General features: G+C 41.5%; 52 protein-coding genes (1 of these 52 running past the window's edge). 25 read left to right on the forward strand and 27 right to left on the reverse strand.

Features of this window, described 5'->3' with window-relative positions:
* Positions 1-299, reverse strand: a 299-nt coding sequence (locus EO92_RS05320) for a hypothetical protein (RefSeq protein WP_048169854.1), incomplete at its 3' end; no start/stop codon positions are given.
* Between the two features lie 1,320 nt (positions 300-1,619).
* On the opposite strand from EO92_RS05320, the gene EO92_RS05325 reads away from it, so the two are divergent.
* The 7 genes from EO92_RS05325 to EO92_RS05355 all read left to right on the forward strand — a co-directional run bounded on the left by EO92_RS05325 (position 1,620) and on the right by EO92_RS05355 (position 8,685).
* Complete coding sequence (locus EO92_RS05325; RefSeq protein ID WP_235283202.1) at positions 1,620-2,282, forward strand: 4'-phosphopantetheinyl transferase superfamily protein; 663 nt, start codon at positions 1,620-1,622, stop codon at positions 2,280-2,282.
* A 295-nt stretch (positions 2,283-2,577) separates the two neighbouring features.
* Positions 2,578-2,823, forward strand: a complete 246-nt coding sequence (locus tag EO92_RS05330; protein ID WP_048160569.1) for an acyl carrier protein — start codon at positions 2,578-2,580, stop codon at positions 2,821-2,823.
* Positions 2,824-2,829: 6 nt separating this feature from the next.
* Entirely contained in the window at positions 2,830-4,308 is a 1,479-nt protein-coding gene (locus tag EO92_RS05335; RefSeq protein ID WP_048169957.1) for a class I adenylate-forming enzyme family protein, read from the forward strand.
* The gene (locus EO92_RS05340; RefSeq protein ID WP_048169857.1) at positions 4,289-5,305 is read left to right on the forward strand and encodes a hypothetical protein; all 1,017 of its coding nucleotides are present in this window, start codon (positions 4,289-4,291) and stop codon (positions 5,303-5,305) included. The genes EO92_RS05335 and EO92_RS05340 overlap by 20 nt, the downstream gene beginning before the upstream one ends.
* Positions 5,306-5,468: 163 nt before the next feature.
* On the forward strand, positions 5,469-6,533 hold the full coding sequence (gene nadE / locus EO92_RS05345; protein ID WP_048169860.1) for an NAD(+) synthase: 1,065 nt from the start codon (positions 5,469-5,471) through the stop codon (positions 6,531-6,533).
* 181 nt (positions 6,534-6,714) lie between these two features.
* Positions 6,715-7,848 (forward strand): DUF362 domain-containing protein, encoded by a 1,134-nt coding sequence (locus tag EO92_RS05350; RefSeq protein WP_048169862.1) that lies wholly within the window; start codon positions 6,715-6,717, stop codon positions 7,846-7,848.
* A 288-nt stretch (positions 7,849-8,136) separates the two neighbouring features.
* A complete protein-coding gene (locus tag EO92_RS05355) occupies positions 8,137-8,685 on the forward strand; it encodes an acyltransferase (RefSeq protein WP_048132220.1) in 549 nt (182 codons plus the stop codon).
* Between the two features lie 138 nt (positions 8,686-8,823).
* Here the strand turns inward: EO92_RS05355 and EO92_RS05360 are convergent, their stop codons facing one another.
* Together EO92_RS05360 and EO92_RS05365 are read right to left on the reverse strand one after the other, a co-directional pair.
* Entirely contained in the window at positions 8,824-9,408 is a 585-nt protein-coding gene (locus EO92_RS05360; protein WP_048169864.1) for a metal-dependent hydrolase, read from the reverse strand.
* Between the two features lie 237 nt (positions 9,409-9,645).
* Complete coding sequence (locus EO92_RS05365; RefSeq protein ID WP_048132241.1) at positions 9,646-10,707, reverse strand: radical SAM protein; 1,062 nt, start codon at positions 10,705-10,707, stop codon at positions 9,646-9,648.
* A 170-nt stretch (positions 10,708-10,877) separates the two neighbouring features.
* On the opposite strand from EO92_RS05365, the gene EO92_RS05370 reads away from it, so the two are divergent.
* The 4 genes from EO92_RS05370 (at position 10,878) to EO92_RS05385 (ending at position 14,634) form a co-directional block, all read left to right on the forward strand.
* Entirely contained in the window at positions 10,878-11,054 is a 177-nt protein-coding gene (locus EO92_RS05370; RefSeq protein ID WP_235283203.1) for a DUF362 domain-containing protein, read from the forward strand.
* 116 nt (positions 11,055-11,170) lie between these two features.
* On the forward strand, positions 11,171-11,887 hold the full coding sequence (locus EO92_RS05375) for a cyclase family protein (RefSeq protein ID WP_048169866.1): 717 nt from the start codon (positions 11,171-11,173) through the stop codon (positions 11,885-11,887).
* Between the two features lie 1,120 nt (positions 11,888-13,007).
* Entirely contained in the window at positions 13,008-13,667 is a 660-nt protein-coding gene (locus tag EO92_RS05380) for a hypothetical protein (protein WP_048169868.1), read from the forward strand.
* Between the two features lie 4 nt (positions 13,668-13,671).
* Complete coding sequence (locus EO92_RS05385) at positions 13,672-14,634, forward strand: hypothetical protein (RefSeq protein WP_048169870.1); 963 nt, start codon at positions 13,672-13,674, stop codon at positions 14,632-14,634.
* 597 nt (positions 14,635-15,231) lie between these two features.
* Here the strand turns inward: EO92_RS05385 and EO92_RS16995 are convergent.
* Both EO92_RS16995 and EO92_RS05400 read right to left on the reverse strand, forming a co-directional pair.
* Positions 15,232-17,019 (reverse strand): ankyrin repeat domain-containing protein, encoded by a 1,788-nt coding sequence (locus tag EO92_RS16995; RefSeq protein WP_235283204.1) that lies wholly within the window; start codon positions 17,017-17,019, stop codon positions 15,232-15,234.
* 802 nt (positions 17,020-17,821) lie between these two features.
* On the reverse strand, positions 17,822-18,421 hold the full coding sequence (locus tag EO92_RS05400; protein WP_048169961.1) for a hypothetical protein: 600 nt from the start codon (positions 18,419-18,421) through the stop codon (positions 17,822-17,824).
* A gap of 319 nt (positions 18,422-18,740) precedes the next feature.
* On the opposite strand from EO92_RS05400, the gene EO92_RS05405 reads away from it, so the two are divergent.
* The gene (locus EO92_RS05405; RefSeq protein WP_048169874.1) at positions 18,741-19,094 is read left to right on the forward strand and encodes a hypothetical protein; all 354 of its coding nucleotides are present in this window, start codon (positions 18,741-18,743) and stop codon (positions 19,092-19,094) included.
* A 102-nt stretch (positions 19,095-19,196) separates the two neighbouring features.
* Here the strand turns inward: EO92_RS05405 and EO92_RS05410 are convergent, their stop codons facing one another.
* The 14 genes from EO92_RS05410 to EO92_RS05470 all read right to left on the reverse strand — a co-directional run bounded on the left by EO92_RS05410 (position 19,197) and on the right by EO92_RS05470 (position 33,009).
* Positions 19,197-19,751 carry an XTP/dITP diphosphatase gene (locus tag EO92_RS05410; protein ID WP_048160551.1) on the reverse strand — a complete coding sequence of 185 codons (555 nt, stop codon included), beginning with the start codon at positions 19,749-19,751 and terminating at the stop codon, positions 19,197-19,199.
* Entirely contained in the window at positions 19,744-21,465 is a 1,722-nt protein-coding gene (locus EO92_RS05415) for a bifunctional N(6)-L-threonylcarbamoyladenine synthase/serine/threonine protein kinase (RefSeq protein WP_048160549.1), read from the reverse strand. Before EO92_RS05415 ends, EO92_RS05410 begins: the two co-directional genes overlap by 8 nt.
* Positions 21,466-21,510: 45 nt before the next feature.
* Positions 21,511-24,573, reverse strand: coding sequence for a tetratricopeptide repeat protein (locus tag EO92_RS05420; RefSeq protein ID WP_048169876.1), 3,063 nt, complete (start codon positions 24,571-24,573; stop codon positions 21,511-21,513).
* Between the two features lie 565 nt (positions 24,574-25,138).
* On the reverse strand, positions 25,139-25,300 hold the full coding sequence (locus EO92_RS17530) for a hypothetical protein (RefSeq protein WP_156165729.1): 162 nt from the start codon (positions 25,298-25,300) through the stop codon (positions 25,139-25,141).
* 658 nt (positions 25,301-25,958) lie between these two features.
* Complete coding sequence (locus tag EO92_RS17000) at positions 25,959-26,108, reverse strand: 30S ribosomal protein S27ae (RefSeq protein WP_048137678.1); 150 nt, start codon at positions 26,106-26,108, stop codon at positions 25,959-25,961.
* A 21-nt stretch (positions 26,109-26,129) separates the two neighbouring features.
* The gene (locus EO92_RS05430) at positions 26,130-26,435 is read right to left on the reverse strand and encodes a 30S ribosomal protein S24e (RefSeq protein WP_048169879.1); all 306 of its coding nucleotides are present in this window, start codon (positions 26,433-26,435) and stop codon (positions 26,130-26,132) included.
* The gene (locus tag EO92_RS05435) at positions 26,416-27,003 is read right to left on the reverse strand and encodes a GTP-dependent dephospho-CoA kinase family protein (RefSeq protein WP_048169881.1); all 588 of its coding nucleotides are present in this window, start codon (positions 27,001-27,003) and stop codon (positions 26,416-26,418) included. The genes EO92_RS05430 and EO92_RS05435 overlap by 20 nt, the downstream gene beginning before the upstream one ends.
* Before the next feature lies 1 nt (position 27,004).
* Positions 27,005-27,190 carry a transcription elongation factor subunit Spt4 gene (gene spt4, locus EO92_RS05440; RefSeq protein ID WP_048132197.1) on the reverse strand — a complete coding sequence of 62 codons (186 nt, stop codon included), beginning with the start codon at positions 27,188-27,190 and terminating at the stop codon, positions 27,005-27,007.
* A 23-nt stretch (positions 27,191-27,213) separates the two neighbouring features.
* Entirely contained in the window at positions 27,214-27,801 is a 588-nt protein-coding gene (locus tag EO92_RS05445; protein ID WP_048169883.1) for a DNA-directed RNA polymerase, read from the reverse strand.
* 61 nt (positions 27,802-27,862) lie between these two features.
* Positions 27,863-28,228, reverse strand: coding sequence for a PIN domain-containing protein (locus EO92_RS05450; protein WP_048169885.1), 366 nt, complete (start codon positions 28,226-28,228; stop codon positions 27,863-27,865).
* Positions 28,225-29,451, reverse strand: coding sequence for a translation initiation factor IF-2 subunit gamma (locus EO92_RS05455; protein WP_048132190.1), 1,227 nt, complete (start codon positions 29,449-29,451; stop codon positions 28,225-28,227). The genes EO92_RS05450 and EO92_RS05455 overlap by 4 nt, the downstream gene beginning before the upstream one ends.
* 405 nt (positions 29,452-29,856) lie before the next feature.
* A complete protein-coding gene (locus EO92_RS05460) occupies positions 29,857-31,020 on the reverse strand; it encodes a formate--phosphoribosylaminoimidazolecarboxamide ligase family protein (RefSeq protein ID WP_048169887.1) in 1,164 nt (387 codons plus the stop codon).
* Positions 31,021-31,325: 305 nt separating this feature from the next.
* Positions 31,326-32,069, reverse strand: coding sequence for a stage II sporulation protein M (locus EO92_RS05465; RefSeq protein WP_048169889.1), 744 nt, complete (start codon positions 32,067-32,069; stop codon positions 31,326-31,328).
* Positions 32,070-32,139: 70 nt separating this feature from the next.
* A complete protein-coding gene (locus EO92_RS05470) occupies positions 32,140-33,009 on the reverse strand; it encodes a DUF63 family protein (protein ID WP_369793125.1) in 870 nt (289 codons plus the stop codon).
* An 874-nt stretch (positions 33,010-33,883) separates the two neighbouring features.
* Here EO92_RS05470 and EO92_RS05475 point away from each other — a divergent pair.
* The 3 genes from EO92_RS05475 to EO92_RS05485 all read left to right on the forward strand — a co-directional run bounded on the left by EO92_RS05475 (position 33,884) and on the right by EO92_RS05485 (position 36,389).
* A complete protein-coding gene (locus EO92_RS05475; protein ID WP_048160536.1) occupies positions 33,884-34,954 on the forward strand; it encodes an NAD(P)-dependent glycerol-1-phosphate dehydrogenase in 1,071 nt (356 codons plus the stop codon).
* Between the two features lie 277 nt (positions 34,955-35,231).
* Positions 35,232-35,681, forward strand: coding sequence for a UPF0179 family protein (locus tag EO92_RS05480; RefSeq protein WP_048160601.1), 450 nt, complete (start codon positions 35,232-35,234; stop codon positions 35,679-35,681).
* Between the two features lie 75 nt (positions 35,682-35,756).
* Positions 35,757-36,389, forward strand: a complete 633-nt coding sequence (locus tag EO92_RS05485) for a DUF2150 family protein (RefSeq protein WP_048169893.1) — start codon at positions 35,757-35,759, stop codon at positions 36,387-36,389.
* Between the two features lie 243 nt (positions 36,390-36,632).
* Here EO92_RS05485 and EO92_RS05490 read toward each other — a convergent pair whose 3' ends face one another.
* The 6 genes from EO92_RS05490 to EO92_RS05515 all read right to left on the reverse strand — a co-directional run bounded on the left by EO92_RS05490 (position 36,633) and on the right by EO92_RS05515 (position 44,464).
* Positions 36,633-37,796 carry a glycosyltransferase family 4 protein gene (locus tag EO92_RS05490; protein WP_048169895.1) on the reverse strand — a complete coding sequence of 388 codons (1,164 nt, stop codon included), beginning with the start codon at positions 37,794-37,796 and terminating at the stop codon, positions 36,633-36,635.
* Between the two features lie 393 nt (positions 37,797-38,189).
* Positions 38,190-39,263, reverse strand: a complete 1,074-nt coding sequence (locus EO92_RS05495; RefSeq protein ID WP_048169897.1) for a DUF4921 family protein — start codon at positions 39,261-39,263, stop codon at positions 38,190-38,192.
* Positions 39,264-39,292: 29 nt separating this feature from the next.
* Complete coding sequence (locus EO92_RS05500; RefSeq protein ID WP_082107947.1) at positions 39,293-41,119, reverse strand: glycosyltransferase family 4 protein; 1,827 nt, start codon at positions 41,117-41,119, stop codon at positions 39,293-39,295.
* Between the two features lie 357 nt (positions 41,120-41,476).
* On the reverse strand, positions 41,477-42,283 hold the full coding sequence (locus tag EO92_RS05505) for a DUF1638 domain-containing protein (RefSeq protein WP_048169898.1): 807 nt from the start codon (positions 42,281-42,283) through the stop codon (positions 41,477-41,479).
* A gap of 349 nt (positions 42,284-42,632) precedes the next feature.
* A complete protein-coding gene (locus EO92_RS05510; protein ID WP_048169899.1) occupies positions 42,633-43,472 on the reverse strand; it encodes a DUF1638 domain-containing protein in 840 nt (279 codons plus the stop codon).
* Positions 43,473-43,633: 161 nt separating this feature from the next.
* Complete coding sequence (locus tag EO92_RS05515) at positions 43,634-44,464, reverse strand: ABC transporter ATP-binding protein (protein ID WP_048163082.1); 831 nt, start codon at positions 44,462-44,464, stop codon at positions 43,634-43,636.
* A gap of 591 nt (positions 44,465-45,055) precedes the next feature.
* On the opposite strand from EO92_RS05515, the gene EO92_RS05520 reads away from it, so the two are divergent.
* Complete coding sequence (locus tag EO92_RS05520; protein ID WP_048132168.1) at positions 45,056-45,412, forward strand: hypothetical protein; 357 nt, start codon at positions 45,056-45,058, stop codon at positions 45,410-45,412.
* A 152-nt stretch (positions 45,413-45,564) separates the two neighbouring features.
* Here the strand turns inward: EO92_RS05520 and EO92_RS05525 are convergent, their stop codons facing one another.
* Entirely contained in the window at positions 45,565-46,059 is a 495-nt protein-coding gene (locus EO92_RS05525; RefSeq protein ID WP_048163153.1) for a GNAT family N-acetyltransferase, read from the reverse strand.
* A 308-nt stretch (positions 46,060-46,367) separates the two neighbouring features.
* On the opposite strand from EO92_RS05525, the gene EO92_RS05530 reads away from it, so the two are divergent.
* The gene (locus tag EO92_RS05530; protein ID WP_048169902.1) at positions 46,368-47,087 is read left to right on the forward strand and encodes a DNA alkylation repair protein; all 720 of its coding nucleotides are present in this window, start codon (positions 46,368-46,370) and stop codon (positions 47,085-47,087) included.
* Positions 47,088-47,783: 696 nt separating this feature from the next.
* Here EO92_RS05530 and csa3 read toward each other — a convergent pair.
* The gene (csa3, locus tag EO92_RS05540; protein WP_048169905.1) at positions 47,784-48,425 is read right to left on the reverse strand and encodes a CRISPR-associated CARF protein Csa3; all 642 of its coding nucleotides are present in this window, start codon (positions 48,423-48,425) and stop codon (positions 47,784-47,786) included.
* Between the two features lie 139 nt (positions 48,426-48,564).
* On the opposite strand from csa3, the gene cas6 reads away from it, so the two are divergent.
* The 8 genes in view from cas6 to cas1d are tightly spaced (at most 5 nt apart) and all read left to right on the forward strand, a layout consistent with a single transcriptional unit that may run on beyond the window.
* Positions 48,565-49,434, forward strand: coding sequence for a CRISPR system precrRNA processing endoribonuclease RAMP protein Cas6 (gene cas6 / locus EO92_RS05545; protein WP_048169907.1), 870 nt, complete (start codon positions 48,565-48,567; stop codon positions 49,432-49,434).
* A complete protein-coding gene (gene cas10d / locus EO92_RS05550; RefSeq protein ID WP_048169909.1) occupies positions 49,434-51,995 on the forward strand; it encodes a type I-D CRISPR-associated protein Cas10d/Csc3 in 2,562 nt (853 codons plus the stop codon). Before cas6 ends, cas10d (EO92_RS05550) begins: the two co-directional genes overlap by 1 nt.
* 5 nt (positions 51,996-52,000) lie before the next feature.
* On the forward strand, positions 52,001-52,426 hold the full coding sequence (cas10d, locus tag EO92_RS18760; protein WP_048169911.1) for a type I-D CRISPR-associated protein Cas10d/Csc3: 426 nt from the start codon (positions 52,001-52,003) through the stop codon (positions 52,424-52,426).
* 2 nt (positions 52,427-52,428) lie between these two features.
* A complete protein-coding gene (cas7d, locus tag EO92_RS05560) occupies positions 52,429-53,460 on the forward strand; it encodes a type I-D CRISPR-associated protein Cas7/Csc2 (RefSeq protein WP_052734274.1) in 1,032 nt (343 codons plus the stop codon).
* Positions 53,457-54,251 (forward strand): type I-D CRISPR-associated protein Cas5/Csc1, encoded by a 795-nt coding sequence (gene cas5d / locus EO92_RS05565; protein ID WP_048169913.1) that lies wholly within the window; start codon positions 53,457-53,459, stop codon positions 54,249-54,251. The genes cas7d and cas5d overlap by 4 nt, the downstream gene beginning before the upstream one ends.
* On the forward strand, positions 54,248-56,368 hold the full coding sequence (gene cas3 / locus EO92_RS05570; RefSeq protein ID WP_048169915.1) for a type I-D CRISPR-associated helicase Cas3': 2,121 nt from the start codon (positions 54,248-54,250) through the stop codon (positions 56,366-56,368). The genes cas5d and cas3 overlap by 4 nt, the downstream gene beginning before the upstream one ends.
* Positions 56,352-56,930 carry a CRISPR-associated protein Cas4 gene (gene cas4 / locus EO92_RS05575; RefSeq protein ID WP_048169917.1) on the forward strand — a complete coding sequence of 193 codons (579 nt, stop codon included), beginning with the start codon at positions 56,352-56,354 and terminating at the stop codon, positions 56,928-56,930. The genes cas3 and cas4 overlap by 17 nt, the downstream gene beginning before the upstream one ends.
* Positions 56,927-57,671: the 5' portion of a type I-D CRISPR-associated endonuclease Cas1d gene (cas1d, locus tag EO92_RS05580; protein ID WP_048169920.1), read on the forward strand. Its footprint extends 245 nt past the window's final position; only the first 745 of its 990 coding nucleotides appear in the window; the start codon lies at positions 56,927-56,929; the stop codon falls past the right edge of the window. The genes cas4 and cas1d overlap by 4 nt, the downstream gene beginning before the upstream one ends.

Here is a 57,671-nt window from a genome sequence, read left to right on the forward strand (position 1 = left end):
TTATCTGATCCGTTGTCCTTTTCTTTATCTGATCCGTTGTCTTTTTCCTTATCTGATCCGTTGTCCTTTTCTTTATCTGATCCGTTGTCCTTTTCTTTATCTGATCCGTTGTCCTTTTCTTTATCTGATCCGTTGTCTTTTTCCTTATCTGAGTCCCCTACTGAATCGTCTCCGCTCTCAACTTGCTTTTTATCTTTTTCTCCATTATCGCCGTAATTCTGTTGCCCAGCAGCAGCCATGCACACGGTGCATGATAGTAAGAGCATAAAAACAAGAAGCCCCGAAAATATTTTCCTCATTTATACCTCTCCCATTTCTTATTTGAGTTTAATTTTTCTTCACTATCTATTTCTTATGCAAACGTGGACAGTATCCACTATCACGCTTCTTACTAAGCCCTTATACACACTTATTCACCCCACATGCTCTACTCCACATGCATGTGTTGATAGTGTTCGAATATGGTATCCACTCCGTATACTATGTTTATCTGTATACCCCGACGTGGATCGTATCCGTATGTCTGTAAGTGGCCTTTTTACAGGTATTCAAATTCAGTGTACCTTTTTAATGTCGGTAGTTCTTCTGTATACACACCGGTATCCTTATATTCAGGGTGGATAGGGCCTCTGGAACTTTTATTTTTTTATATTTTTTAAAGCAAGAGCTATCTACCAGAATATTTTAAAAATTTTTTAAGGTCACACCTATTGAACTATTGATTATTTAATGACTAAATGGTCCATTATTTAACTTACTTAGTAACATTCCACCCCACTTATGAAATGTTTACTCACATACGTCTTTTTTATTACTATTAATCATTTTCTCTTTTTTGTGTTTTTTCCCTAACTTTATTCATCTATTTTGGGTGTCTGGGGCCCTCGTAAATTCTATTTTTCAAATATATTTAATTTTTATTATTAAATTTCAAAATATACTTCAGGGAATTTTTTTCTTTCCTTTGGAAGTGGTTGGTCTTCCCATGCCATTTTCTTTGAAGGCTCCCCTCTTTATAACAATTATTATATTCTATGCCATATTTATATATATTTTTTAAAAAAAATAATATTAATTTTTAATAAAAATATAATTTGTGATATCCACAAATTCATCGGAGTTTGGAGAATATGGAGAGAATTTGCCCTGACTTATCAGGTATTTTTTCGTTCTTCTCTTCTTCCCTTCAGGGGCTTTCTTCTGTTATTCAAAATAAATTCGGCTCTTCGTTGTTTTGTGTGGATATCCTCATAAAAACCAACGAGGTCTTGTAGTGAAAATCATCTTATCCATAGGGAATGACGAAGAGCCATAACACTTTCATGATACCCGCGCCGTTTCAGGGCAGGGCCATGAATTAAGGTTGATGGAAATATAGCAAATAAAAATTGATGGGTAAAGATTGACGCATTAAGGATAAAGATAAAAATTATCTATAAACAGAGTAAATTTCCGTGGCTTCGGAGATTTTGGGGGGAATTACCACCATAGAACTTCGGATTTTTGGCTGAATGAAAATATAAAGTCCTGTTCTCTTTTTCACCAGTTATGAATATGAGCTTTCATATACAGTCAATTGTAGTAAATATACTGTGAGTTGCATGTATACTGAGAATTTGATGACACTCTCTTTCGTTCCTCTGGAAAATATACCCCACTTATGGGAACAAAACGATGTTCTTATCTTTCTTATTGATCTGGATAATTATGACACATTGAGTATGGAATGTCTCAACAGCACCGAAAGAGAATATCTTGAAAAACTTCATACAATATATTTCAAAAAAAGATATATTGTCTCCAGAATGGTTTTGAAACATGTTCTATGCCATCTCCTTAACAAAAGTTCTGTCCTGGATATCTCTACATATAAAGACGAGTGCGGAGAAGTCCATATACTCAACCATAAAGAGTTGCACATCTGCATATCCTACTCTGAAAATGTTTTAACTCTTGCAATATCAAAGGTTGAGGTTGGTATTGATGTCGAAATTAAAAGATCACTAACACTAAAAAATACTTTAAAATACTTTCAAACAACATCTTCATGCACCGTAAAATCTGCAAGTGACGCCGACATTTTGAGGACATGGACTATGAAAGAGGCTTATTGTAAGTTTTCTAATAAAAATATATTTTCCATTCTCAGTAAAGAGCCGAACTTCAATAATATCTGTTATTTAAGCTATTTATTAGACAATAAATACATCTTTTCTGTCATTACTGATTCGGATCCACATACTATTAATATAAGTCGCCTTGAGAAAATTAACTATGGTTGAAGCAAGAATGTTTGATCAAATCAGGTAAAAAGGCATAATAGATCAAGGAATAACCCTTTTTAACTTCTTTGAATAATTTTATTATTTTTTTAAAGCTGTATGAATCGAGTGCCATAACCTGATACATCTAAGCTCATTTGAATCTCTTTTTTTCCAATGATTTTTTAGCACTTAATTGTTTCAGATTATTTATATAGTTGTATTACATAATTACCTGTGGGGCTTTCAACTACTATAGACAAAGTGTGTATTACGTGCGATTAATGATCTTATTTGAGTACAGGGGTAAGATTGTATGGAACAGATAAAGAATGGCATACTTGATTATTTGAAGGATAATTCTTTCATGGAGCGGGAAACTGTTCTTAGAGACAGTGACTCTCTCACCCAGAACGGCATCATAGATTCTATCGGTTTACTCGAATTGATAGATTATATCTGTGAAACATATTCTATCGAAATTCCTGAAGATATGCTAACTCCGGAGAATTTCGATTCTCTACAGGGAATCACTGACCTGATAACCAGACTGGCGAAGTGAATGGTTATGAAAATTGATGCTTATATCACTGAAAACGCCAGAAAAACTCCTCACCAGACTGCCCTTGAAGAGGGTAAATATTCTATTTCTTACAGCTGTCTTGATGAGGATATAAGCATAATTGCCTCATCTCTGAATGACTTTGAGCACTGCAGATTTGCAATACTGGCTGAGTCCGGCATTCACTACATAAAGGTACTTATGGCAGTATACCGGTCAGGCAACATCGCAATACCCCTGCCAATCGAATTGCCTGGGTTAAGCCTTGAACGAATTCTTGATGCTGCATGCATTAATAACATAATTGCAACGAAAAAACAGTACTTAAGATTTGGAGATGGATTTTTTGAGCGCTTTGGAACTGTGATCGTTGTTTCAGATGATACTGCAGTGGAGACCCTCAGCAAAAGAACGATCCTCGAGAGAAACAATCCCGAACTGAGGCTGGTACTCTATACATCAGGCACAACAGGCACTCCTAAAGGAGTTATGTTAAGCGATAAAAACCTGGTATCAAATTCCAGATCAATAATTGAGGTTCTTAACATAACCCCAAAAGATAAAGCAGCCCTGGTAATCTCTCCACACCACGCCTTTGGGAATTCAATAATCAATTCCCACCTGATGGCTGGAGGATCAATCCACACCGGAACAATGAATTTCATAGACCCGGTTTTTAACCTCATTGAATCCGGAGTATCCATATTCTATGGAGTGCCCAGTACCTATCGCATTCTTCTTAGATACCCGGAAAGGTTCAAAAAAGCCTTTGCGAATGTCAGGACCGCCGCATCTGCCGGCGGAGCCATGGACAGTGTTATAGTGCGGAGTATCAGGGAGTTAAGTCCGGGTACGCAGATTCTGCCGATGTACGGCCAGACCGAAGCCACAGCAAGGCTTGCCTACCTGCCAGTAGAAGACGTGGACAAATTTATAGATACGATAGGAAAGGCAATTCCAGGAGTTACCCTGGATGTCTTCGACTCTGAAAACAGGCCAATGGGACCTGATATCACAGGCGAGCTTGTTGCCAGGGGAGATAATATCCTGCTGGGTTATCTGAATGATGAGGCGGCAACTGAAAAGAAGATCATCAATGGATGGATGCATACAGGGGATCTGGCGCAGAAACTTCCGGGAGGATACCTCAGGCTGCTTGGACGTAAGGACGACCTCCTTAAAATAGGCGACCACCGGGTTAACCCGAGAGAAATAGAGAAAGAGATAGAGAACAACAATGAGGTTTCCAGCGTTTTTGTTGTGCCTGTTTCCCATGAGCTTATGGGCAACGCAATCAGCCTCATGGTCATACCAACTCCAGAAACTAAAGTTGATGAAATTTTTGCTTTTTGCAGGAAGAACCTGCCGGGATACCTGTACCCCAGGGAGATCCTCTTCATTGACCATCTTCCGCTGAGCGAGAACGGGAAAATCTCCAACAGGTCCATTATAGAGGAGTACCAGCATGTCAAAGCTAGCATGTAAAAAGTGTGTTCTGAATTCGGATATTCCGGGCATAGAAATTAACGAAGAAAGCGGGCTCTGCCATTTTTGTGAGACTTATGTCCCTCTTTCTTCACAGGAAAAGGATCAGTACCTTAACAGGATTGAAGAACTCTTCAAAGAATACAGCGGCAGGGGCAATTATGATGTGATATTTGCACTTTCAGGTGGAAAAGACTCTTCATACACACTTTACAAACTCAAAAAAGACTATCCTTTCCTGAAAGTACTTGCTGTCCAGTTTGATAATGGGTTCACTTCAGATTATGCCGTAGTAAATGCAAAGAAAATGTGTGAGATTACAGGATGCGACTATTTTAAGCTGACAATGGAAACAGAGGTCCTGTACGAGCTCTTCCGAAAGGCAGCCGAATCCTCTGATGCGTTTCCTAAGTTTGCCAAATACAGGGCAAGCGACATATGCAATATCTGCATCAGCGTCATCAAACAGAAATTGCTGGAACAGGCCATAGTTCAGAACGCGCCTTTTATTGTATTTGCCTTTACAGCAGGACAGTCGCCCAATCCCATAATCAATCTATCAGCTAATTTTATACAATGGTCAAGGAATCTTTTTGAAAAGCAGCTTCAAAAAATAGGTGTTGATGACAGGGATGAGCAGTTCCTCGTTAAAAATGAGGTCATTAAAAATATCGGTGAAGTTGCTCCATCCATTCTGCATCCGCTCTGTCTGTGGGAATATAGTGAGGACAAAGTTATTGAAACAGTAATGGGGCTCGGGTGGAAAGCTCCCGACCTTAATGACAGTAATTCAACTAACTGCACGCTGAATTCTTTTGCATGCCATAATCACCTCGAAAAGTACGGCTTCCATCCATATGCCTTTGACATAGCAGGGCTTGTCCGAAGTGGGGAAATGTCAAGGGAAGAAGGGCTGGAAAAACTTCACCAAGAACTATCGCAGCCGCTGATAGAGGAAGCTGCAGAGAAACTTGAAATAAAGATAAATCACTCATAAAAGAGCCGGCTGAAAGTTTAATCCGATATTCTTTCAGCAAAGAGTTATTCTTCATATGCCCAGTTATTTTTTATAAATGATCCGGGGATTCAATATATAATTGCATACCGTTTAAACGTATAACTAACTACCATAACAAATAATCGATCAGGGGAGTAATACTATGCAGATAACCGGGAGTAGCGTAGCGCAGACTACAGAGGGTAATATCGCGCAGTTATCAAAAAATAATACCGGGCGGTCAACGGACAGCAGTAATACGCAGATTATGGATGAATTGAACAGAGATGCTGATAAGCTTGCTGAAAGACTCAGGGGTTTTATTAGAGGTCAGATCACGGCTTTTAAGAAAAAAGGAGTGGTTCTGGGGGTTTCGGGGGGTATTGATTCAGCTGTAGCCCTTACGCTTTGCGTACAGGAGTTCGGCAAGGAAAACGTATACGGCCTTCTCCTCCCTGAAAAAGAATCTGCTCCTTCAAGCAAAACCCTGGGGGCAGAAATCTGTGAAAGCCTGGGAGTTTCATATGAGGAGGTCCCGATTTCTCCAATCATTGAGTCTCTTGGCATCTATAACAAAAAGGAACAGATAATAAAAAGGACCTGTCCGGAATACGACCCCGAAATACATAACACTTCACTTGTGCTGCCTGATTTCCTTAATCAGGGATTGTTGAATGTTCCTCATATCAGGCTGATAAAAGACGGGGAAACGGTTGCCAGGCACAGGTTGAAAGCAAACGATTATCTGGAATTGATAGGGCTGCAGAATGTTAAGCAGCGGTCCAGAATGATAGTCCAGTATATGTATGCCGAAAAGATGAATTACGCTGTTTGCGGCACAACCAACAAGACCGAACTTGTCCTTGGCCAGTTTGTAAAATATGGAGATGGAGGTGTAGATCTCGAACCTTTTGCAGACTGCTATAAGACTCAGATCTATGCTCTGGCAAAACACCTCAGGGTAAATGAGGAAATTATAAAGCGCCCGCCAAGTGCCGACACATGGAGCCATTATACGACTGATGAGGAGTTCTACTGGCGTATGCCCATACACATCCTGGATCAGCTCCTGTATGCTCAGGAACATAAGCTGTCTTTAGAGATCACTGAAAAGAACACTGGTCTGCCCAGAGATACTATAGAAAAAGCCTGGAGGCACGTTGACAGAGTAAGAGATAGCACAGAGTATACACGAGCTGCTCCTCCAATCTGTTATCCGGGCATATAAGTCACATGGAGCAAATGCTTCATTAAATGTGGTGCCTGCCAGAAAAGCCATTTGAGGGTTTTTCCTCTTAATGGTCAACAAAATCAACATTCGAAGTCAACGTTAACTCAATCAGCAATTCTGAAGGATAAGCGTCAACTACCTCTGAGCTAAAGACTCAGGGGTTTCCTGCTGAGGTTTTATGAACACCAGAGTTTCCATTGTACGCTGTTCCGACTATTCAGGTGTAAAAGGTGCAATTAAGGAGGCACTCAACCTGATAGGCGGGCTTGAGAGCGTTATATCTCCGGGTAATCGCGTGCTTCTTAAACCCAATGTACTTGCGATCCGGCCTCCGGAGGATGCCGTCACCACTCATCCTGCAATAGTCTCTGCAATGTGTGAACTGGTCCTGGAAGCAGGAGGTATTCCTGTTATAGGGGACGGGTCAGGGATTGCGAAACCGGGTTCTACCACGACAACGGAGGCTTTTCGTGCATCGGGAATTGAAGGTGCCGCATCCGCTGTCGGTGCAGAGCTGATTAATTTTGAGACCTCAGGTTACACCGAGGTCTCTGTTCCCAACGCCAGGCATTTCCCACACCTGTACATCGCAAAAGCAGTCCTTGAGGCTGATGTGGTAATCTCACTTCCAAAACTCAAGACGCATGAACTGACACTCTATACGGGGGCTGTCAAAAACTTCTTTGGGGCAGTGCCTCAGAAAATAAGAAAGCAGGCACATGCCCTGGAAGATCGTGACCGTTTTGGACATGCTGTTGTCGATATCTACTCTATCGCCAAGCCTCATCTTGCAGTTATGGACGGCGTTTTTGGAATGGAAGGGAATGGACCTTCGAATGGCACACCTGTATTTGCAGGCGTGGTCATGGCAAGTTATGACTGTGTAGCTCTGGATATCGTAGCCTCTGAGCTCATAGGAATCGACCCTTTAAAAGTTCCTACAAACAAAGCTGCGCTCTCAAGAGGGTTCGGCACCAGGCATCCGGAAGTTGCAGGAGTGCCTCTGCAGGAGGTAAATCTCAGGTTTAAAAGACCGGAAGGTGGAATTACTGCCTACATGCCGTCTTTTCTTATTGGAATTCTTCGAAAGCAGTTAACTGTAAAGCCTTTTATCAACACCTCAAGATGCGCATTTTGCAAAGCCTGTGTTTTGAACTGTTCAGCGCATGCAATTGAGGAAGTGGGCAGGACACTCACAATCAACCAGCAAAAATGTATCCAGTGCTACTGCTGTCGTGAACTGTGTCCGAATGATGCGGTAGAAATAAAAAAGTCTTTACTCCTTAAAATTGTAACCCGAAGTAAAACCTGATAAGGTCATCACATGATAAGATCATCACATGATAAGATCATCACATGATAAGGTCATCACATGATAAGATCATCACATGATAAGGTCATCACATGATAAGATCATCACATGATAAGATCATCACATGATAAGATAATCATAATATAACTTCTTTCAAAATTGTATGCTCTAAAATTTCAATTAATATGGTTCAAACTTCAATTAATGTAGTTCAAGACTGACTATAGGAAATATATTTATCGGTGGAAGATTAATGGAAAGTAAGTGCCAGGTGTTTTTCACCGCAAAATGGGGGGCATCACCATGACTACCGTGATATCTAACAGAGATAAAGTAACTTTTAATGAAGTAGCTGATCATTACCATAGCAATAAACTCGTCTTTGGAATGAAGTACTTTAAGAACTGGGTTCTGGAACGTGTTGCTTCGTGGTTTCCGATTCCTTCATGGAGAGCGAAATTTCATAAAATGCGAGGCGTGAATCTCGGAAAAAACGTATATGTCGGCTATGATGTGGTTTTTGACAGGCTTCACCCTGAAATGATCACAGTGGGAGATTACTCTGAAATAGGAGACCGCTGCATCCTCTCAGCTCATTCCAGAGGCAGCCTGACCACAAGACAGGCATATCCGAGGACTATAGATCCCATAAAAATAGGAAGTGGAGTCTCTGTAAATCCTGGATGTATAATCACCCAGGGAGTCGAGATAGGGGATAACTCGATAATTGGTATTGGATCTGTGGTTACCCGTGATATCTCTCCAAACAGCCTTGCTCTGGGTTATCCGGCCCGAGTAGTTAAAAAGCTTGATGGCGTAGGGGATCTCAAAACCTGATTTACAGGTTTTTAATTTTTTTACTTTTTTATATATCCACTCGTTGTATTTTTTAATACTGATGGGTGGTTATTTTTATCCAATATTTTTTATTTGTTATCCAGGATTTTTTGTTAAATATCTCAACCAGGTCCGGAATCATTTTTCAGCTCTGTAACTGAATTCAAATCCAAATCGACTCAAAGCGAATAGTGCCATTAATATTACAATGAAAATAAAGAACACAGATGCAAAAGATGCTATCAGATAATGAAATAAACCAGCCCCTGTGAATTCTGCATTCATTAGTGAGAATACACTGGTAGGTTCATTGTAAAGCGGATATAGATAAGGACAGTATGCTTCAGCTATATCATCTAACAGCAGGTGTGTGAGGAAAGCAGATTCTGCAAAAATTGCCATGTATACCGCTTTATTGAGCTCCCTGTATGCAGCATATCCGATAATCCCTCCGAACAGAATTGCAGTAGAACTGAACAGCAATGAATGTGTCGGGATCGGGCCAACCCAGCAGTGTTGTAAAGTGCCGTTTATGAGCAGATTATATACAACTATTAGATCCGGGAACATAGTGCATAAACCACCTACAAACATCAGCAATAGTAGCTTCCTTGAGTCTCTGAATGAGAGCTCTCCGCGAGAGAGCGCTTTTGTTATAGCATATATGGCTACCGCGCCGATGCAAAACAAAAAAAACAGAACATGTACGACCGGATATGGCATAAGGACCCCCTTTTCCAAATTTATGGCTTATTTTTTCACACGAAACGGATCTGAGAGCATTTAGAATCTTCCATATCTAATCAAACCAGAGAGAAGATTAGTAGCTCTCTAAACTTTATTGGTCTATCTTCTATAAGGCACATCTTCTATAAATTTTTGTCTATGTACATGTCCGCTGAAAAAATCTTGTCCTGCTTTCTTTAAAAGGAATTTGGATTAAAGTCCGGGCAGATGCCCTCATAGAGGAATAAGTTCTACAAGCAGCCCGTCTTCAAAAGGATGCCTTTCAATTATGAAAAGCTTTGTTCCAAGGGGTTCAAGTTCTTCTTTGAGTCCGTCCTTAAGGTCTTCAAGCACCCACCAGGCGATCTCAATTTTTCCTTCCTTTACTTCATATAGTTCGTCAGGAACTTCTATCTCCCTGAGAATCTCTTTTGCAAGTTCCTGGTCCCCTTCGTTGATAACCCCATAGATAAGAGTGCCTTCTTCCGTGACCTCGTCAAATTCTCTTGCTGTGTTTTTTGCAATCCTCTGAAACCTTTTGCGCAGCTGGACTGCATCCTTATAAGTCGAAGAACAGAAATGCACTCTTTTGCACGTACTAAAGGCAGTTTTAGCATAAGTATGGGACCCGGCAGCAGCACAGGAAATGTCTGTTTCCAGGGAAAACCCATTTTCATGAAGGGCATTTGAGTTATTATCAGAAAATTCCAGTTCGTTCAGGTTGAGGAAAATTCCCATTTCCTCTGCAAAAGCCGCAACTTTCTCTGCACCTTCAAGGGAAGGAATTTCTATTCCGGTTTCTATTCCCAGATCTTTTGCATTTCGCAGGGTATCTGCATAGGGGCTGTGCATGAGCTCTCCCCAGACAGCCTGTGGAGGATGGAAGCGGATTTCGTCAAGGCCTGCTTCTGCTAACTTTTCAAGGGTTTCCCTCTCAGGAGCAAGAGACGTATAAAGATGAATATGATGAGCTTTTCCAAAAGAGGACTTAAGCAGGCGGATGTAGTGCAGGACTCTCTCCACTTTAAGTAGAGGCTCTCCACCAGTAATCCCTGTCCCGAGGGCGTCCATAAGCTCAGCTTCCTTCAACAAATCCTCATCGCTTTTTACAAGCCTTTCGTTTGCAAAAACCAGGTCTTTTCCACGCCTTTCATCGGAAAGTGGGCAGTAAAAACAGCTTTTAGGGCAAAGGCCAGTTACAAAGAGCACCATTTTGGCGCCCTGCTGGCAGAGCCTGCAGCCTTCTGAAAGGTAACTGCAAAAGGAGCCCGTCTCATCTTCTGTGAACTTTTCCATACCTGAGACTGCATATTCTTTTGTCCTATATAAGGCTTGTTTCCGGATGCCGGCCCTTGCCCCGAATGAGATCTCCCAAATGAAAAGGAATTTTTTCGGGCCCGGTTCAGAAATTAATGGATCAGAAACTAATATATCTGTAAGGTACCAAAGGTTCACTGATGTCAGAGATGGATGGATACGTCGTAGTTTTTGGTTGTAAAAGGTGTGGTAAGTGTAAGGACGTCTGTCCTGTGGGCGCCATTTATGAAGAAAACGAGCTTGCAAAAATCGATCCTGAAAAGTGTAACCTTTGCATGAAATGCATAGATGAATGTACTAACAGATCCATTATTTACATGGAATGACATGAGAATTATTTACCTAAAATTATATGAGAATTATTTACATGAAATTATATGAGAATTAAGTCGAAGTGAAGTCAGAACAAAGTCCAAAAAAGTCAGGACAAGGTAGGAACGAGATGTTTGCCCCGGAAAAAATGCCAGTTAAGGGAAATATCATAGATGTTACAGTCCCTATTTCATCTCTCACTCCGATTTTTCCAGGAGACCCGGAGCCTTCAATTGAAAGGGTCTGTACTCTCGAAAAGGACGGGTGTGCAGTATCCAGATTGAGTTTCGGGAGCCATACCGGCACGCACGTTGACGCTCCGTCTCACATCCTGAAAGATGGACTTTCAGTTGATAAACTGGACCTTGAGAGCCTTATGGGTAAGGCGGTTGTTCTGGATTTATCCCGAAGAAATGGGGCATTGACAGACAATATTCTTGAGAAGGCTTATAATGACCAGAAAATTACTGAACGCGTTTCTATCCTCCTCCTGAAAACAAAGGCTTCTTTCCGGAATGAACAAAATCCCGAAATTCCTGGCTTTCAGGCAGGGAAACCCGATAGAAAAGAGGAATTTGAGGAATCTGCATACCTCGATGCAACTGCTGCAACCTGGATTGTCCGGAACGGGTTCAAAACAGTAGGAATTGATGAATTTTCCGTGGACAGCCTCTCCTCAGAAAGCCTGCCTGCTCATCACATGCTTCTTTCAAATAACGTGAACATCGTGGAATGTCTTGACCTCAGCTCAGTCGATACAGGGATGTATTTTTTCCTGTGCCTGCCGCTCAAGGTTGAGGGTTGCGATGGTGCCCCGGCAAGAGCGGTACTGATTCCTTACTCCTAATTTTAGAACCTGGCTATTGTTTCAGAACCTGGCCATTGTATATCTTATGCCGTCCTGGGTAACCATTTCGAACAAAACACCAACTCAGACATTTCTTTTTCGTTGGATGGGCGAAAATACTCTCTATGCCTTTTTGAGGGGTTGGACAAAAATACCCATTATGTGTAACAATATTTTAAAAAATTACTTATTATATATTGTCCTTTCTTATATTTTTGAAGTGTAACACTAACAAAACGAAACGTTTATTATTTTGTATACTCTTCAAATTGTATAGGTAAAAGTAATTTTCACATATTTGCTAAAAATTTAAGAATTTTGCTAAGTCTGAAAAACATGCTCAAAGGCATATTCAACTTCACAATTATATGATAAAATTGTTGCACATTTTTCTAGTTGGAAAATTCTCCCTTGAATTAGAAGAGGATGCAAAACTATTATATTTTTCGTGTGATTAAAAATCTCTCATATTTGAAGAGGATACAATCAGATCTTTAATCAAACTTAATATTCGATACCTAAATACCTCGATCCAAATGAATTTATCACAAGAGTTGTAACCAATTATAAAATCCAGTGATTTTTAATTTTACATTCGTCACTGGATTTTGGTACTGAGTCGAAATTCTCTATCGTTTATATATATTGCAGGTAGAATTCTAAAAATATAAGGTACACAACTAGTGTCGCGTCAATCCTCAAGGATTGAATGATTCTGAATAGTTGTAATTGATTTATACGACATTTTACTGCTGACACGACACTAGGTAAGGAATTAGATATTAAAATTAAGATTAAATCCATATTTCGAATCCCTGCCAGGATAGGAAAACAATACTTGGCTATTGACCATTTTGTTGATATTATATCAGTAAGATGGTCTTTTTGTATAGCATATTGTCACAAGAGTGCCGGGGTTCGGAATGTGAAATTAAAGAAGTTTCGGTTGCGAGAAAAACATAATCTTTCATTCTCAAAAAAATTATACGCGAAAACTACTACATCGATTCCAAAATAAATCCCTTGTTTAGAGGGAAATTCGTTGATCGATAAATCGATTCAAAAGCCAAGCGATTGGACATACTTTGGAATCGCAGTACTACAATATTGAGGCCAGATAATGACTGTTTGTAAAATTTGTGGATATGATCATTCTCCAGATTATTGCCCAAAATGGGAAAGTGACAAACATACTGAATTATTGAAGGAGCTAAAATCAGTTTCAGAAAAAAATGGCGACACTTTACGAAATATAGATACAACGATGACCGAAGGTCTTGAAGATGTTGTAAATGAGATTAGATATAATCATGAAGAAAATATGCATCTGATGACAAAAAATCTGGAAGCTTTAACAGGTATAGGCAAATTACTTCTCAACTCTCTTACTGTTGAATATTGCCAGCGTTATAATGAAGCACTAAACAATTATAATAATAAACGATTTGATCAATGCCTTAAAGTGCTCGAAAAAGCAGAAGATCTAAAATCAGATGATTGCAGAGTTTATCTTTTAAGAGGACATGTATATGAAAAACAAAATAAGTTAAAAGAGGCTTTAGTAAGTTATATGATAGCGAGCCAAACGGTTCCCAAAAATAATCGTGTCTATAAAGCATATTGCCTTTATCTTATCAGTTGGGTTTATTTTTACATGGGGGATATTGATATGGCTATCAAAGAAATAAAAGAAAGTTCAAGGTTACATGATATTCCCGAATATGGGTATCAATATGCAAGGTATATCTCCTGTCGACAGCTAACACTATTAAAGGAGTGATATTTTGGATAATGATGTTGAAGAGATGCTTACTTCTCTTAAAAAAGCCATACAAGAAGACCGAAATAATTATGATAGAGTCTTGAATGATCCCTTGTTTAAAAACGTTAAATCTCATGTTTTAGTTTTACGTGACAATATTTTGCAGGAAACGCGATTAAAAACAGAGAAAGAACTTAGTTATTTAGAAACCAGCTTTAAACAGTATACAAATATACCGAATACTATAAAACTTCCTGAGTCTATTGTCGAAATGATTGAAAAAACAAAAAATGACATTACCGAAATTAAAAGAAAAATGAAAAACAATTCTTATTTTGATTATTTAAACAGTTTGGATAGAATAACAAACCTAAATATAACAGTATTAAATATTAGAGGAGAATTAATTGATTTCAGGGGGTCATCAAAGAATTATTTAAACAGTTTGGAGACTAATTTACGTAATGCTAATTTACATATAGATGAAACAGATAAAAAATTGAGCACATTAACGGCCTTATATTTTGGTACAATTATTATTGCACTAATTTCTCTATTTTGTTTCTACAAAATAATAAAAATGAACTCTGAACCAGGAGGAGATCTTGGAATTTATGAACCTTATATTATAGGTGCCCTCATGGGCATAGGAATAGTAATTGGAAAATTTGCAGACGTAGATAAGGAGTTTACTATCCTGACATCACTATTTCGTGGTATAGTCTGGGGAATTTATGCAGGTGTTGCATATTTTATATTGACCATCGGATTAATTATAATCGGGTTTTTCTCCGAAACGCTCTCCGATACAATATTTGAAATCATTCTAGTAGTGAGTGCGATATTTCTTTTTGCCTCAATTATACCTGATAAAAATATCTCAAAGGAGAAAACAATACTAAACGATGAAAAAAGGAACATCAATAATATAAAGTCAGCTATTAGTGAAAATAAATTGATAGTAAGTACTTTGAAGAGTTTTTAAAAGCAGGCCGTCTAGTTTTATACATCCTGATTTGGAAATCAAAGTTGCACTGGCGTACCCCGCTGCAAGTAATGGGGTATGTTCGCGCCACTGCTCGAAATTCCAAAAAAGAAGACAATAAACTTAATAAGGTTTAGTTCCAGCAGAAGTCAATAAACAAAAAAAATGGAATTGATAATTCTTATTATCATTAATGGTTACCGGGGAAGTTTTCCAGCCCCGCAGCAAGCTAGCGAGGTATTCGACTGAAATAAATAGATTACGATTTTGGTTTACACGAAACATGTTTCTCCTAAAAATTAGTTGGAACATGCTGTCTCAAAACTACATTTGATTCTATAATTGGAATGAAATATTTTACAATCGGGTTAGTTTATACCTGAATTTAGGAATAATTTCCGATCTGAATAGACACATTTAACTTCACAAATGTATGACAACATGATTGTATATTTTTCTGATTGGAAAATTTTCCTTTAAATTTGAAGACGATGTCGTAATTGCAATCTTATAATAACCTTCTACAAACAAATTGATAAAAAACCCAATACAAACAGTGCTAATGACAATTGGAACCATTTAACGAGGAGTATTTTCTTACTTCATCTTGTCTCTTAAACTCTTTTTAATAGTTGGGGTTATTGGTTTTAAGACAATTAACTTCTTTTCAACAATCGGAGTTATCAGTTTTAAGGTAAAAGCCATCTTCTTGCCAATTATTTTTTCCTCCTTCAGCTTTTTTACTGTATTTTCTTCTGTTAGGACTATATTAATTACTTTACCAACTGTATCGATTGCATTTTTAACTTCCTCCTTATTCATCTCAACTCTTAGTGCATTACATGTATTTTTAGTAGTCTCTGAAAGTTTCTCATAATTATTCTTTGCAAAAGATTGAATCAGCTCACGTTTTTTCAAATATTCAGATTCTTTACCATCCTCGTAATATTCTTCCATGACACTTCTCGTTTTTGTTTTTCTAAGTTCCACTTCTTCAAAGTTTTCGCAAGTGCCCTGTGTTATTTTGCACAATTCTTTTCTGCCGTCCTCATTTTCTTTAGTTTCACTTTCTAGTTCGACAAAACATTCCATCTCAACTTTTTTCCAATTCGTTTTTATATCTTCCAATATCGTTTGAGCTTTTTCCAGATCAGCATCTGTCAAATCTAGTCGATCTGTTGTGAAATTTGACATTTGATACATAACAGACCGTATCTTAGCCAAAGTACCTTCTCCATATATGGAATTGCGAAGCTCTTTTTGGAAATCGAAGAATATATCCATTGCTTTTTGTTTTCGTGCTTCTCTTTTTTGCTCCCCTCTTTCCTCTGCAGCTTTTCTTGCTTCTTCATCTGCCATTCTTTTTGCTTCTATATAATGGCAATCAATTATGTTATCTTTTGTATCTGCCCTAAAAGCTTCTGTTTTATTATTTTTAGGAAACAACTCGATAATATCTTTATTCTCCTTAGCTGTCGCAATAATTAAAGCAGTGTAACTATTTTTGTTTTGAATATTGAGGTCAACACCAGCTTTAATAAACAACTCAACAATATCCTTGTCCCCCTTAGCGACCGCAAACATCAAGGCAGTAGAACCATCGGTATCTTGAATATTAAGGTCAGTACCAGCTTTAATAAGCAACTCAACGATGTCCTTCTGTGCCGAGACTGTTGCACTCATCAAAGCAGTGCGACTTTCGGTGTCTTGAATATTGAGATTGGCATCACCTATAATAAGCAACTCAACGATATCCTTCTGTCCCATTTTCGCTGCATAAATCAAAGCAGTGGAACCATTTTTGTTTTGAATGTTAGGATTAGCACCACCTTTAATAAGCAAATCAACAATATCTATTATCCCTTCAATTACCGCATAAGTCAAAGCAGTGCTACCTTTTGTATCTTGAATATTGAGATTAGCACCACTTTTAATAAGCAACTCAACTACATCCTTATGCCCGCCAGTTGCCGCGAACATCAAAGCAGTGCTACCTTTTGTATCTTGAATATTGAGATTAGCACCACTTTTAATAAGCAATTCAACAATCTCTTTATACCCTTGGGCTGCTGCAATGTTCAAGGTAGTGTTACCATTTTTGTTTTGAATATTGGGATAGGCACCAGCTTTAATAAGCAACTCAACTACATCTCTGTGGCCATGATCTCCCGCAACCATCAAAGCAGTAATGCCATTTTTGTCTTGAATCTCAATTACATTTTTATTTTCTTTTAGAATACGGCCTACATCTTCTATCTGCCCTGATGCGCAAGCATTTACAAATTCTACAAATTCGTCTACCGAATTCGGGTTTCGTTTTGCCCCACGTAATTTATCAAATAGTCCCATAATATCACGACTTAAAAAACAAGAGCTGAAATTCATATTCTTTTGTATGTGCAGATATTTCTGCATTTAATAGCCATATTAGTTTATATTCAACATTGTTGATTATAGCTTCTATCTTATTTGCTGCGTACGTAGGCTTTTGCTATTGTAAGCTTCATCAGCGTTGCGAGGTTGCTGAGTGCAGTGTGTGCCTTCCCAAGTGCCGTTCATACTCTTTAACATAAACTTTTTTTCGTATGGGTTCCATTTCGCTTCATAGGTCTTACCTGACGATGATTTTATATTTTCTAGCTGCTCATCTGACATTTGTATCCTCCGTTTTAATTCTATAATTAACTATATTTTATTATGTATACTCACATACATTAATATATAAAAATTTATAATTATTCATACTCTGTATAACTATATTTATTCTCACATAATCGTAATTTTATCGAATAAATGGGCAGTGTGCCGATTTTTCTGTAGAATCACAAATATATAGAAGTTATTGTATGGAAAATCCACTATCGAGTTCATAGGATTATACTCAGTACACAAAAATTAACTTTTAATTTACAGCAAATTTGTGACAATAACAATACAAAAAAACCATCTTTTTAAAAGGTGGATGTTATCAAGCTTAAAATACATTATTTTTCAGCCAAAACTACTGAATTTTGCTCTTTATCTCAATAGATGGTTCGGCAGTGTCACGAATTTGCTGTAAATTCGAAATCAAGTTTTTGCTCACTATAGAAAAAATTGATCTTCCGATTTGGAATATTCTACCCAAGAACTTTTTGAGATTTGTGATTTTACAGAAAAATCGGTACATTGTCGCTTTTCCTGATATTCAGAACCGGGTCATTGTATATCTTATGCCGTCCCGGGTAACCATTTCGAACAGGAACTCGCCTGAAACAGGGTATTCTATTACAACTGCTGTGCTTTCGAGAACCGAAGATGTTTCATTGCCCTCTTGGTTCCCGGCAGGAACCCATATGCCTTCCGAATTCTGTATGCCTTTTATAAAGTGGATGGGGTTTCCTTCAAGCAGCACTCTCTTTTTAACCCCGTTTTTGTACTGGTAGATAAGGGTGTTATTTTCCGGAACCCACCCGGAGTCAGTCAGGTTGCCGTTGCATTCCTGGTCGGGGTCCACTCCGAAACTGATGTACCTGACAGACGGCGGGAGAGAAAAGGTCAGGGTGCACATGCTCCCCTCAGGGCTGTACCTGTCTGCAGGGTTTCGGGCATATCCTCCCTGGATCGAGAGAAGGGAAAGGGAAGCAGTTTCTGCCTGGGCTTTAATCTCCGCTTCCTGAAGGACAGGAGAGGCTATATTCCAGGCCTGGGCCAGAAGGAGGACTACTGCAGCCAGAAGCCCAAGATAGACTACGAGTTTAAGGGGGATCGTATCTGCGGCCACAGTGTCGGAAATAATTTTTTTCATGTAATTGTAAATGACTTCCACATAATAAAAAATTTTACATGGAAAGACGAAGTTTTCTGGCAGCTAAAATCTAAAAGGAAAACTTGAAGATAAAGAGCAGGCTAAAAGATAACAGGAGACGACTGACAAAAGCAACCTTGAATAAAATAATGCTCAAAAGATAAACCTGATAAAAAGATAAACTGAAAATGAAAAGTACAATTCATCGGAACACACAGGAGGGTTTGGGATAAACGAAGAATGCGAGGAAAATCTGCTATGCATTCCTTTTTCTGAGGAGCAGCTTGAGGAAATCAAAAAGTATGCAGCCCTTAACGGCATGGAGGTTGAAGAATTTATAAAAAACGTTTGCCTGACTCACTGTCTCCAGCAAATGGAATACGTCCACGGGCAAAAGCCAGAAGGACCTGAAGCTGGAGAAGGGGCTACAAAATCGGAAAACGGGTCAAAAACCGAGCCAAAGAAAATCGATATTAAAGGCAAAAAGCCTACCTCAAAAGATCTGCTTGATGGGCCGCTCGTCCTGGACCAGCAGTGCATAATGGATCTATTTGCAATCAAACGAGAGTTCGGCCATACTTCAAATAACAAGATCATTACTGTCGCCCTGAAACTGGGTTTAAATCAGCTCAGTGTGGCCCTTGATATGCTCAAGCACAAACTGGAAGAATAAAATAAAATGAAAAAGGAGAATAGAAGAATAAAATTAAGTGAAAAAAGAGAAAAAGTTAAGAAAATGGCCTTTGCAGGCAATTTTTCTGAAAGTGCAGGGTTTTTAAGCCCTGCTGGTAAACCATTCCAGGAACTTATCGACAGCCCTGCGCCGGTGGGAAACCTTATTTTTCTCTTCGTCCCCGAGTTCCCCGAAGGTCATGCCCTGGTACTCGAAGATAGGGTCGTACCCAAAACCGCCCGTGCCACGCTCTTCGTATGCGATTTTCCCTTCCACTATTCCAGGGAAAACCAGGGGCTCTTTTCCGGGTTCGCAATATCCGATTACGGTTTTAAAATATGCGGCCCTGTCCTCTTCTCCATCCATCATTTTGAGCACTTTAGGATTTCCCAGTTTGTCTTCCACAAAACGGGAGTACGGGCCTGGAAAACCGTTTAAGGCATTTATGAAGATCCCGGAGTCGTCTACCATCACAGGCATATTCAGTTTGTTTGCAACATACTGTGCCCCGTAAGCCGCGATCGGTTCAAGTTCATCTTCCTGGAGTTCCGGATAACCATTTTTGTTCTGGATTACCTCGATTCCGAAAGTTCCGAGGATATCCCTTACTTCGGCAAACTTGCCTTTATTTCCCGTAACAAAGACGATCTTATGCATAGCGAGCCCTCTTTTTTATCTCTTCAACTCGCCGGAGTACATCCTCTGAATCTATAAAAGTACTTCCATACCCTTTTTCGAAAGCTTTAACAAGGGTTTCGTGGTCGCGGTGAGTACTTTCAAAAGTCTGGAAAAGCACATGGACATCCACACCTCTGGCTTCCAGGCTTTTGTCAAAATAAGCAAGCCCGAAGTCAATGAGGTAAAGCCTCTCGCCTGCGAGCAGGAGGTTTGAGGTGGTAAGGTCTCCGTGCACTATACCTGAACTATGCAACTTGCCCACAAGTTCTCCGACCTTTTCTGAAACCTCGGGAGTTATAAGATACTTTATGGGGACTCCTTCGATGAATTGCATTTTGAGCTTGAATTCCTCAACATCGTAGATGATTGGCGTAGGTACTCCCGTGCGCCTGGCTTCAGACATCAGGCGGGCTTCTGCCCGGTTCCTTTCTCTCCTTATCCTCTCATCTATCTCTCTGTGCCTGTAAACCTTGGGGACCCTTTCCTTAACAAGCACCTTCTTCCCTTCAGGTCCATCTTCAAGGTAAACAACAGCTTCAGCCCCACTGTCCAGCATTTCTCCGGGAGGAGTCCTGAAGAACGTCTCAGGAGAGATTTCAGGGACCCTTTTCATATCCTCTTCCTTTATCCAGGTCACTTTCACATCATCGGTCCTGAAACTCGGGTTCACACGCGAGTCTTCAATGGAGAGGGTATTTCCGGACTTATACATCAGGAGCCCGGTATATGCGATCATTGTCCCGTTGTCGCCCATGAAGCGTTTTTCGGGCACATAGAACGTTGCATCCCTGGCTTCACACATCTTGTTTAACATCTCGCGAAGCCTGGTATTTGCACCCACTCCGCCTGCCAGCAGCACTTCCTTTTTTCCTGTGTGGGCAAGGGCTCGTTCTGCAACCTCAACGACCATTGCAAAAGCTGTTTCCTGATAGGAATAACAGACATCTTCAAGAGAGGCTTTTTTCAGGGCTTCGCTTGAAGCGGTGGAAAGCCCGGAAAATGAGAGGTCCATTCCTTTAATCACATACGGGAGATGGATATATTGCTTTGCGTCTTTTGCGCATGCCTCGATTTTAGGCCCTCCAGGGTGAGACAGGCCTGCTCCCCGCGCAAACTTATCAAGGGCATTTCCAAGGCCAATATCAAGAGTCTCGCCAAAGACCCTGTACCGCCCTTCCATATACGAGATAACCTGGGAATTTGCCCCGCTTACATAAAGAACTACAGGGTCCTTTGCAGGGGTTTTCCAGATCCCTATTTCTATATGAGCAATGCAGTGGTTGACCCCTATAAGAGGAATACCCAGGGACAGGGAAAGCACCCTGGCTGCGGTTGCAACAGTCCTCAGGCAGGGTCCGAGTCCGGGACCCTGAGAAAAAGCTATGCCGTCAATATCTGAAGGCTCTACCCCTTTTCCTTTTGCCTCTGCAAGGAGTTTTTTGATAACACTTGCTGCATATTTTGCATGGTGCTGGGCGGCTTCCCTGGGGTGGATTCCGCCTTTTTCGGGTTTATATGTCTCTGTGACCTCGGCAATGATCTCGGTCTCGGTCACGATTGCGGCACTCAGGTTCCAGGCAGTGCCTTCGATTCCAAGGATGAATGTGTTTTTCACGGCTTCCACTCTCCTTCCGGTGCGTCTCCTCTGCTTGCTATCACTGCCTTCGATAATATCGGAGAGGGTTATATACATTTGCTTTTCCGGTTTCTCTTCCCTGGCTTCAAAACTTCCCGAGCTTTAAAACTTCCCAAGCTTCTCAATGCTTTCTCTCATGGGTTCCGGAGAGAACAGGCTTTTTTCAAGTTTTTCCGTAAACTCTTCCAGAATGGATACAGGGATGTCAAAGTCCGGAGGTGGCGGAGTAAGCGTTTCAAGTTCAAGTTCTTCTTGTTCCGGCCTGCCAAATCTGAACGCCGGAAGGAACAGGAGGGCGGACAAAATCAGAATCGAGCTTACATACTCTTTTTCATAAAGCGCCCACAATGCATTGTTTTCACCAGGCCGGTAAAAAATCTGGCTTACAATGGATGCCGGCCAGGATACAATGGGGAGGGTTGAGGCTGCGGGGTGAGACAGCAGCAAGCTGAAGATCAAAAGGAAAATTAGCCCGAATCCTGCTTTTTTAATAAAACCGTATGTTCCCGGAGCAAGCCACCATTCCCACCAGGCATATCTACGATTTCTTGCGCGGATACTTTTAAGGAGCAGGGATGCAGGCTGTTTTACCTTCCTGGAATTCTCAAGCTTCAGGCATTCTTCGAGCCTTTCCGAAGCTTTTCGGAAGTAACGGATCTTGCAGTAAAAAAGTCCCAGGAAGTACAGGGCATAAGCTTTCAGTTCGTTGTCTTCGGGTTCCTGGCAAATGGCTGCCTTTTCAAGTTTTCCGGCAGCCGCAAGGAGCATGTACCTGAAACGCGCACTATTTTCCTCAAAAGAAGCTTCTGCACACATATACCTGGCGTATGCATCCCAGAGCAGGAGCCTCTGGTCTTCCGTATCCAGGGCAAGAGCTCGCCTGAAGGACTCAAGAGCGGCTTCACATGCCTGTTCTTCAAGCTCTACTCTGCCTTTCAGGCTCCTTGAGAAGGCATTCTCCGGAGCTTCTGCAATTGAAGCTTCAAGCTCTTTTAACGCACCCATGCTGTTCCCGAGCCTGAAGTAAATCTCTGCAAGCCCGTTTCTGGCATGAATGTTCTTCGGGTTTGCTTCAGTTGCTTTCCTATAAGCCTGAAGGGCTTTTTCAAAACCTCCCTGCTTAGAAAAGGCAAAACCCAGCAGGCAGGAGGGAATATCAGGGTCCGTATCCTCTACTGTGGACCTCTCAAGGACCTCGGCAGCCTTCTCAAAATTCTGAAGCCTTATCAGGGCAAAGGCTTTCATTACCGAAGCCGTGGCATCTTTGGGATCGAATATAAGGGCTGTATCAAACGCTTCCAGGGCTTTTTTCCATTCTCCGCAGTGTGAAAAAACAATACCTTTCCCGGAACAGGAGATTTTCCCGTTTCCGGAAAGCTTTCTGGCACTCTCAAAAGCTTTCAGGGCGTCTTCGTATCTGCCAAGAGCGTCAAGGGCAAAACCTTTCGCGGTCCTGAGCATTTCCAGCACGGGCTTTTTCCCGGCAGGGTCCAGAATCCGGGACATCTCCACTTTTTGTTCTTCACCGGGCCTTCCGACTTTTTCTGTGCCTATGGTTGTGTAAAAAATCTCTTCTGCCTGCTCAAAAGCCTCCAGAGCTTCTTCATATTTTTCAAGGCATATGAGGGCAATTCCTTTGTATACAAGGGGAGATATGTCCTCTGATCTGTGTTTTGTTGCTCTGTCAAAAGCTTTAAGTGCTTCTTTATATTCTCCAAGTTCGGCAAAAGCAAGCCCCCTGTATTTCCAGCCCTCAGCCCCGATTTTATTTTCAGGAAGCTCCTCGGACAGCTCAAGGTATTTTTTAAAAGCTGTCTGGAGCTGGTTTTCAAGAGGCTCTTCGGTATCCTTTTGCCTGGTTTTAAGCCTGGAGAGGGCGACTCCGCGGTTGTAGCGGGCAGGCAGGCTGTCATAATCAAGTGTAAGGAGATTTTCATAAGCTTCGAGGGCTTCCCTGTACTTCCCGAGTTTGCAGAGTACATTTCCCTTTCCGTTCCAGGCAAAGGCATTCTCTATATCAAGCCTCAGAGCCTTCTCAAAAGCCTCAAGAGCTCTGGAACAATCCCCAAACTCATAATAGGCCTCCCCAATACCGCTCAGGATGCAGCTATTTTCTGGCCCGAAGGAGAGGGCTTTTTCGTAAGCTTGCATTGCTTCGTAATATTTTCCGAGGGCAAGGAAGCAGCTGCCCATCCCCTCCCAGCCTTCTGAATTCTCTGGGTCTTCTTTAAGGGTTTTACTGAATGAATCAAGTGCCTGTTGATAGTTTCCAAGAGCCAGCAGGGCTTTTCCCATGTTAATTTTTGCTTCAGTAAGGGAACTGTCCATCTGAAGTACACTTTCAAACGCCTGAAGCGCTTCCCCATACCTTCCCAGGCTTCCGAGCAGCTTGCCTTTTTCTATCCTGTTTTTTACGTTCATGGGCTCAAGAATAAGGCTTTTTTCAAAAGCTTCAAGCGCTTCTTCTTTTTTTCCAATGCCTTCCAGAATTTTCCCCTGAGTTTCCCAGGCTCCTGCAGAAGCGGGTTCAAGTTCCAGAGCCTTTTCACATGCTCTCAAAGCTTCCCTTCTTCTTCCCAGGGAAAGGTATGCTTTTGCCTTGCCTTCCCAGGCCCCTGCATGTAAGGGTTCCAGCGCCAGTGCTTCTTCAAAAGCTTCAAGAGCTTCCACACTCTTTCCCAGAATGTAGAGGGATACTCCCCTGTAGTACCAGGCTCCAGGGTTTTCAGGATTTATTTCAAGGGCCTCTGAAAGGGCTGAAACTGCTTCGATATGCCTTCCAAGCCGGTTTAAGGCAAGCCCGGTGTAGTAAAGAGCTCCTTCATGTTTTGCATCTCTTTCAAGCACCCCTTCGAAAGCCTCCAGAGCCTGCTCAGGAAGGTTCAGGTACCCGAGTGTAAGCCCCTTAAAGTAGCGGGCAGGGACATTTTCCGGGTCAAAAGCAAGAGCCCTTTCAAAAGCTTCCAGGGCTTCATCAGGCCGGTCCATGTACCGCAGTATATTTCCCCTGTATTGCCAGGCAACTGTGTCCTGAGGGTTTATCTCAAGCAGGGCATCGAAAGCTTCAAGAGCCTTTTCAAAATTTTTCTCTGACCCGATCGGATTTTTCAGGTTCAAAAGAGCAAGTGCTTTACTGTACCAGGCTCTGGCATAAAGAGAGTGCATATTACCCCGGGAGTTCTCTTCTTAAAATATTTGTGTGAAATTATATATACGCCCGGCTATATATACGACTACAGAAAATAGTTACTGATTTGCTAAATTTGAGATCTAAATTGAGCTTCAGGTTTCGTTCATGGGTATTTATTGCAAAAAAGGGCTCATTCAAAAAAGAGTTTATCCAAAAAATAGCTTTATGTGAAGATAATGTTTGATGGTTCTCTGTTATCAATCGGTAGATCTTATAAATAGAGGTGGTAAAATTGTCGAGGAAGAGGGATTTTACAGCTACATTAATTTTTCTTTTGATGCTTTTATTTATTTTGATTCGTTTTTTAAGTTCATCTCAGAATTAAGTTTCTTATTAAAGGATCTATAAAAAAGTATTCTAATTTTTTGATATCCTCATTTATTTTAGGTTTTATTAAAATCTATAACTATATATGATCTAAAATAAGCTGCCATTTATTTTTATTTTAAATATCTTATATTAAATCCCATTTTATGCTTTATAAAGTAAATCTCCGGAAAATAAAAAAACAGCTTTTTTAGATGCTAAACCAATAGTCATTCACTCTTTCTTTTCCGGCGGAAGCTTGAAGATCAGCCTGACGTTCTTTAAGGTCAGGTTTTTTATGATAAGAGGTTTTGGCCCCAGACCTTTTATTTTCAGATTTTTTATGTTCGAGTCTTTTATTGTGATAATTTTCTTTCTCGTGTTTTTCTCTGACATGTTACCCCTTTACTTTTCTGATGTCCTTTAAATTCAGGTTCTTTATAATAAGATGTTTTGGTCTCAGACCCTTTATTTTCAGGCTTTTTACGTGAATGTTCTTTACTCTGATTATTTTTGTTTTCGCACTTTCCTCAGGCATATTTTATTCCTCTCCTTGCTAAACAGTGTCTTTCAGCTTTCGGACTATATTTTGGATGAAGTATAATATTCTGAAAATAACTTGTTCTTTTATCCATTGTTTTAAGTTTGAGACATCTTTCCGTAGGTGTCCTCAAAAAATGATATAACTTAAAGATATTACTTCCAAATAGAAATTGGCATACAAAATAGATAAATTATTGCATAAAAATATCCCTAAAATATAACTTAGCGATATTTAATTAGGTAAATAATTGGGGTCTAAAAAAATATAAATATTGAAAGGAGACCTGCAACAACTTAAGTGGAAAAAGTGAACCGAATTTGGCATAATCTGCAAAGAAAAGACTTGAGATATTTCTCAGAAAAGACTTGAGATGTTTCTCAGAAAAGACTTAAGATATTTCAAAGAAAAGACTTAAGATATTTTCCTCCGGAAGAGGGCGTAAGTGAAAGGAGCCGCAGGAAAAACTCCGGCGGCTCGGGTTGAAAAATGAGTTATGATTTCCCAAGCGGGTTATTTCTTGAATTCGGTGTAGCCGCACTTTCCGCAGGCGAGGCGGTTTTTGTGTTCGGCAAGGAATACACCTGGTCCGCATCTGGGACAGAACTGTTTGAGTCTGGTTACGGAGTCGCCCTGGACTTTGTAGTAATCTTTTACTGCCATGTTTATACACCTCAGTAAGGCTTACGCCTCTTCTTCCTCAGTTTCTGCTCCGGGGGCAGGGTTTCTCTTCAGGACGTATTCCAGTTCTACTGCTTTCATGCGGCTTGCATCTTCGTAGAGCTTGGCATAACCCTTGCTTTCCTGCATTCCGTACTCTGTGTTGATCCTCTGGATGACCAGAAGTTCAAGGGGAGCATTCAACATTGCAGCAAGCTTGTTCCGTACATCACTTCTGGAAGGAGTAGAACCTTCATATTTCACAATGAAATCCAGTTCCCTTCTGTTTAAAAGTGCATTATTTTTATCTTTAAGGATCTTTATGTCCATCTAAAATTCTCCGTATCTTATCCAATTCATTATTCTGATTTTTGCTGATGAGCTTTTCAAAAAGAGCCCTTATTTCTTCCTTCTTTTCCTCAGTGACCTCTACAAAGACCACACCCTCATCGGGTTGCCCGTAAAGGACCACAGACCCCAGCGGAGCCATAAGGATTACCGGAAGGGTTGCCAGATCCTCTTCTCCTTTTACAAAAATGCGGAGAAGCTTTTCTGAGGCAAACGCTTCGCAAAGGGTTTTTATCAGCTCATCGGTGATAATCCCCGCAGGGTTGTCAACCGAAACTTCTTCATAGACCTTATCCCTGTTCCGGGCCGACACATCTCTGGATACCGGTTTCCTTTTGGTACGGTCATCCACAATACAGATGTCCGGAATAATCCCGGCTTCGAGCAGGTGGAATGTAGTAACATCCCCTACGGATATAAGTTTTGTGGGGCTAGCAAGCTCCCCTACAAACTTTTCTATGGTATCCCTGCCCTTTCCCCTATATAATATACCAAGGGGTCTTTTCATAAGTGGGCGAAGTTCTCTCGGAAGTTCGATATGAACACTCAACTCAGCGCACCTTCAAGGCAAATCTATCCGGGATGTCAACCCCGAGTTTTTTTGCGATTTCCGAGCGTTCTGTGTCAAGAATTATCACAAGTCCACTCCATTCTTCTGCAAGGTCTGAAGTTCCGCAAACAGGACAGGTTTGCCCTTCCAGGACCCTCAGGCAGTGTCGACAGACTTTTTCTGGCATTGCAATCCTCTCTTTTGCCTTCTTTATTCAGGCGGTCTTTCACCTGTGACTTCCTGAGGCTGCTTCTTCCTGCGGGCTTCTTCGAGCCACTGCAGTTTTCCAAGGGCAGTCTGGCGCATGGTAAGCCCGATCTTGCTTTCTTTTGGTTCCCTTTCATTGATGCTGACCGCAACAATTCTGGCTCTTACATGATCCCCTTCAGCAATTGCCTTGCCTCCGGTTTTAGTGACAAGCCTTGCGTTTTTGGCATCATAGGAAATGAAGTCATCAGTAATCTGGCTTACGTGGAGCAGCCCATCCATTGGGCCCATTCCTATGAAAACTCCAAAGCCGACGGCTTCCACGACCTCACCTTCGATAATCTCCTGGAGCTCTGGAATAAACATTACTGCTTCGAATGTCACATCATAGTATACGGCCCCGTCTCCGACGAGGATATGCCCTTCTCCTACCTCGTCGATATTGTAAACCGTGACAAGGGAGCCAAGCTTTTTGTCAACCTGCCCCTCAAGTTTTTCCCTTAACGCGTTTTTAATGGTAGGCATCACTTCTTCCCCAAGAAGGGTGGGAGGGATACGAACAGTATCAACGAGTTTCATTAATTTATACATCTGCTAATCACCCGTAAACCTAATCAATGGAACTGCTGCCCGGAAATGTCCGGTGGGGTTTTCAGACAACGTCAAGTCTGTTTTTCTGGCGCAGAGACACGGCCTGAACCCTGTATTCTGCAAGCCTGTGCTTCAACCCTATATCATTTGTCAGAACAGCCGCTTTCATCTCTCTCGCGAGCCTGAGGATAACGTCATCCGCAGGCCCTGTTCCGGCTATTCGCTCGCACCTGTCCATCATGGACCTGGCAACCTTTGCGGCTGTTCTGTCTGAACCTTTTTCCCGCTTTATTAGTTTTTCGATTTCAAATACAACAGCTTCAGGCACATAGAACTCATTAAAACCCAGCCTTTTCAGTTCTTCGAAAATATCCACTCCGAACTGGACAGGGATCATGAACCCGTTAGTATCGATTATGATTTTCAACTCTTTATTACCCCTACTCCAATGAGCCTCCAGCGGGAATCGATTCTCCTGCTGATAGCAACCATCGCCCCGACTGCTGCACTTATTGGGCGTTTGAGTGACACCTGGGCTTCATTCTTCCGGGCACTTGTGACCACACCTACAGTCGTTGCGGTTCCTATATTTAGCATAAGGGGTTCACTGGTCTTGATTTCATTGATCTTTTCTTCCTTGGTGACTCCCACAACCCTCTCAAGCAGGTGCAGTTCCATGACAAACTGATGCCTGGTCTCAGGAAGAGTGCCTGGTATGCCTGCGATCTGTCCGGTTAAAGAGTCGCCTTTTGTCAGGGTAGGGTCAAGATAGGTCCCGACAGCCAGAAGACCTCCGGGAGTTGCTTCCTCGACCTTTGTTGCGCCTGCAAAAATGGATGAGACCGTGGTCAGGATAGGAACCCATTTAGTGCTGCCTTCGGTTGTGATTTTTATTCCGGGCCTTATCTCAAGCTCGTCGCCGGGATGAAGTAAGCCTTCTGTAAGGGTGCCTCCGATAACTCCTCCGCGGATTTCATCAATTGAGGCTCCGGGCCTGTTAATGTCAAAAGAACGGGCAATCAGCATGCTGGCAGGCTTGCCTGCTTTATGTACAGGAGTCGGGATCTGGGTTTCCAGGGCATCGATCAGGATATCGATGTTGATGTTCTGCTGGGCTGAGATCGGGATTACAGGTGCATTTTCTGCGACCGTGCCTTTGACAAATTCCTTTATCTGGTGGTAGTGCTCGACAAGGCGTTCCCTGGATACAAGGTCAATCTTGTTCTGCACGATAACAATGTTTTCAATCCCTATTATGTCCAGAGCCATAAGGTGTTCTTTCGTCTGGGGCTGCGGGCATTCTTCGTTTGCGGCAATTACGAGCACTGCTCCGTCCATGATTGCAGCTCCTGAAAGCATGGTTGCCATCAGGGTTTCGTGCCCAGGGGCGTCTACAAAGGACACTGTCCGGTATTCTTCTGTTTTTTCTCCACAGTTGGGGCAGGTCTTTTCCACAGTATAACACTGAGGTGCAGGGCATTTCGGGCATTTCATGAATGGGGAGTCCGCATACCCCAATCTTATCGAAATCCCTCTTTTTACTTCTTCACTATGCGTATCCGTCCACACGCCGGATAAAGCTTTAACAAGTGTGGTTTTTCCATGGTCGACATGGCCTACCATGCCGATATTAACACAGGGCTGACTCAAGTTGTAGTTTCCTCCAGTAGAGTGAAGATAATCTGATATAAGGCAGGTATTCTGATATAAGGCAAGTATTTATCCGAAATCTGCACCTTCAGGGAGTTTAACTGCTTTTTTCCCTCAGGCCTGCAGACTTCAACTCTAAAACTAATCTAATCCCTAATTTTCACTATGTGATCCTTGGTTTTATTGTAATCTGTAACTTGAAGCGGGATTTTACTGGGACGGGCTTTACATGAGCCCGAACCCCTTCCCCCGGGCAAATTCTGAATTTCCAAGCTGGAAACCCGGGCAAGTTCTGTCATTAAATTTTTAGTTAAGGCTTGAATCTAACAGATTCAGATGATACTTTTAAAGTTTACGGTATCCTGCACAACTCATATCTACTAATGCCGGAAAGCCTTAATAAATTTATGTGACGATCATATCAAGTTTCTCGAGCTCCAGAGCGCGCCTTATCTCAAAGGCAAGTCTTCTGCCCGTACTCATCGGTCTTCTCCAGAGTGAGTTGCCGTAGGAATGCCCGACTGACATATGCACATTCGTCCCGCCGCCCACTCTCGGGGCCACATCATAAATATAGAAATTCAGGTCCTTGTCCACGCAAGTCTGGAGGCAGAAAGGCCCTATAACTCCAGGTGCGTAGTGCTCCTGAGTGGCTTTTACATACTTTTCTCCCATTTCGAATACTTTTTCAAGGAGGGACTCGCGAAGAGTTGACGAGTTGTGTCCGCAGACCGTATATTCCGGGGTGAGCTGGTGCTTGGCAAGAGCCATCTGCTGAGGGGCAGGGAGCCTTACATGCCCGTCCAGACTGGTCTCAAAGCGCCAGTCAACGCCAAGGAGCTCCAGCTTGCTCATTTTCGGCTCTATTGGGGAATAGAACATATCAAGGTTGAACACAGGCCCTATAATATAACGCTCGATCCTGGCAGTCTCAAGAGCTTCACGCGTAATCACTCCCTGTTTTATAAGGGCTTCGGATTTTTCCAGGTATTCCCCGTAACTTGAAGCCGTAAAAAATCCCCTTTCGAGTGTCTTTACTGCATGAGGAAGCTTTACCATTACGAGCTCGTCAATGTCCTCTGGAGACTCTATTTTTTCCGGGAAAGGAAGCCCTGCTTTTTCGAGGATCCAGTAGTAGCTCTGCTGCTCGCTTCGTTCCTCGCTCCTGAGAAGGTTCCTGCTCCCTACCATAGGCACTCTGAAATTATCTTCGATTTCATCTATGCTGCAGTAGGAAGTAAAAGAGCGGTTAGGGATAAAAAGCACGTTCTCGTCAACCAGTTTCTGCTGATTCTGGGGCAGGAGAATTTCATTATACTTCTTATATACAACTGCCTCATCGACAATTCCTCTCTTTATTTTCCCGTAAGGGTCCCTCTGAGCTCTGAAGTATTCGGTGTAGGTCTTCTCCCTTCCTGCCTGGCAGACTGCAAGGGTCCTGAAATCTTCTTCAATTGCTCCGTCGCAGATGTCGAGTCCTGAGTGAGAGGCAATGGTCCCTACTTTAATCTTATCAGCATGCGCGTAATAGCCTTCAACGATTTCCTTAATCTCTTTCCTGTCAATCATATATAATGTCCCTCAGCTTTTTCGAGGTGTTGATAATTCTGTGAGATGGTGATCAGGTCTGATACTGTGTGATTCTTAACCTGATATGTGATTCTTAACCTGATATTCGAGACGAGATGCCTGAAGTACAGATCCCGGCGGTAGCTTGCCAGGTTTTAGGAAACAAAAGCTCTGATTAGATTTTTCCCCATTAACGGCTTTACCTATTAAAACCCTTTCTAATAGAAGTAATCGTTTATATAATGAAGGGTAAGCTGGAGTGGCTGTTTTGTCCTCTCACAGCAATCTTCACGTTTACCTGATTTTTAAAGGAAACTCAGGATCAGAGGTGTAATAAAGGCCTCAACTACTGCTGCCAGAAAAAGAAGAGGCACGATCCAGTGGAAATAAAATCTGATCCCTTCTTTAAATTCTTTTTTGATCTCAGTAGGCCTGCCTATAAGGGCAGAGAAAACCTGGTGCCCGAGCCTGACCCCTATCCCAGCTGATATGAAGACCATGGGTAGTTCCACGATCCCGTGCGGGAGAAGGGCAAGGAAAATAAAAAGCAGGCCTTTTTCCTGGGCTACGAGGTTAGAGATAACTCCTACAATATATCCATTAAAGGCAATAAACATTATCGGAAGGACACCGAAGACAAGCCCGAGTACAAGAAAAAGCAGGCTTACAAAGGCATTGTTGAGAAAGATTCCAAGCATAATGACTATCGGAGGCTTATCCATGAGGGGTGCGAAACGGGAGCTGAAACCTTCCATGAGCGTATCAGCCATATCCGGAAAATTTGCCGATGAAGTATAGCCTGCAAATAGAGCCCCGAAGAACACAAAGGTAATGAATATTACATATGGCCAGATAAAACGCAGGTAGCTGGTAAACTCAGATACCTTTGAGGTACTTCTTCCTCCTGGCCGGAATTTTGTTTCTCCGTGGGCAGCTAAAAAGGCATTTTCCGCTGGAGCATATATTTTTTCCTCCCTCTCCCCTTCAGGAGTTTCTGCTCTTACTTCTCCTTTTCTCTCCCGTAAATAATAGTCTTCCTCTCTTTCCATGTTTATCCCCAATAAAGACTTAATTTATTGAATCCCGGTGTCCACTGCAGGTATCTGTTTACCCTTTATTTCAGATTCCCAGCATCATTCGGATTGTGTTCCGGGTTGCCGGAGAAAGCCCGAGGATCAAAATAACCATTTTAATAAGCATTTTCAGGTTGTTTGACTCCTCATCTTTCTCAAACTGGGTATCAAGTGCATAAAGAACCCCTACGAAGATAATTAGTTTTAATGGATACATAACCAATGCAGTATCAGTAAGTTTAATGAGATAAGAGGGAAGCACGTGTTTTTCAAAGTACCCCAGTTTATCTATCCCTATGTATGTCGAAGAAGCATCAAGCATATGGGCCAGAAGGATAGACAGGTTCAGAGGGTCGGTAAATATCGAGGATTTTAAGCGGCGCGCAACCATGTAAAAGGTAAAGGTCAACCCTGTTCCTGCTCCAAGCACAAATACCGGAACGTAAGCAACTACAATGTTCTCATAATATAGCAGTGTGCCGAGGTTTAATAAAAACCAGGCCAGCCCGAAGCCTGCGAAAACGGAATGATACTCTTTCACAAGCCCTGCTTTCTGCAGCCGGATTGAGAGCCAGAGGCAGACTACGGTTATCCCGAAAACCAGGAAATAAATATTCGGGGTTATAAGCAAATAGGAGAAAGGAGGGTGAAAGATGCCTGCGGGGGAATCTTCAAGCACGCGCAGAGAAGAGCCGGCAAGTACGAATGGCAGGATTGAGAGGATGAACCTGGGTGTTATCTTTACTTCCAGCTTTTCAAGGAGCCTGAAAACCCCGAAAATACAAATGCCCAGTACCACTGCCCAGGTAAAAGTGTTTACAAGGTTATACCCGTCATCGGTCCTTATGGGATCCAGATAGTAGGTATTGATAAATTGTGATATATTATCCGTTAAATAACTCATCTTATCACTCATTCAAAATGGCAATAGCCTAATACAATTAATACTTACTGTACATAGCTGAATTTGTGTACTGGCTCATATATATGAAACAAACTTATTTCCGAACTATAAATGTAGTCATCTAATGTAGTAATCTCAACTGGTGAACGGTGTTCGGTTTAATTACAGATATTTCTTTGCCTTCTCGAAGCTTTGTTTCCGGAAAAGCAAACATTTTATACGGGCGTATTATTCTATGGATATTATATTACTATATTTATATAATTAACCTATGTAATTGTATCTGTTAAAAAGTAATAGTTAACAGACTTATCAATAGAGAGAAGAGAGAGAATTGATTTAAGTAAATTCCCCTGGCGAAATATCCATGTTTTATCATAGTCAGGTACCTAAATTCCTTACATAAGCCCGGACGAAAAGTTAAATAAGGTAAAAAGGGTGCGGAATGGACTGATCAGAAGCATTGCGTTCTTAATATCATCTGAGAATTAAGTTAATGAATTAAGTTAATGAATTAAGTTCTCCTATTAAACCAGGTATATAAACCAGGTATATTATATTCGATAAGTTGTTTATATTTGATAAGTTGTCGATGTTTTCTGCAGTTATTATCATCTGTCAATATCAGATACCTGTATAGTTATCTGCTGGTGTTAAATACCCGGATGATTAGAGATATCTGCAGTGATAGTTGAGATGTTAATCTTCAATAAGTAGTCTTCAAGTAGTCTTCAATAAGTAATCTTCAATAAGTAATCTTCAATAAGTAATCTTCAATAAGTAATCTTCAATAAGTAATCTTCAATATCGGCTGGCTTACACCTGCCGTTTTTACGAAATAAAGTATACACTATAATCTTTATCACAACTAAAAAATCATGCGGGTATGAAATTGACCATCAATAAAAACAGCGCAAAATGGATGCAGCTTCCAAGGGACGTGCTGATTGGGCATGGTGTACTTGAGGAAATTGGAGATGTCTGCAGGGACCTGAAACTGAAAGGAAATGCGCTGATAGTGACCGGGAACACTACCCTGGACGTTGCGGGTAAAAGAGTGAGCAACCTCCTGGAAAACGCAGGGTGCAGCGCAGAAACGGTTCTTACCTGTAGGGCAACCATGGAGGAAGTCGAGATAATAATGCAAAAAGCCCTCGAGACAGAGGCGACTTTTCTTCTTGGAGTAGGAAGCGGCAGGTCTATTGACCTTGCAAAACTTGCTTCCACACGGCTTGAACTTCCTTTTATCAGTGTGCCGACGGCAGCTTCTCATGACGGCATTGCGTCTTCCAGAGCCTCGATAATTGACAATGGAAAAAGCTCTTCTGTACAGGCTCAGGCTCCTATGGCCGTAGTTGCGGACACAGAAATTATCTCGGCGGCTCCTTTCCGATTTCTTGCAGCTGGCTGTGGAGACATCATTTCCAATTATACGGCAGTGATGGACTGGGAGCTTGCAAGCAGACTCCGAAACGAGTACTTCGGGGAATACGCTGCAGCTCTCTCTCGCATGGCTGCACGGGTGGTAATAGAATCTGCCGATTCGATTAAGCCAGAGCATGAGAAGTCTGCCAGGCTTGTGGTAAAAGCCCTTGTCTCGAATGGAGTTGCAATGAGCATTGCAGGTTCTTCAAGACCGGCTTCGGGATCGGAACATATGTTTAGCCACGCCCTTGACAGGATTGCCCCAAGGCCTGCATTACACGGAGAACAGTGTGGGGTTGGTACAATCCTGATGATGTACCTGCACGGAGGAAACTGGCAGGAGATCAGGGATGCCTTAAAAAAGATCGGGGCTCCTACGACTGCAGAAGAACTGGGCATAGAAGATAAATATATAGTCGAAGCCCTGTTACATGCACACAGTATCCGCCCGGACCGCTACACAATTCTCGGAAACGGTCTTACTCCTTCGGCAGCCGAGAAAGTTGCAAAAATCACAAAGGTCATAAGTTGAAAAGTTGTTTTAACTCAGGCCAAAGCAGAATCTCAGCAACTGTTTGAAATATCATAAAAATAAACAATGATATATCAGAACCTTTTAAGCTGGGGTTCAGATTTTATAATAATTAACGGCTCACTCGAGTCTTAATTAATTTAATTTATTTATGATCTGGCTTAAATTCTTTACTTCAGGTCTAATCTCAATTTTCAATTCAAAATATTTCGGGATAAGCTCCAGGAATCCCGATAATTCAATAAATGCCAGAATAAATTTAAATGGAAGAACTATTATGACAGAAAGCGATACCAAAATAACACTCATCGGATCACGGCTGGCAAGGGAAGGGCTGGAATTCATATTCAAAGGTGAAATGCCAGAATGCAAGAAATGCCGGCTGAAGAACACCTGCCTTAACCTTGAACCCGGGCGCAGGTATAGGGTCGAGAGAATAAAAAGTAAAGACATACATGAATGTTTCCTGCATGACAGCGGGGTACTTGCTGTAGACGTCAGCAGGGCTCCTATCCTGACAACTATGGAATCAAGAAAAGCTGTTGAAGGGGCAAAAATTATGTATGAGCCCACCAAATGTGGCAAGAGAGAGTGCGGTGTGTATGAGATCTGTCACCCGGAAGGGCTTTTAAAAGGGGACAAATGCAAAATTGTAGATGTCCTTGAAAGCCTTGACTCAAAATGTGAAGCTGGCAACTCTCTAAAAAAAGTGAAACTTGCCTGGTGAACATAAACAAACACCTTTTAGTAATAGTAAGATCGATTATTAATTAATAAAAAATGTATATAAGCGGTGTTATAAGTGCCTGAACATGATATGAACCAGGTCCCCCCCTATGAATTTTATACCCAAAAGCGCTGGGAAAACTGGCTCGGACGGGCAAGGGAAAGCGGTTTTCAAATAAAAGAAACCGAAGAAGAAGCCGGGAAGGAAAGCGCTGTATTCGTCAATATGGTTGATGATGTGATCCTTGCCTGCCTGAAAGTAACCGTTCGCTTTGAAAAAGATCTGCTCTCTAAAGAGAAAGCTTTAAAGATTCTTGAGGAGATCAGGGATATCGTGCTTTCCGAGGTCGAGCCCATTTCCGAAGATATCGACCTTATGATCGATTCGGTACAGACCTCTCTTATGGGGGCACTTGTCGCCTTTGAATGCTATTTTATGGGTGACTATGAGGATGAATCAAATCTCGAAGAACTTATAAAAGAAGCTATCGACGCCGAAGCCTCTGATAACCTTGAACTTGCTCTTGATTACACTGCACAGTGCGGTGCAATCGTGCTCAAAGGACAAAGCCTGCCTGAAGAGGTTATGGCTGAGCTTCCATACGGCATTGTTGCAGAATGGCTTGATGGGATTGACTCAATCTCGGCAGCAATGGTAGGAAGTGACAGTTATAAAGAATTTGATGAGGACGATGGGGAAGACAGTTAACATCTTCCTCTTTAAATTGTATGGAAAAAAGTAAGTTTCACATATTTGCTGAATATTTAAAAATTTAGCCAGGTCTGAAAAATATACTTAAGAGGCACATTCAACTTCATAAATGTGTGATAAAATTATTGTATATTTTACTGGTTGGAAAATCCGCCCTTGAATTTGAAGAGGATACTATAATCTTTTCCTCTTCAAATTTTTTAAGTACTCATCTTTTTAAGCATTCAGGTTTTTAAGCATTCAGGTTTTTTCGATTACTTTTTCATATACTTCAAGGGTTTTTTCAGCTATCGTTTCCCAGTTGTATCTCTTTTTCAGGAGTTCGTACCCCTTCTCTCCCATCCTGTTGCGGCCCAGCCCCTCAAGTACATAGTTGAGACCCCAGGCAATAGAAGAGGGCTCTTTATGAGCAATGATTCCTGTTCTGAAGTTCTCAACAAGAGCGACTGCATCGCTTGCAACCACAGGCTTTTTCGCATCCCATGCCTCAAGTACAACTATCCCGAAGGGTTCGTTCCGGCTTGGGACACAGACAAGGTCACAGGCGTTGAACCAGTCTATGACAGTGTTATCCGGGGCGTACCCAAGGAAATTGCAGGAGTCCCCTATGCCAAGCCGCTGAGCCTGGTTTTCACATTGAGCCCGCATATCCCCTTCTCCTATGAGTACAAACTGGGCATCCCTCTTCCTCAGGACTTTTGCTGCAGCTTCGACGAGCAGATCCGGTCCTTTCTGGTAGGACATCCTTCCGGTGAAGAGCACTACAGGAAGGCATGGGTGGATTCCGTAGTTTCTCTTTATTTTTCCAGGATCAACTTCCCTTTTTATTTTTCCCACATTTATTCCATTGGGGATCTCCCAGAGCTTATAATCGGGAATTTTGTATAAGTGCCTGACTTCTTCTTTCAAAACAGTAGATGTCGTAATTATGTCGGAAGCTTCATACCCTCCAAGCCATTCCCTGTGCGAAATCTCTTTTGCTTCCCACCAGTCTCCGTGAAGGTTTCCGTTGCGCCCCCATTCCGTACTGTGGAAGGTCAGGACGAAAGGCAGTCCAAACTGGGCTTTAATCCTGCAGAGGACGTTTACAGGATGCCAGTCGTGCCCGTGGAGAATACCAAACTCTCCTGCCTCTTCACGCACGTCCAGAAACCGGCAATACATAGCGTCGCACATCCTGTTCATCTGCTCCACTATTCCCCCAGTCCGATCACATGCAATTCTGTGGTAGTGGACTCCCCTGATTATTTCATCATTGTTTTCAAGGCCTCGGGTAAAAAGATGAACCTCATGACCCTTAGCTGCAAGAGCCTCAGAGAGTTCGGATACATGGGGAGAAATACCTCCTACACGTATCGAATACAAACTTTCCCAACTAAACATTCCTATTCGAATCTTTTTCATAGACTCACTCATTCCTTTTTGTCAAAGTGAAGGACATCACGGTTACTAAAAGTTCCAGGCTTCCCCCAGCCTGTGCTGTTCAAACCCTTCAGCTTATCGGGTTAATATATATTTTTCCAGATTGATAAACTCAGGTTACTCTTTTCCTGCTGTAATTTCTCTGTACGTATTCCCCTTAAACCCTTCACGTACCTGTTCTGAACAGGAATTATCTAAATATGCATGGTCTACAGGACAATTTTCGCATTAAGGATGCATCTCTATACTTCCCTAACTTTATTCCTTTTTAATTGTACATAAACATATCTCCGGTTTATTCCACCTGTTTTTCACTGGAAACTTTCACTTCAGTTGTTTGTTTTTCTCTCCCGGATTTATCCTGAGAAAACTCATTCATCCCCCCCTCAGGTATGAGGCTGCCTTTTCCGGAGAAACAGTATTGATATAAATTCCGGTATTCAATTCGAACCCTGCAGTAGTGGAGATCCGGGGCAGCAGCCTGAGGTTCAGGTGGTACTCCGGAGTTTCAAAAAGCTGGTAGAACATATGGTTATAGGGCATGTTTCCGAATACTTTTGCATAACTCCTGAGGACAGTTCTCAAAATCTCACCGAGGGCAAAAAGAAGCTCCGGACTAAAATCCCCAAGAAAACTTATATGCTCTTTTGGAAGGATCCAGACTTCAAAGGGCCCTATTGAATAATAAGGGGCAAAAGCCACAAACTTGTTATTTTCATGGATAAGGCGTGATGAGGCTTTTTCTGTTTCAAGGAGAACGCAGTAAGGGCACTTTTCTCCTTCTCTAATAGCCTTCAGTTCCTTTTCCAGAATAGGAGGGCAAACCGGCAGGGCGATGAGCTGGCTGTGTGGATGGTCCTGGGAAGCGCCTGCGGCTTTTCCAGAGTTTTTGAACAGGGAGACATAAAGGATTTTTTCATGGGCTGCGTAATGACAAACCCTGTCCTTATAGACCCTCATAAGCCCGGATATTTCAGTGTCGGAGAAGTCCTTCAGGTTTTTCCCGTGCACAGGGGACTCCACTATTACCTCATGGAAACCGGATCCCTGGAAAACTTCAAGATCTTTTCCGTGAAATCGGGGGGACGGTGGCGCAGGGGAAAGTGCAGGAGAAGGTGCAGGAGAAGGTGCAGGAGAAGGTGCAGGAGAAGGTGCAGGAGAAGGTGCAGGAGAAGGTGCAGGAGAAAGTGCAGGATAAAGGTTTGGAAAACAGCGAAAATCCCAGTCGTGTACTCTATTTTCCCCGGTATCGGCAAAGACCTCCCCATTCTTATATACCGCAGTTGCAGGAGGCGTTTTTTCTTCATTTCCCCCGCAGAACACGCAGTTTTCAGGAGCGCTTTTTTCGGAACCTCCGGCTGCCCCTGCAAAATCCGAAGGTCTTTTAGCTCTCTCTTCAGCAATTATGCAGTATTCGGGGAGAAAATAATGCTTTCTGATTTCTGACATTTTCGGAAAACCTCAACTCGTTCCGGATTTCATTTTTTCCCTTTCCCGGAGACTTCATTTTCCTGCTTACAGAAGCGTGCCCCGCTTATCAGTTCATAATACTGTTCTGTAGGGTTTTCCCAGTCCATATCCTTTGCAAGGAGAAAAGCTTCCCTGCAGAGAAGTTTGTATTTCACCCGGTCGTCTACGAAATTTCTGGTAAAGTAACTGACTGCCAGGGCGTAGTCAAGGACGGTCTCATAGTAAGAAAGGTCTATGTTGTCTACCACTATTACTCCACCAAGACCTTCTACCAGGGACTCAATAGTTTTTATGGCATCACTGAAACCGCAGACCCGGCTTACCACGCTTGGGGTCCCCTCTCTTCCGGCTTCAAGTCCCGTGAGCAGGAACGGGTCGTAGCGGGAGGGAAAAACACCGGCACAGCAGCCTGCCATAAAGTCCCTTACTCCCATTCCCAGCCCTCCGTCCTCTGTTGAGATAATCTGGGGGTAGAGAACCGCTGCAACTGAACGCTTTCCCCTTACCATCTTCGGGAAATCCAGCCCTCTCTCCTCTATCATCTGCTGAAGCCTCAGCTCGTTTCCTACAAGCACATCTTTTGGCAGGTTTACCGGAAACCCTTCCGGGAGGTTATTTTTTGGGCCTTCTGCAGCTACAAGGAAGCAGATTACCTTTATCCCCTCTTCCATGTGCCCTTCCAGGATGCTGTTCCTTATTACATGCTCGAGAGCCACAAGGGAATCGAGAAGGTCAGGGTATCCTTTATTTTCTACCTCTATGCGGGAGATTGTGAAAATGGGAATGATCTTTTCGGGTTCGATCTTTTCCCCTCCGTGATATCTGTACAGGTTTTCGGAAAGGAAATTCCGGATATGTTCAAGGCAGCTTTCTTTCCGGTTCCAGTCTATTTTTTCGGATGCGATGGTTATCCCGTTTCTGATGACAATCCCGTTAATCCCGTAAAAAAGTCTGGCTTCCTGACGGGTAGATTCCCCTACTGCCGTAACCGTGTCTGCGTACAGGGCAAGGGCTTCGAGGGAGGAAAGGTTTTCAGGCACACCGGGAGGCCATGTACTGTCATTGTTTCTTCTTTTTTGAATGGAGTTATATCCGGCAGCCCTGCCAGGAAGGGTAGCATGCAGGGTTGCGACAGTATTTATCGGGACTCCCAGTTTCTTAAGTCTCGCAGGCGCATAAAATACCCCGAACTCATGGCAGTGCAGGGAAACCCCGGGACAGGGAATTAAATCTTTACCCGAGCCTGCCTCTTCTGCCCAGGTGTCGGCAGTTTTGGGAGCCGAACTTACAAGGAGCCGGATAAGCTCGGAAATCGAATGCGAAAGAGAAAGGTAATGGGTATATTCCGCGCCATTTGGCATGCTTTCATATCTCAGGGAGTCAAGCCCCAGGAGTTCATAGGCTTCGGTTTTGACCCTGCTTTCGAGAGTCATCTCTTTTCCCATATATGCTGAGCGGATTTTTCCAAAATCAGAGGTCTGAAATTGCAGGTAACCTATCCGGGTTTTCCCTACCATTTCTTCTCCTGTGAAAACTTTAATGCCTTCGTTTTCAAGGGCTTTCAGATTTTTCTCTAGCTCTCCGTCAGAGCTGAGAGGATCAAGCCCGTTCATATCCGTAATCCTGCTCAAGCCCCGGTTCCAGTCCGCGCCCCTGTGCCCGAAATATGGCCCTGCAACAAGGATTTCCGTGTCTTCTTTTGCCTTGAGTTTTCCGGAGTCAAAGAGAGCCGCAAGGCTATGTGCCTCTTCATTAATGACGTTCCAGATCCCACCCATTTTATTTGATGCAGGACCTGCCTCTTCTCCGGCAATTATTATGAAATGGTTTCTCAACTCCTGAATTCCCCCTCAGGTCTTTTGCAGTTAAGATTTCGTGTCCTTTTTTAATTTGCCTTTGAATATTAATACTTATAAATTGATAAAGGAAACTGATAGGGGACGGTAAGGCGGAGAACATAATGTGATAGGTGTGAGACCGAAAACTGTAAACTCAATATAATCCAGAGCCGATCTAAAATCCCTTTCTAAAGATTTCGACCGGCTATTGGTTTTTGCTCAAAATCACGAAGGAAATCACGAAGGAAATCACGAAGGAAATCACGAAGGAAAGAAATATAGAAAAAAAGAAGAAAAATGAAAAAGATTCCAGGACTGAAACAAGGTTGGAAAAGAAGCTTTTCAGACCCGTTTTTAGGCATGAGTGTGAGGGCAAGCGTCGAGAACTGAAGCTTTTATTTTTGCGTAACAATTCTCTACAAGCTGCAGAGTCCCTTCGAGGTCTGTGACCTCAAACTCAAAGAGGGTAGAGAATTCCTTTACACAGGCATCGAAGTTTTTTTCATAGGCAAGGCCTGTATTTAACCTTGCAACCTTTTTGTAACCCGCATAGTCAAAGACAAACTTTGACATCTTAATATCGTCCGGGTTCTGGCTCAGGCCTGCAGTCCGGATCATTTCCCTCCAGTTCACGGCCCACATGGGGGTCATGAAAAAGGTCCCTACTCCTCTGCAGTTTTTCAGGGCTTTGAGGTACTGTCCCCTGCCTCCGAGTACAGCCCCGATGCAGTCATCCACGATTTCTCCGTTTTCTTCTTTGAGGATGCAGACCTTGCAGTCCAGGGCTTTGAAGTCTTCTTCAATGTTTCCGAGTACGTTTCCGCACAGCCCGTAAAAGAGCAGGACTCCATCCGAGCGGGGAGCCATAAGTTCAACTTTTGAATAAACGGTTTTTTTAAGGTTTTCAGGGATTGCGTGCAGGGCAAGCTCAAGCATGTATACAATCAGGGTTAAACCTCTATCTTCCCCTGCCGATTTTTCGGGAATTTCTTCAAGGGGGAGAGCAGTGTATGCAATTCCTGCTTCGGCCATCTTTCTCGTGATACCGTTGCAGTCTTCGTTTTCCACTACGAGCACTTTTCCAATCTCAGGGTCGTTTTCAAGAAGGTGCATTATCTCGTCTTCGAACATCCTGCACCCTATTATGGTCATTACTGGCATGTTTAATTCCTCTGGCATGTGCAACTCATTGTATTCTCATTTTGAAAGCTGACAGGGTGGCCCCTGAGGGATTTCATGTAATATCCAGAATAATGTTCTTAAAAATTATATTCTTAAAAAAATCATATAATCAGGTTTTCTACAAATCAGGTTTTCTACAAATCAGGTTTTCTACAAAGCTATATTTTTACTTTTAAAAATATCCAGTTATTATTTTCAGTGTATCCTTATATACATGAGCGTTATTAAAATGCACTAATTAACCGTCTGGTATATTTCAATAACTTGACGTAATACCTTCAAGATAGTTTCGAATTTCAAAAAAAGTTAATCGTTTTTGAGTCAATCCTCAGGTACTAAAACTCTTTAAGCTCTTTTTGAACAAAATGTTTTCAGGCTTTAAGTGGGGTCTGAGCAGCATATTTTGCATTTGATTGTACGATTTTTGTGCTATTTCAGTGCTACCTTCAAATTCTATGACTTCGAAACCGAAGTTAAGCGCAAATTCTTCTATTTTTTTCTCAAAATCAGGTTCATAGGAAAGTCCTGTGTCGACCCTTGCAACTTTTCGATACCCGAGTTCTCTCAGGTTTTCAGGGGTGAATTCGAAACCCGAAAGCAATTCATCATCCACTCCGAAAGCGTTTTTCCAGTTTAAGGCCCACATGGGAGTTAAGAACAATGTATCACTGTGGCTTTTTAGAATTTTCCGGTAGCGAGAGCTGCCTCCAAGGGTCGCTGCAATGCAGTCTTCAAGGGGTCTGGCCGGTTCGCCTGTGCTTCTGTCCTGCAGCAGCTGTAGAGAGCATCCGGTATGCGCAAAATCGGTCTGTATCCGGGAAAACGCATGCCCGCAGAGCCCGTAAAAAAGGAGGATTCCGTCTGCAAACCCGGACATAAGGCTCAGGTTTGTATATGTTTTACTTCTGAGCCTTGAAGGGTTCATATGGAGCCCGATCTCCTGAAGCTGGACAATGACGCTGAATTCATCACTTTGCTCCAGGCAAGCCCTGATCTCGTAAACAGGTAGGACCACTGGCTCAAGCCCTTGAGCTTCAAGTTTGTTCAGGAGGCCTATGTTTTCTTCGTTTTTTACGAGGTAAATTCTTTCCACTTTAAGGTCATTTGAAAGCACATGAACAATTTCATCCTCGAAGATCCTGCAGCCTATTATGCCCATCACTGTCATGATATAGACTTTATCCGGGACTATTAAAGAATATCCTTATCGGGAGAGCTAATAACTCTTAGTGGAAAACGTGGGTTTTTAAATTTTGAATCCTTTTCCTCTGTCCCGGTAAGCTCTGGAAAGGGTGGATTTTCAGGGCTGGAACCGGAATATGCTTTTCTTCAGCTCCAGGTCTGGTAGTAACCTTCTTTTTCCAGGACTTTTACGGAGAGGGAAAAAAGTTCAGAGAGGTTTGCATCTGTCAGGACTTCCTCCTTTTTCCCATCCCTGAAGACTTTCCCTTCCTTTATGAGGACCACACGGCTGATTTCGGGAATGACATCCTGCAGGTTGTGGGTGACAAGAATCACACTTTTGCCTGAATGCGCAATTTTCCGGACACTTTCGCGGAAACTGTGAAGGGCTTTTAAGTCAAGGCTGTTTGCAGGCTCGTCCAGGAAGAGAGCCTGCGGGTCGTGCACAAGAGCCCTCCCTATCAGAACTTTTCTTGCTTCTCCTGTGGAAAGTTCGCACATCGACCTGTCTGCGAGGTGGGAAATCTCAAGGAACTCCAGAACTTCCTCTGCGCTGGCTTCCATTTCAGGGGTCACTTCGTGGTTGTAATATATGCCTATGCTGCTGAAAAACCCGGAGAGTACCACATCAAGGACCCGGATCTGGCGGCAGCAAGTCTGCTGGAGTTCCCCGGAGACTATCCCGAGTAGATTCCTTAGCTCAAAAACATTCCAGGTCTCCTTACCCATGATTTTCAGTACGAGCCCGTCGGCTCCTGCCAGTGGGTGGTACTCTTTTGTTAATGTCTTTATAAGGGAGGACTTGCCGGAGCCATTGGGCCCGATAATTGCAACATGTTCTCCGGGCTTGATGGAAAGGGATACAGAGTCAAGGATCTTTTTCCCGCCTCTGACCACCGTAACATTTTTCATTTCCAGCAGGGAGGGAAAGTTCTCCATCCCCGGGGTTTGTAATTGTTCAGCCAATTGTTCAGCCATTAGTATCATCTTTTAGTTTGAAATCAGATTTTCAGCTCGTACTTTAGCCACTTTCAGCCCGTACTTTAGCCACTTTCAGCTCGTACTTTAACCGTTATTTCCAGCAGGGCTCACTTCTGGATTTTGCGGGATCACTTTTTACTGGAATTATCTTTTCGTCGGAGTTTTCCTTTTAGTCGAAATTCTCCTTTTTATACCTTTTCCATACTTGCAACATAGTCCTTAACTTACCGACAAATCCGACTAGAAAAATTCCTTCATGTCATATATTAGAAACACGGGGCATCTGTTAGAAAAAACATATGAAATTTATTTACAAACAATATCAGGAGCCTTTATTTTTTCTTTTTTCGTTTCAGTTCTAATAAATCCTGTTAAATAAATATTTGCCTGTTTATTTGCTTATTTAAGTTTGTTTAGACTTTCGTTCCATATTCGGTAGCCTGTAAACTCATCAAATATTCTTAAAACCAGTTACGTCCCCCTTCCTAAAATTTGTAAACCTCTATCTTAGTTTCTTACGTTTATATAATCTTATAATCTAAAGTCGCTTTAACCGAAAAACAGAGAAGTACTTGAGGGGGGTTTTTGTTGAAAGTTAACTATATTCGGAGTTCGTTCAGGTCTTTTCTGTACGATATCCGGTTTATCATCCTTTTCTATGTGATCGGAGACTGGGCCTCTACCTTTTACGCGCTGCCGTTCGGCGCAGAATATAACCCTGTTCCTGCAATGATCCTGGAAAAGTACGGAATTTATCATCTCCTGCTTATCAAAATTGCATTTGTCGTTTTGCTCTTTTACGTAGCACCGATAATAAAAACGTCAAAGGGACGCTGGGCTCTCACAAAACACATAATAGAATCCGTAGGTATCCTGGTAACGATAAACAACCTTATGGTAGTCTGGTACGGAGTCAGCCTTATAGAAACTGTGGGGCTGGTCTGAGTTTTTACAGACCCTCCGAATTCAGGCCTTGTTTCCTCCTTTTTTATTTTTTTCCCACTGGTCGATCCGAACTCTATTTTTACTGCTCACCTGTTGCTGCCCTGTTACTTGCCCGCTGCTTACCTGCTGCTTACCTGCTGCTCACCTGCTGCTCACCTGGTTTTGGCATATACGAAGCAGTCATAATACTCTTTCCTTATCCTGTGGATCTTTTTTGCGACCCCTTCTTTTTCGTATCCGCACTTCCGGGCAACCTGTTCACTTGCGAGGTTTCGAATATCCATCAGGATAACAATCCTCTGTAATTTCAGTTCGCCAAAACCAATTTTCTCAAGCTGCTTTACAGCTTCGGTTGCAACCCCTTTCCCCTGGTAAGCGTTATCCACAAGATAACCGATTTCCCCCGCCCACGGCCTGTGCTGGTCTATCCTGATCCCGCAGATTCCTGCCAGTTTTCCGTCAAAAAGAATTGAATAGTTGTGTTCAAAATTGGTTTTCCGTTTTACCTCGTTCAGATTCAGGAATCGCTTTTCATCCTCAAGGGTTTCGATCGGGATTTCTATAAACTCAAAGTCCGTGTGTGTGAGAATTTCAAAAAAACGCTCGGCATCGGAAAGTTCCTGAGGGCGAATCTTCACTTGAGGCATGATGGAAAATTGAGCTTTCCTCATGAAAAATGTTTTTAACGCCTTCCATTTTTCTTTCCGGATTTTTTTTCCAGATCTTATTTCAACAGATCTTATTTCAACAGATCTTATTTCAACAGATCTCTTTTCAACAGATCTCTTTTCAACATATCTCATCCGAGTCAGCGTACCTTTCTCATCCGAGTCAGCGTACCTTTCTCATCCGGATCAGGTACCTTTTATCCGGATCAGCGTATCTTTCTCATATCTGACCATTTCTCGTGCCTGAAAAATAAGATATAAGTAAACCTTTTATTAAATACAAAACTGTGCAAACCGATGTCGTATCCAGGATCAGGAAGGACTTGGCCGGAAGCGTTGACGAAAAGACAAAAAATAGTTGTTCCCGCTTTTTTAAAGAGGAAGTGAAGTGCTATGGAGTTAAGTCTTCCGTTGTCGGAAAAATCGCAAAGGACTATTTTAAGGAACTGAAAAATGCAGGGCAGGCGGACAAAAAAAATATCTTTTTCCTGTGTGAAGAACTCCTGCAGTCGGACTACTGCGAGGAAGCCTATATCGCCTTTGAATGGGCATACCAGGTAAGAGCCGAATACACCGAAGCCGACTTCTCTATTTTTGAGCACTGGGTCGAAAACTACGTTAACAACTGGGCGAAATGCGACACCCTCTGCAACCACGCGGTTGGCTCTTTTATCGAAAAATTCCCACCTTATATTGAAAACCTCAAGCTCTGGACCCAATCGGACAACCGCTGGCTCAGGCGTGCGTCCGCAGTAACGCTTGTCCTGCCTGCAAGAAAAGGCCTTTTCCTGCCGGAGATCTTCGAAATCTCAGACCTGCTCCTTACAGATAAAGACGACCTCGTCCGGAAAGGCTACGGCTGGATGCTGAAAGAAGCCAGCAAACCCCACCTGCAGGAAGTCTTCGATTATGTCATGAAAAACAAAAAAGAAATGCCCAGGACCTCCCTCAGATACGCAATCGAAAAATTCCCCGAAGACCTCCGGGTCAAGGCTATGGAAAAATAAGCTGCGGAAAAATAAGCTGCGGAAAAATGAGTTGCGGAAAAATGAGTTGTGGAAAAATGAGTTGTGGAAAGTTAGGCTGTGGAAAAATCAAAAATGAAAACCGGAAAATCGCGATTAAATATTTCGTTAATGAACAGGCGATACAGAACAGAGCAGAAAGAGCAGACTGAGAGAAAGGCAGATCGAGAGAAGGGCAGACTGAGAGAAGAGCAGACTGAGAGAAGAGCAGATTGAAGGCTAAGAAAATTTAAGGGAGCAGGGAGTTTTTCTGATACAGTACCCCCATACTGCATCTTTGAACTCCTTTCTCCCCCATGTTTCCTGGTTTTCTTGTTCCCATATATTTTGCCGGCAGTCTGGTCTGCAGGCGGATCCATTTGTGCAATCTTTGTCTGTCTGCCAATTAATTGAATGTCTTCACAAGTATTTTTTTCTATTTGCTCAGTAATGAGAAGGACTTAATATGTCTGAAGTTCTGATGAGAAAGTTTACCCACTTTCTACTCTTTCTATGCTTCCCCCGATAATGTAATGTGTCAGAGATTCTTTTTTTTCATTTCTTGAGATAAAATGTGAAAATTTGAGAGTTGAGGGGAAGGAAGAGAAATTCGAGGCATAAAAGTTTCGATAATTTGGGCATAAGCTTCATTTCGAGATAACAACAGGTCAATTGTCATCACTGTAAGGACGCTTTAATTTAGTTTTTTATTTTTAAAAAGATCTTCCCTGTAGTTGTAGTAGAAATGTACTTTGTTTTTCCTTGATGGTTAACATTAATTGCTTTCAGTTCCTTTAGTTTGTTGAGATTTCTAGAAATTGTGCTTTCAGAAATTTGCAAACGATCAGCTATTTCTGATGCTATGGTGGGTTCATATTTTGCAATATCTTCCAGCAATATGTTTAGTTTTTCATCCAGAGCATTTACGATGTGAGGTAATTGAATTTCTCGGAGTTCACGATCTACATCACTATAATTAGTGACTTTACTTATTTTTTCTGTTTGAGTCAGGCATGCAATTGAGAACGCTAAAAATATGTCTCTTGAGCCTCCGGAAATATTGGCAATTATTTCTGTCTCAATGCTTTCAAATAGATCAATTATCGACAACAGCATAGAGTTAAAATCAAGATGATTAACCTTGTGGACGTCTACTTTAATAGATTGGTCAATTTTTTTGGCTATATCTTCAATTTCTCTTACTGATTGTTGCCCACGCTGATCACTTTCATCTTGGGGTTTTATTAAGACTATTCTATCGTTTTTCTCGATTCCGTATTTCACGATAAGTGAAAAAAATTGTGAGGTGTCAAATCCGAGTAAAGAGACATAGGTCTTCATCTTTCTTTTATATGAGATTATTTCATATGAATAACTTTTGCATCACATCTGTGCAAATGTCCCAACACAATTTCATTATATTGCAATTATTGCATTTTATAGGAAGCCTTATATTTGTTGAATGTTAATAGATAAATAGATGCCTCAGAAAATAATCCTAAAGTTTAAGCCAAAAACAAAATTTGAGATTCCTGCAAGCAATGGCTATCAGATATATTCAGCTCTCCTGGCCAGAATTAAATCTGGAAATGAGGAGATCAGTAAACACATACACGATTCTTCCATAGGTTCAGTTTCAACAAGTGGGTTAAGTGGCAGATTCCGGAGAGGTGAAAGACAAAACTATAGAACAATTTCCCCTGATAACGTGTACGAAACCCGCATTGGTATAATTGATCCAAAAGAATCTGAGATATTTAAAGCTTTAATAAGTCAACTTCTTTTCTCAATTTCAGAAGAAAATATCGTAATTGAGTTGGATGGTGGGGACTTAGAAGTAGTCGAATGCCAATCTGAGGATGAAAGCTTTGACCAAATTTTAGGAAAAGTTGCGGAACTAAATGGTAAGACTATCTCGATAAATGTAAAATTCAAAACACCTACCTGTATCCAATATAAAAACAGTAAGTCCTATGAGATGTTTCCTCATCGGACAGCAGTTTTTTATTCCTTACTTTCGAAGTGGAATTCCATCTGTCCAAGTGAATTAAAAATGGATCTTGAAAGGGACGAAATTTCACGGTATATTCTGGAAATGCCGGATGCAAGCTCCTATCAAACGCATAATGTGATGATTAATACTATTTTTGATAAAAACAAGGGTCATTACAGGCCCATTTTTAATCCTGGATTCACCGGAAAATGCACTTACATGTTTTCCAAAAATGTTCCCCAAGATATCAAAAATGCAATTTTGATACTTTCTATTTTTGCGGAATACAGTGGAGTCGGAAGTGCTGTGAGCCGAGGATGTGGATGTGTGGATGTTGAAGTGAATGAGGTATTATAATGGTATCAGATGCTTTACAGGATCAAATTAGGAATCTAAAAATTTTTGGAGACATTCCTTCAATTTCTAATGAAAAAGAAAAAGAGAATCCCGCCCTTTTTGAAGAGTACATTAAAGAAGTGGACATTAACCTTGTAGAAATGGGTATGGGGTTCAAAGCTGCAAAAAGCGTTGAATTTGGAAAAACTGACCAAAGCATGCTCAATCATATTAGAAATGGTATACTATTTCTTCTCCGCTTCAATGAAGCTCTCGATAAATTCAATGTTGTGTCACTGGATGAGCAGGGATTAAGAAACTGTGTGGCGCTTTTTGTGGTACATGATCTCCATAAACTGGAATTTGGAGAATTTATGGATGATAACTTTGCAGTAAAGCATGATTTTATGGACGCAGAATTCGAAATCCCTGTAGAAGCAGTCGAAAATTTTGTAAAAATAGCAGGATTAAGAAAATTTGCACCAAAGTTAACAGATGAAGATTATTTTTCAGTTGCTGTTTCTCTTCACAAAAGCAGATTTTCCCGTCCTGGTGCTCGCACTTCCCGGTTTATGGATTTAGAGCCCTTTTTGTATTTGATGGATAACATGGCAAGCTGTACATCTCCTGAAGAAGCTGCCTCTATTCGATCCCTAACTGCCTTGAGGGACGGATTTCCACAAAATTCACCAGAAGACCAATTAAATCTCCAGTACCACCTTTTGGATGATGTTAAAGGCATACTATCGGGTATAATCAACAAGTCAGTGGCTGATTTAATGGAGGAGCATGGATTGATCATGCTCATGGCCTACCAAGACGGTTGTGTATATCTGTCCCGTGGAATGCAGCATGTAGCCGTATCTGAAGAATTTATTGAAAAGATGTATCTGACTCTTGAGAATAATATTCAACAATCAACACCCGCATTAAGTGACTCTGAATCCTTGACTAAAAAATTAGAGACTCCAAGACTCGGGTATTATGGGCTAAGTGATGAATATTATTTTTTCAGTGGGCCTGAAGCAATGCTTCGTGCATTTATTAGTAAATCCATAACATCGGCCCATTCAGAAAAAAGAACTGGTCTATCTGATTCGATAATAGAGGGGATGAACCGTGTAGATGAGATTGTTCCTATTGAACTTGAAATAACTAGTGAAGGCCAAAATATTTTATTAGAATTTTCAAGGGCTGTAGCCACAGTTCATAAAACCTTTGTATCTAATATGATTTCTGATAACAAGCAGGCTTTGTTAAAAACTTGCGAGATCTGGAAGGTGCCAGATAATGTTAAAACCCCCCTACTAAAAATAATGGACAAAAATCCTTCCTATCTTGCAAATGGTGGAAAATGGGAGTATTCTTACGCCATTGGTCAGTGCGTGATGAATCAGGAATGTAACGGGATAAAGTTAAGAAATGCCGATGTTCCAGTAGCAACCAATTATATTGTAAGCCAAATTCGAAATGAACTCATTAATATGGAACAATGGGATGCCTTCATCTCTGAAAAAACCGATATTTACCGAAGAGAATTCACAGAATATCTTCAGGATGTTCTTTCGGTGAATGGAACTATTTATTTAAATGAAAGCTCAAAACTTAGTGACCATTTTAAAGAATATGAATCAAGTGGAAAAATATGCAACCTATGCAACCGTGGCACTTTACTCAAAAAAGAAGACATGAAAAATAAAAATTCTTTTATTAGTTTCAATTTCACAAACAGGGTTTTTGTGGGCAAAACCAAGCCAGATAATATACTTACCTGCATCCCCTGCGGAGTTGAGCTTGCTTTAAGAAAGAATGGGTTTAATGCTTCAAAAGCCAAAGAAATGCTCTATTTCCATTTCATTCCAGACTACTTTTTCACTCCAGAATCTTGGGACTTAGTCGAAACAATATTTACAAAATTTTCAGATGAATCTCGGGTAAGAACGGCGGAACTTTCAAGAAAAATATTTAATTCAAAATATGCTGTCAGTGATCCTGAAAAAGAGGGTGATGTTGACATCTATGATTCCTGGCTCGGGTCTCTAGCAGCTGAGATTAACGAAGGTGAAAAAGCCAAGGGAATGAATATGTTTCAGTATATGGCACAGGGATATATTAACAACATTGGGAATGCCAGTGTAGTTTTTTATAAACCATCCGAAAACACCACTGAATTCCATTTCTTTGGGGTTTATATTGCCATGGTTATTGCAGCATATACCGGGATGAGGGTTGTAGTGAGCAGGTCTCCTATTCCTGCAATGCGTGGAAGGGATTTCAAAGAAATTATAGGCATTGATTCAATAAATTCTCATGTTACAGAATTTTATGGGAAGTCCATAGCTCTTTCTCAACTTGAAGATACAATAAAGGCTGCCAGTGCGTTGATTCGTCTTGGATATGCAAGTTCAGGAATGAAAGACTCTCTATTTTCTAAATTTCTGAGAATTGTGAGAGATGAAAAACTTCCAGGCTCGTATCTTCTGAAAATGGTATACAGAAACTCAGGTAGTGAATTTGCTGATGTCAATATCCGGGATTTACTGGACGAGGCTCTGTTTCTGGATCACACAGTACAAAGGTAAAATAAATGAATGTATCAGATAAAATTAGTCATCTTGCAGAATTGGGTTTTAAAATAGCACAGCCTAAAGGCTATAAACCACATTCATTGGAGAGGCTTTTTCGAGAAGCGGTTAAAGCAGTAACTGAGTTACATGGTGTGGAACTTTCAAGTAATGATTACAAATGCACAATTTCCGGTCGAATTCTGAAGACAATCGATCGGATGGGAGATGAGCAGGCATACATACCAGAAAAAAAAGGCATTGATGTTAAAACAGATGAATTCGCTGATTTTTTTGTAGAGAATATTTTAAAAGGGATTTGTGATGGCAAACCTGGAAGACTGAAAAAAATGTCAAACAATCTTGCTGATGGGTATTATTCATCAATCTTGAGGATTCGCAGAGACTATTGGGATGAAAGAAACAAATCAAAAGAAATCGAGGGATAAAAATGAGTAATGAGAATAAGGAGAGTCAGAGTGGAAGTATTGAAAAAATCAAAAAGGAGTTGTCTCCCGGACTTGTAGAATCCCTTATAAACGAGCCTAGTGCACATTATATTCACATCTTACTGCTCCGGGAACTGCAGTCCAATGCTATTTTTACTACAAATGGAGAAGATGCCGATATTGCAACTGTGGGAATTAGTGCAGAAGATGGGCTTGTTGACTATTCTCCTGTTATGATGTTCAAAAGAAAACAAACAGGAAGTGATCGAAGAAAAGGAAAAGAGCTGCAAAGGAATTTTCTTGGTATAACAGACACAATGGATGTCAATAAGATGAATCAGGAGTCTCCAGAATCAATGCTTTATGGCAGTGCAGCAGGGGAGAATGCGGTTTCTGTGACATCGAGAGTGATGTATGATACAGCATATTCAATAAGGGATTCCAGCGTAATAATCGAAGAAAAATTCCAGAATGCACCTGGAGATAATTTTGCAAAAGGTCCCACATCTGCAATCCGGGAACCAGATTTTATCATCCCTGGAACTCTGTTTCCCTGTGTAGTTACCCTAAGGGATGCTACGTTTGAGGAACTCCTCTTTGTGCTTGGCATCACAAAAATGAACAAGCGCTATGGAGCAGTAACATCAAGAATTGGGAGAATGCAAAATCACATTCTTGGAATTTATTCTGGGATCGAAGAAGGCACAGCAAATTTGGTTCTATCTCAGGAAGTTGCCCGTCGTCTGGCTATAGAAAATGGAAAATTGAATAAGGAAAATTTAAACCATGTCTTATATTCTCCAGTCCTTGATGTCGAAAAGGTAAAAACACTTGTTAAACAGGCCTTTGATGAAGAAGCAAAAACACTCAGTATAGAGCCGCTCGGAGATCATGATAAAGAGAAACTTCTGGAATATACAACTTCAGAAACGTTAAAAGAGGCTCTAGAGTGCCAGAAGGAAAAAGCTTCTACATTTTTCCACTCTGTCAGTGAAAAACCACCAAAAGAGAAAAAGAGCAGAGGTAAAAAATGAGCGAGGTTTTTCCGGTAGTGGAGTGCTCTATTGAAACTCTTGATCGTACTCTTTATGCTTCAAGGGAAGTTGGGGAGCTAGTTGACACTGGCGACTATATACTAAGTACTGCATTGCACTATGCTTTTGGCTTCGCTTTAGGAAAATATGTCAATATTGGAAATAAGCCATCCTATTTAGATGAAACCTCCGAGATCTACAAAAAATTTTACATAACCCCTGCAAAACCCGCATCGACAGAAGAATACCTGAAACAGTTCCTTGGAGTTCAGGTCTATTCTCTGGAAAATAGGAAATCGTTGTCATCTCTTGGGGGACATTCCACAACTGCGTGGAATGCCCGTCCACATCAATATGCAGTAAAAAACTGGAAAGCAACCGATGAGGGTTATCCATATAAAGGTATAAATCTCCCCAAATATGGGCGTGAGCGTGTTCTTGATCAACAAAACTTTTTTACAGCATACATTTTGCCCTATGAAATCGATGCTGAGTCAATTGCATCAAAGATCCCAAAATATGTGAGGTTGGGTAAAAAAAGATCTAAAGCTCGTGTCAGGACAAACGTCATTGAGGGGGCCATCAATGAGGGTGAATTTATTTCAAATCACCCATTTGGAATATATGATTACGAGTCTCTTCCTCTGGGCAATTTGACTTCCGTGCGACTGCAGCCAACGCCACTAATACTTCAAGGCCGTTATAAGGGCCAATTTGTCCGAATACCAATGGATAAGGGGACAGAAACCATACTTCCTTATAAACTTGAATTTTTGAAGGTAAAAAGATGATTCAAAATGAAAAATCTTTTAGTGAATCTTCATCTGGCTTTTTTTTAGATCTTGATGGGATGAGGCTTGAACAACTGAATCATGAATATCTTCGGGGCTTTAAAGCTTTTGAACACCAGATTTTAAGTGAAGAGCTAATAAAGGGACAAAAATCACTTTTTTTATTTAATCACAGTCCTACTGGTTCCGGAAAAACCATTTCATGGCTTAAACCTGTACTGGATACAAAAATGAAAGTTATAGCAGTGTATCCCACCAATGCCCTGGTGACTGATCAAAGAATGCAGGTTGAAAATGTAATGAAAAAGTTTGGATATGATTCCAATGAATACCATGTCCAGGCAATTACAAGTGACCTGCTAGATCAAGAAAAAAAATTGTATCCAGATGAAAAAGGGCTCAAAAAAGGCCAGTTATTAAACCGAATTATCCGAAAGGGACGAGGAAAAGGCCTGATTCTACTAACAAATCCCGACATCTTAACACTGGCATTAAAAGATGCATACTATGAACACAACATTCGTGAATCGGTTCGAAGCGTAGATCTGATAGTCGTTGATGAGTTTCATCTGGCATCTGTTAAGCAGAGCGATATGCTTCTTTTTATGATGCATGAGATAAATAACGATAAAAGAAGCCGTCTTTCTAAGTTTGTTTTTCTGAGTGCTACCCCAAACCCTGTTATTGTTGAGAGGGCAAAGAATGTGGGGTTAAACGTGCAGGTACTGAATGATAAAAGTACGCCTCTTTCAGATTCCGATGGAAGGGTCATCCTTCCAAAAGTGAGACTTGAGCTTAGGAATGGCTCAATATACAGGACATATGAACTGATAAAAGAAAATTTGGATTATTTTATTGAATTCTGTACCCGCATGGGAAATGGTGGAAACAAAGCTAAAACTGTCTTTATCGTTGACGGGATCTATGAGGTGGATGAAATATATAATTCCCTTTCTGAAGCTCTTAAGGGATTTAGGGTTGAACGGGTAGATGGGCTTCATCCAGCAAGCCAGGAAAAATTAGCAAATTTTGATGTCCTTATTTCCAATTCCTCTGTAGAAGTAGGCATTGATTTTGATGTAGATCGACTGGTCTTTTCAGGTTATTCAAGAGATAAATTGCTCCAGAGAATCGGACGCCTCAGAAATAAACCTCCTGAGGAGGTATGCGAGGCCATTTGTTTTGTGCCTGAATTTGTACATGATCATCTAAAGGAACAAAGTAGGAATTTAACGCGGGGGGAGTTTGACTCTCATTTACAAAATTTAATGGATTCTGAAATGAACCTCTCATCTTATTCAAAGACATATTCTCCTATAGAAGCATATTTGTATTCCTTTGAAAGAATTTGTGGGGAAACTTGGATTGACAAATACGGGAAAGAGCACCACAACAAAGGGATGCCAGAGTCTATCCAGGGTGAAGAACTGATCAGAAATCTTACTCTTATTGAAAAACACTTTTTAGATTACGAGATTGATAACCAGATCTATGATAATCTTAAACATGAATCAAAAGAACTTAAAGATGGTCTTCTTGGTTATCGGGAAAGTAGTTTTCAGGCTCTGATATTTGATGCAACTGATTCCAATCTTAAACTCTATGATCTGATGTACCTTCTTAGGAGAGGAAATATTGAGTTTATGTCCAGCCAAAAATTTATCCTAAAATTGAAGGAGAATTCGGGGGATAACTATGAAAAATTACTCAAAAGTAAGTACGAATCAATGAAGGATTATGCTTCCGGTTTTTGCTGGTATTACGGCACAATAGGAGATGAAACTCGAAAAGTCTTGTTTAAAGGAGATTCCGGAGAGCATTATAAAAAAATACTGCTCAATACAGTAGATCACGAAAGGAAACCCCGTATGATTAGTGGTTTTAAGGTGAAAACCGAACCTAACATCCCTACTTTATCAAGCCTAAACGATACTCTTTCCAAATATGAGGTATTTACACGGCTTGTAGATCTGGATAGTTTTTCATTAAAAGCCAAATTCAAATTAGGAGATTTCTTCTATTTATATCCCTATTCCGGCATGAGGACTGTGGCTTTTGGGCATGAGGCATTGTACATCGATTGTCTCATAAAGGAGGAGTATGCTCAGAGAAGATGAATTTGTTAATGTATCTGATATTAACCAGTTTCTCTATTGCCCACGTAGATACTATTATATTTCCTACTTCGATACTATCGAAATGAATTATTTTTTAAAAGATGGTCAGATAAAACATCGTAATCAATCCAGAAAGGGGGGTTGGATAAGAGAATTTTATGTCCGATCGGAAAAGATTGGAATTCATGGGAAGATAGATGTTCTCGAAGTGAAGAATATTCGGAGTGAGGGATGTAGTTTCATGCCTATTGAAAGAAAACGTGCAAGTTCATACTATAAAAGCGATGAGATTCAGCTTGCTGCATACTGCATGCTTCTTGAGGATTATCTGGAAGAACCAATAAACATGGGGTATATTTATCTTTTCGGCACCAATGAACGTTACGCAATCTCAATAACAGATTGGCATAGGCAGACAGTTCTAGATACCATTACAGCAATCCGGAACATGAGACTTGATACGATTCCTGATTTTGCTGAAAATCAAAATAAGTGCGAAAAATGCAGTGTGATTCAGTACTGTATGCCATTTGAAACAAAAATACTGGAGAAGATAAAGTGAAAGCGAGTGAGGGGATTCTGGACGATGATGTGATCTACGTGACAAAGCAGGGGTCAACTGTAGGGGTCGATGGAGGGCGTATTTCTGTTTACCAGAAAGAAGAGGGTGAACTGGCTTCCTATCCTATAGGAAAGGTAAGTACAATCAATATTTTTGGTAATGTTAATTTTACCACTCCATTTGTTGCACAGGCAAATGAACACGGGGTTACACTAAATTACTTTAATTTTTACGGGAAATACAGGGGCAGCTTTATACCGGAACGTAATACCATCGCTGAAGTCCGAAGAAAGCAATATGCTCTCACGGATTCCCAGTGTCTTGTAATTTCCCAAAGGATGATCTCCGGAAAAATCCGAAACTCAAAAACGCTGTTGAGCCGAAAAGGCATAAAAGATCTCAACAAATTGGATGAACTTGATTCCAAAACATATGAGGTGGAAAATCTTGATAAATTGAGGGGATACGAAGGTGAAGCTGCTGAGTTCTATTTTGGGCATCTCAATGGATGTCTGATCGATGGCTGGACTTTTGAGAAGCGGACAAAAAGGCCTCCTGAAGATCATATCAATGCTCTCATGTCTCTAACGTATACTATGATGAAAAATGAGGTTTTGAGTTCACTTAGACAGTATAATCTCGATCCTTACCTGGGAATCTTTCATGCCGATAGACACGGCAAGCCGGCTCTTGCACTTGACCTGATGGAGGAATTTAGGCCTATATTCTGCGATGCATTTG

Source organism: Methanosarcina sp. 2.H.A.1B.4 (assembly GCF_000979385.1).
Taxonomy (GTDB): Archaea; Halobacteriota; Methanosarcinia; order Methanosarcinales; family Methanosarcinaceae; genus Methanosarcina.

What these genes read in the sequence shown, in the direction of transcription:
- EO92_RS05325 (WP_235283202.1), top strand. Translation starts at nt 1,620, where the DNA reads ATGACACTCTCTTTCGTTCCTCTGGAAAATATACCCCACTTATGGGAA.
- EO92_RS05330 (WP_048160569.1), top strand. Translation starts at nt 2,578, where the DNA reads ATGGAACAGATAAAGAATGGCATACTTGATTATTTGAAGGATAATTCT.
- EO92_RS05335 (WP_048169957.1), top strand. Translation starts at nt 2,830, where the DNA reads ATGAAAATTGATGCTTATATCACTGAAAACGCCAGAAAAACTCCTCAC.
- EO92_RS05340 (WP_048169857.1), top strand. Translation starts at nt 4,289, where the DNA reads ATGTCAAAGCTAGCATGTAAAAAGTGTGTTCTGAATTCGGATATTCCG.
- nadE (WP_048169860.1), top strand. Translation starts at nt 5,469, where the DNA reads ATGCAGATAACCGGGAGTAGCGTAGCGCAGACTACAGAGGGTAATATC.
- EO92_RS05350 (WP_048169862.1), top strand. Translation starts at nt 6,715, where the DNA reads ATGAACACCAGAGTTTCCATTGTACGCTGTTCCGACTATTCAGGTGTA.
- EO92_RS05355 (WP_048132220.1), top strand. Translation starts at nt 8,137, where the DNA reads ATGGGGGGCATCACCATGACTACCGTGATATCTAACAGAGATAAAGTA.
- EO92_RS05360 (WP_048169864.1), bottom strand. Translation starts at nt 9,408, where the DNA reads ATGCCATATCCGGTCGTACATGTTCTGTTTTTTTTGTTTTGCATCGGC.
- EO92_RS05365 (WP_048132241.1), bottom strand. Translation starts at nt 10,707, where the DNA reads ATGGAAAAGTTCACAGAAGATGAGACGGGCTCCTTTTGCAGTTACCTT.
- EO92_RS05370 (WP_235283203.1), top strand. Translation starts at nt 10,878, where the DNA reads ATGGATGGATACGTCGTAGTTTTTGGTTGTAAAAGGTGTGGTAAGTGT.
- EO92_RS05375 (WP_048169866.1), top strand. Translation starts at nt 11,171, where the DNA reads ATGTTTGCCCCGGAAAAAATGCCAGTTAAGGGAAATATCATAGATGTT.
- EO92_RS05380 (WP_048169868.1), top strand. Translation starts at nt 13,008, where the DNA reads ATGACTGTTTGTAAAATTTGTGGATATGATCATTCTCCAGATTATTGC.
- EO92_RS16995 (WP_235283204.1), bottom strand. Translation starts at nt 17,019, where the DNA reads ATGAATTTCAGCTCTTGTTTTTTAAGTCGTGATATTATGGGACTATTT.
- EO92_RS05400 (WP_048169961.1), bottom strand. Translation starts at nt 18,421, where the DNA reads ATGAAAAAAATTATTTCCGACACTGTGGCCGCAGATACGATCCCCCTT.
- EO92_RS05405 (WP_048169874.1), top strand. Translation starts at nt 18,741, where the DNA reads ATGGAGGTTGAAGAATTTATAAAAAACGTTTGCCTGACTCACTGTCTC.
- EO92_RS05410 (WP_048160551.1), bottom strand. Translation starts at nt 19,751, where the DNA reads ATGCATAAGATCGTCTTTGTTACGGGAAATAAAGGCAAGTTTGCCGAA.
- EO92_RS05415 (WP_048160549.1), bottom strand. Translation starts at nt 21,465, where the DNA reads ATGTATATAACCCTCTCCGATATTATCGAAGGCAGTGATAGCAAGCAG.
- EO92_RS05420 (WP_048169876.1), bottom strand. Translation starts at nt 24,573, where the DNA reads ATGCACTCTCTTTATGCCAGAGCCTGGTACAGTAAAGCACTTGCTCTT.
- EO92_RS17530 (WP_156165729.1), bottom strand. Translation starts at nt 25,300, where the DNA reads ATGTCAGAGAAAAACACGAGAAAGAAAATTATCACAATAAAAGACTCG.
- EO92_RS17000 (WP_048137678.1), bottom strand. Translation starts at nt 26,108, where the DNA reads ATGGCAGTAAAAGATTACTACAAAGTCCAGGGCGACTCCGTAACCAGA.
- EO92_RS05430 (WP_048169879.1), bottom strand. Translation starts at nt 26,435, where the DNA reads ATGGACATAAAGATCCTTAAAGATAAAAATAATGCACTTTTAAACAGA.
- spt4 (WP_048132197.1), bottom strand. Translation starts at nt 27,190, where the DNA reads ATGCCAGAAAAAGTCTGTCGACACTGCCTGAGGGTCCTGGAAGGGCAA.
- EO92_RS05445 (WP_048169883.1), bottom strand. Translation starts at nt 27,801, where the DNA reads ATGTATAAATTAATGAAACTCGTTGATACTGTTCGTATCCCTCCCACC.
- EO92_RS05460 (WP_048169887.1), bottom strand. Translation starts at nt 31,020, where the DNA reads ATGATTGACAGGAAAGAGATTAAGGAAATCGTTGAAGGCTATTACGCG.
- EO92_RS05465 (WP_048169889.1), bottom strand. Translation starts at nt 32,069, where the DNA reads ATGGAAAGAGAGGAAGACTATTATTTACGGGAGAGAAAAGGAGAAGTA.
- EO92_RS05470 (WP_369793125.1), bottom strand. Translation starts at nt 33,009, where the DNA reads ATGAGTGATAAGATGAGTTATTTAACGGATAATATATCACAATTTATC.
- EO92_RS05475 (WP_048160536.1), top strand. Translation starts at nt 33,884, where the DNA reads ATGAAATTGACCATCAATAAAAACAGCGCAAAATGGATGCAGCTTCCA.
- EO92_RS05480 (WP_048160601.1), top strand. Translation starts at nt 35,232, where the DNA reads ATGACAGAAAGCGATACCAAAATAACACTCATCGGATCACGGCTGGCA.
- EO92_RS05490 (WP_048169895.1), bottom strand. Translation starts at nt 37,796, where the DNA reads ATGAAAAAGATTCGAATAGGAATGTTTAGTTGGGAAAGTTTGTATTCG.
- EO92_RS05495 (WP_048169897.1), bottom strand. Translation starts at nt 39,263, where the DNA reads ATGTCAGAAATCAGAAAGCATTATTTTCTCCCCGAATACTGCATAATT.
- EO92_RS05505 (WP_048169898.1), bottom strand. Translation starts at nt 42,283, where the DNA reads ATGCCAGTAATGACCATAATAGGGTGCAGGATGTTCGAAGACGAGATA.
- EO92_RS05510 (WP_048169899.1), bottom strand. Translation starts at nt 43,472, where the DNA reads ATGACAGTGATGGGCATAATAGGCTGCAGGATCTTCGAGGATGAAATT.
- EO92_RS05515 (WP_048163082.1), bottom strand. Translation starts at nt 44,464, where the DNA reads ATGGCTGAACAATTGGCTGAACAATTACAAACCCCGGGGATGGAGAAC.
- EO92_RS05525 (WP_048163153.1), bottom strand. Translation starts at nt 46,059, where the DNA reads ATGCCTCAAGTGAAGATTCGCCCTCAGGAACTTTCCGATGCCGAGCGT.
- csa3 (WP_048169905.1), bottom strand. Translation starts at nt 48,425, where the DNA reads ATGAAGACCTATGTCTCTTTACTCGGATTTGACACCTCACAATTTTTT.
- cas6 (WP_048169907.1), top strand. Translation starts at nt 48,565, where the DNA reads ATGCCTCAGAAAATAATCCTAAAGTTTAAGCCAAAAACAAAATTTGAG.
- cas10d (WP_048169909.1), top strand. Translation starts at nt 49,434, where the DNA reads ATGGTATCAGATGCTTTACAGGATCAAATTAGGAATCTAAAAATTTTT.
- cas10d (WP_048169911.1), top strand. Translation starts at nt 52,001, where the DNA reads ATGAATGTATCAGATAAAATTAGTCATCTTGCAGAATTGGGTTTTAAA.
- cas7d (WP_052734274.1), top strand. Translation starts at nt 52,429, where the DNA reads ATGAGTAATGAGAATAAGGAGAGTCAGAGTGGAAGTATTGAAAAAATC.
- cas5d (WP_048169913.1), top strand. Translation starts at nt 53,457, where the DNA reads ATGAGCGAGGTTTTTCCGGTAGTGGAGTGCTCTATTGAAACTCTTGAT.
- cas3 (WP_048169915.1), top strand. Translation starts at nt 54,248, where the DNA reads ATGATTCAAAATGAAAAATCTTTTAGTGAATCTTCATCTGGCTTTTTT.
- cas4 (WP_048169917.1), top strand. Translation starts at nt 56,352, where the DNA reads ATGCTCAGAGAAGATGAATTTGTTAATGTATCTGATATTAACCAGTTT.